This is a genomic window from Pelagerythrobacter marinus (genome assembly GCF_034375205.1).
Classification (GTDB): domain Bacteria; phylum Pseudomonadota; class Alphaproteobacteria; order Sphingomonadales; family Sphingomonadaceae; genus Pelagerythrobacter; species Pelagerythrobacter marinus.
In genome coordinates this window covers 57,672-113,075 of sequence record NZ_CP139719.1, presented here as the reverse complement: position 1 = coordinate 113,075, position 55,404 = coordinate 57,672, and the positions used below count along the sequence as shown (strand labels likewise).

Below are 55,404 nucleotides of genomic sequence, written 5' to 3'. Positions count from 1 at the left end.
ATCCATCGGTGTGGAAGGCGTTCCCACTGGCCGAGATGTATAAGCGTGGGTGGTTTGAGGACTTTTCCGGCACGCTTCCCCAAGCGCGCAAGGCTGCCGGCGACCTGATCCCGACGTTCTTGCAGGGAGCTCATTCGCAGTTCGTGCCGATGGCCTTGCACCGCAAGTCGGTGCGTTCCAGCGGGCAAGTGCATGAGGCCGCCATCGCCGCGTGGGAAGCGCGCGTCCGGACGCTTGCGGTTCGCAATCCTCCAGAACAGGCATTCGACCGAGATCGTCTCACCGCCGATTGGGTGCGAGGCCTCGTTGCCCTCAGTCTCGACGACAACGGGCCACGCCTCGCAGTCGATTACCTGCGCGAAGCTGGCATATCGCTGGTAATTGAACGCCACCTGCCCGGTACGCTGCTCGACGGTGCCGCGCTGGCGTCGGCTGATCATCATGCGATCGTTGCGATGACGCTACGTCACGACCGGCTCGACAACTTCTGGTTCACGCTCCTCCACGAGATCGGGCATCTCAAGCTGCATATCCGATTGGGCAAATATGCTGCGATCTTTGACGACAATGATGCACCGGCCGTCGACAAGGTCGAACAGGATGCCGACTATTTTGCCCAGGAAGCCTTGATACCGGAGGCAAACTGGAACCTTGCGGTGTCGCGCTTCACCCGGAACGAAAAGGCAGTCCTTACCGATGCCAAGCGCTTTGGTGTGGCGCCGGCGGTGATCGCTGGTCGCGTGCGGAGAGATGCAGGCGACTACACCTTGCTTGGCACGATGGTCGGGTCAGGCGAAGTGCGGCGGCAGTTTGGGCTGTAAAGGAGGCGCAGAATGGCCATCCCGAATTATTACATTCCGCTTCTCCGCTGGCGCGCCGGTGAATACCGGGCGCTCAAGCGGCTGAGTGATGCGTGTCGGCAACGGACCGTGCCCCTGATCGAGGTGCTTCCGCCGGACTATGATTTCGATCTGCGTCAGCCCAAGAAGCACATCGACGAGCAGCTGAAGCCGTTTGCGAAGCAAGTCGAAGATCATTGGCCCAACCGCCCTGCGCTGATCGATGCAGTGCAGATCGATGCATCGATCCGAATGAGCGACGGCCGCCATCCGCTCACCTTCCTATTCGATGATGCCCGCGCAAGGGGCCTCGACCTGGTGCCAGTTACAGCCTTGGATCGCGACGCCGGATATCAGCAGAGCGTGCGGTCGATCGTGGCAGCGAATGCCCGCGGCGTCTGCTTGCGATGCAGACTTGAAGAAGCACTCGATCCGGATTTCGAAGCCAACGTCCACGCTCTCCTGGCCCTGTTGGGCAGCGCGGCAAACACCGTTGACATCTTGCTCGATCTTGGGAACCCCACTTTCGATCCGCAGGATCCCTTGATCGCGATCATCTCATCTGTCCTGGCTGGCGGCGGCATCTTTGCTTCGGCACATTCGATTACGATTCTGGCGTCGTCGTTTCCGGATAGCCTGATGAGCCTGCAATTCGGCCTGGATGTCCTGCCGCGACGCGAGTGGCTGCTGTACAAGGCCCTGTTGGCGGCACTGCCCGTTCAGCTCCGTCGTCCGGGGTTCGGTGACTACGCTGTGGCCGCGGTCGAATTTCCAAAGGGCGACATGCGGTTCATGCGAGGCTCGCCCAACGTTCGATACGCGATCGACGATGCCTGGTTGGTCGCGAAAGCAAAGCGCCAGAAATCGAACAACAACCACGCCTATCCAGGCTTATGCGGCGCAATTGTCGCCTCGGGCGACTTTGCCGGCATCAGCTTCTCCGAAGGTTCAGCATATATCGACGGTTGTCGACTTGGGACCGAGAAGATGGGGAATCCCACCACGTGGAAATGGGTGGCGACCAACCACCACATCACGAAAGTGGTTGCTGACCTCGCCAGGTTGTCCGGGACTTGAGGGCAGTGCGGACGGCGTTCGCCAGTTTTCTCAGCGGCAGCAGCGATACGATCCGCTGGTAGAGTTCTTCGCGGGGCGCGCGTAGTTCACGTTCCGGAACGCCAAGCACCCTGAGCAGATCCTGTGCCTCTGGACGCCAAAGCAGGCGCGCCAGCACAAGAGCATCGATGCCCTTGTTGGCCCGCTCAGATCGGACTCGGCGGAACCGCACTCCTTGAGTTGCGCCACGCTCGGCGACCATAACGCCCCACCAGTCGGGCACCATCTCGATGGCTGACTCGAGATGCTTGGGAGCAACGATCAACAGCGCCTTGTCGACCACCTGGCCGTAAGCTGCGACCTGCCGGGGCAGGCGCACCAGGGTATCGGCCTCGGCCTTGATTTCGACGCCACGAATGTGTCCGTTGATGACTGCGATATCTATGCGGCAACTGCCGTGATCGAGTCCAAGTTCGTCGATGACCAGGGTGTCCGGACAGGCTTGGGCGTGCGTAAGCAACCGCCGATAGGCGGCTTGCCTTACATCACTGTCCCGAAGCGGTCGCGAAGCCATGCCGGATCGATAGCCGTGGGAACACCCTCGGTGCAACGACCAAACTTACGCCACACTTTCCATCGGCTACCCCCGAGCGGGCATGTGGCTTGCATCGAGACGACGATGAATCAGCGAAACCAGCGTCAAAAGATCCTGCGCGTCCCCTTTGGACATTGGCCAGTGAATGCGAGGTTCATGAGCCGTCGGATTGCGGAACATTCCGAATGTTCCGCGCACGAGATTGGCAAAGCCTCTCTGCTCGCTTAGCTCGCTTTCGCTCGAAAGTGGATTGATTGCGATCATGGGCGGGGTTCCGCCCAAGGCCCGATCCACCAGAATCGAACCATCATCTTTTAGTCCTGTCTTAGCCCGCATTTTTGCCGCGACGCTTTTCACCGCCTCCTGGACGGCATGGAAATAGTCGTCCGCCACGAGCTCAGCCCGGCAGAAGACAAGGACGTCTGCGTGGACGCCCCGTGTTTCCAGATCACAGCGTAGCTCGTTCGCCCGTTGCTGCGCCTCCGACAGCGTAGTGGCAACGGCAACGGGCTGTAATTCTCCGGCTTCTGTGACCGTGAGTCCGGCGAAGGCCAACGCGAAATTCAGATTCGTGCGCATCGGCTCGTATCGCCCCGGTTCTCGAACGTACCGCGCAGGCTTCATCGCATGCCGAATGAAACCCAGCACACGGGTCCGATCGCGTCTCCGGTTCTGGCTTTCTGCGAACGCGTTGTAGATCCGGTTACGTTTCGTGATGGGACCAGGATCGGTCATGCCGCATGTCGCAATCAGCATTTCGATCTCGGTGCCCTTCAAGCCAGCGTCGGTATTGCCGAGCGCATCGGCGATCGCCTCGAGTTCGGCTTGCGAGAAGAGCTGTTTCATTCCGCCGCCGTCCGCCCGCCCAACCGTGGAGACGCCCAATCGGGCAATTGTCCGAGGTCTGCCAGCTCCGCTCTCACGAGCCCGTCCAACACCTCGGGGAAAAGGCGCGCCATGACACGCCACAGCGGGTGATCCTGGTCTATCTGAACTTCCGTTTGCTTGGCTTGGGCGATGAACCGGTGGAGTGATGCCTTCTCAAGCAACCCTGACAGAGAAGTGGCTCCCACGAAGGCTTCGATCAGGCTGGCGCAATGCTTGAATTCGAACCCGCTCAGTTTGCTGTTGAGCATCGACAATATCGCGCTTTCGCCGCAAAACTTGGTGATGTGGAGTATGGGACGGTCGGCGGCGGCGCTGTGCGCCACCGAACATAAGATCGCGTAGAGGACGACCGCGTGCGCACGGGCACGGTGGGACCGCTCTATCCAGAAATCCCGCTCCCACTCTCCCAAACCGGGAATGCCCGCTTTCATATCATACCAAACGTCTTCGAAGTGATGGCTATACTCAGGTGAGTTGGGCCGGTCTTTCCGGGCCAACTTCGTGGCATCCCACCAGCGTGACCGCTTCTCTTTGCAGCGCTGCCTCAGAGCCTTCGACCGGCAATCTTCCACAAATACCGATCGACCAGACCCGGTGTGGAGATCGTCGAGCATGACAAGTCTAGGCTCGCGCCAACCGCCTTGGCCGTTTTCCATGAAGCACTTCAAGACAAGTGTTTCCCGCTCGATCGAGACGGTCTCGGCCTCGTCATCGAATACGAACGCATTGCCACGCTGCATCGCCACGACATCATGGAACCCCTGCGGCATGGGATGTTCAAGCGCGTTGAAGATCCATACCAAGGCGATGCCCTCAGCATCGTAATGTAAGTGTCGAGCCGCGATTTCCGGGGCAAACGGCTTCGACAACTGCACTTCAAACGCGAAGCGACCTGACTCCCCAAGGTCGGCAAAGATGTCCGGCCAGCGGCCGCGCTTGTGAATTTCCGAGCGCAAATAGGTGTTCACCGACGTGTGCGTGCAACGGGGATCGGCTTGGACCAACTGCTCAATCGTCGAGCAGAGTCTGCGATGCAGCGCCGATTCCTGATGCCCCTGATATTGCGCCGCGCGGGCATCGTCCGGTCGCAGATTGTTGCCTTCGTACCAGGGGCAGGTTCTGCTGACTTCCGGGTAGTGCGCGTACATCGGGATATGGCTCTCCCGGTCAGCTTGTGCCCTGATGAAGATGCCACCTTCGCAGATCCTGCATCTTGCGAGCGGCCTCGAACGATCTTCGCGCCGTCGCAGGTTTATCTGACTGCGCAGATGCTCCCATCCGGCGCGGGGCATGGCCATCAATTGTTCGATCGTAACCGCGCCGCGCGGCAACTCAAAATCTGCGATCAGGATCGTGCGCTGACGACGGCTCATGGTCAGCTCACTCGGGGAGCTCGGGTTTGGCGATCCAGTCGCGAGACTCGTATCCTGATGCCACTTCTCCTCCGGGGCGACGAAGATGCACCACTCGGAAATCGTCGACCTGCTCCAGCCGAACGAGGTCGTCCCTTTCCAGCCGGTCGAGCAAATCCGCCAATGACCGGCTGGACGCGCCTAGCCCGATCGCAGCGAGCCAACCCGACAGAACATGACTGTTGGAGCTACGCTCCTTCGCAAGAACGTCAAGTACTGCCCTAGCCTGCAGACTGGTGCGTATAGCCTCGTGGGATGAAGGAACATTGCGAAAAGCTGTCATAGCGCAAGCATAGATCATCGACAGCAGGTGGCAAACATAACGGGAACGAAATGCACTGAATCTTCATTTTCCAGAGAGCGCAGCCAAATGCTCCGAAACAGCGTCGAATCCGCCAGCTGTTCTCCCGCGACGGAGTGTCGATTCTTGCAGTGGTCCAGCACTCATACCGTAGTGGGGTCTGTCCGCTTCAGCCGGTCGTGCGCACTGCGGACGGTCTCAAATGGGCCGCTACCGGACAGTCTCTTTCCGGCGGCCGGACTCAACGAAGCGAATGCTAGTTTACGCTCCGATTACCGACAATCGCTAGGTCGGTTGCAATTAGGTGTTGTTTGGTGAAGCTAAGGCTGGCGTCCCGAAGCCAGCATCTTGGCGGCGATCGGCGAGGTCATCATCTGGATCACAGCGAAGAAGGCCGCCGGGACCGCGATTTCAGTCGGCAGTCCGGACGCTGCCACGAACGCCGCAGCGATGCTGAATTCCTTTTTGCTTACGGTGAAGAGGTAGGCGATGACCTCTTCACGGCCCGCGGCGAAGACCTTTGAGACCGAGCCCACCGCATACCCAATAAGATTCAGCAGCAGGGCGGCAAAAGCGATGACCACCGCGAACCAGCCGTAGCCGAGAATCACATCTGCGTTGGGCCCCACTACAGCAAGCAACAGCAGCAGATAGAATATCGAACCGATGGCGGGATAGGCACTGTCATGGCGGCTGATTGCGGACGGGAACCGCGTGCGCAGGAATACCCCGGCTACGGTCGGAACCAGCACGACGAGAATCAGCTCGAGCACGACCGCCCCCACCGGAACCTGGAGCTCGATGCCGGTGAGAACTAGAAAGAGAAATGGAACGATGAACGGCGAAAGGGCTGTGTTCACCGCGTTCAGCACGGCCGCGAGCGCGACGTTACCTTTCGCCAACAGGACCAGCAGCGGTGCCGAGACATCCGTCGGCAGCGTGCCGACCAGCGTCTGACCCGCCGCGAGATGACCCGAGCCGAAGAACACGCGGCCGATGAGCCATCCCGCGAGCGACATCGGACCATAGACCAGCCCGAGTGCCCAGAGCTGCCGGTCCGGCTTGCGAAGAACCAGCTTCACCGCATGGGCATCGAAGGTGAGGCTGATGACCAGCATGAGCGCGGCCAGAAGCGGCCCAATGCTGCCTGAGAGGACAATGCCGACCGACGGAACCAACAGACCGAAAGCGGCTGCCAGAACCGCAAGCAGCAGGAGATTGTTCTCAACAAAGGCGAGCAGCTTCTGCATTCGGTGGTCCTGGATTATGCGCGAGCGGTGTACCGTCAGACGGTGCGCTGCTGGCCGAACTTGCGCTGGTTCCAGACAAAGCCGAGCGCGAGCAACACGACCATGAGCACCTGGGCCAGGATTGTCTCACGCGTCGGATAGAGCCCGAGCAGTTCGCTGCGCGGGAACCCTGGCCAGGGGGTAATGGGCAGATAACCTGCCTCCTGCAGCGCCGCGCTCCCCTTGCCGATCAGCACTACCGCCAGGGCGGCGATCAATGCCGAGCTGTAGGCGAAGAACTTTCCGATCGGCAGGATCCGACTGTAGCGCATCATCGCAAAGGCAATCACTGCCAGCACCGCAGATGCCGCCAGCGCGCCGGCAAGAACCGCGCCGCCATTCCCCTGACTCCAGATCGCGGCATAGAACAGGATCGTCTCGAACACCTCTCGATAGACCACGAGGAAGACGAGGCCGAAAAGGAACCATGCCGAGCGGCGATTGAGCGCTGCGCCCAGCTTCTCACGGATATAGCGCTGCCACGCATCGGCATTGCTCTTGCCGTGCATCCAGATACCGACCCACAGCAGAACCAGAGCCGCGAATACGCCGCCGAATCCTTCGGCCAGTTCGCGACTGGCCCCGCTGATCGTAACCAACCAGGTCGCTGCCCCCCAGGTCGCAGCGCCGGCGACAAGTGCCGCCACCCAGCCGCCATGCACATAGGCTAGCACATCGCGCCGATCCGCCTTGGCCAGGAAAGTGATCATGGCGACGACAATCAGGATCGCTTCCAGGCCTTCGCGCAACAGGATCGTGAAGGCGGCGACGAAGCTGGAAGTTGCTGAAGCCTCGCTGGGCGCCAGCGCGCTCTCCGCCTGTTCGAACAAACCGTCGAGCGTCGCGATACGCTCGCGGATTGCTTCGGCCGGCTCGTCCCTTGCGATGCCGGAGCGTAATTCGGCCATCGCCTGTTCAATGCGGATCATCAGCGCATGATCGCGCGCCGACAGCACGGCTTCGACCGGCTCGAACCCGTCGAGGTAGGCCGACAGCGCGAGATCGGTCGCGGCCTTGCGGTCACCCTGCTCATATGCCGCCAGTGCTTCACCAAGCTTCGTGCGGGCGAGCGTCAGCGTCCCTGCCGTTTCCGCTCCGGCGGCGGCCTCTGGATTGCGTCGCAGATAGGCCATAAGTTGACGCGATTCGTCTTCGCCCAACTCGGCTGCGAGCGCCGCCGGCGTAGTGCCGACGAGCTTCTCGAGATCCAGTCGACTGCGCAACTCGGCATCGCTCTCCCACAGGGCCTGGCCGCGGCGTGCCGCATCTTCCGAATAGGCAAGCGATCCGGCGTAGAACGCCAGAGCCCAGCGGTCCTGCGGGGGCAGATCCGCGAAACTCATCATGCTGGTGCCTTCTAGCCCCTGTTCGATCACCTGATAGAGAGCGAAGATGCTACGCTCGCGCGCCCGCGACTCGTCGGTGAAAGCGATGGCGGGCGGATCGAGGCCGATAGCTTGCGGGCCATCCCCGTCTCCCGACACACCGTGGCAGCTTGCGCATTGCTGTGCATAGAGCGCCTTTCCGCGCGCGAAGTCCGGTGCGACGGTTGGGGCCAACGGAACCGGGTAGGCGGCGATAAGATCGGCCGCGAGGCCTCGCGATGCCGAGGAGATTGTCGGTGCGGGAGACTTCGCAGCGATAATCCGCTCGAGACTTGCCGCCTGCCGAGAAAGATCAGCCTTTGCCGACGATGTCGGCAGTTCGCCGATCAGCCGATTGGCCGTCGCGGAGAACTCGACCATCTCATCGAACTCGGTCTGGTTGACCACGTTTCCGTTCTCGACCGCTTCGGGGTAATCGACTGCAATGTAGTCAAGCAGCCTCCAGATCGTTTGCGCGGGGGCCGTTTGCGCGGAGGCTGGAGTCGCCAGCCCCGTGAGGGCCAAGACCACTAGCGTGATCGCCAACAGAGCAATCTGTCGCGCTCCATTGTAACAACGAAACAGAGGGCTTGGGAAAGACCACAGCGCTTGCCAGAATGAAACGATGGTCATCGCTGGCCCGCGCGTGGCGATCCGGTTAAGGTTCATCTCACTACCCATTGTGCACCGTCCAGATGGACGATTATATTTCAAGTAGATTTGAACTATCGGTCATATGAATGAAGATCAAGCCCTCGGTGCCTTTGCCGCCATTTCAAATGCGACGCGTCTGCGCATTGTCCGCATGCTGGTCGTGGCCGGGTCTGACGGTCGATCGGCCGGATTGATCGCTGAAGCGCTTGACGCACAGCCCTCGCGCATTTCCTTCCACCTTAATCAACTGGAACAGGCCGGGCTCGTCGAGAGCCGCCGGGAGGGCCGGTCGATCATTTACAGCGCCATCTTCCCAGCACTGTCGGATCTCGTCGCATTTCTTATGCGCGATTGCTGCGAAGGCCATTGCGCAGTCTGCGACAAGGCGATCGCATTGTTCGCAAAATGCACCGGACGGCCAACTGGCGAGGTCTGACCGAACGCCATCTTAGGGGCATCCGAATTCGGGACCGAATGCCCCGGATGTTTACGACTGGTCGTAAGGCGTGGCGCTGCCGCTGCCTCACACCCTAACGAGTGGCAGGTTTCGGGGTTTCGCTGCGACCGGCCGAATGACCGGTGTTGGCGCAAAGCGGACGAAATGAGCCCTCTGTGGACGGATGATTAGAGCGCCTCGCAGCGAAGCGCTTCGAGGCGCTCCGAGCACACCTCATGTACGACACGGCCGAGTTCCTCGACCTGCGCCCCCAGCCATTCGAGTTCTTCCTTCGCGATCCGGTAGTGTTTTGAGTAGCGCGCCTTTACGTAGGCTTCCTTGAGCTTCTCGAAGCGTGCGCGGTCGCGTTTCGTCTCGCGTGGCCAGATATAGGTCAGACGGGGATCGATGCGCTCGGCCTGGGTCCGTAGAAAACCGAGATTGTGCACGTGAGGCGTGTAAAACGTGCAGACCAGCAGGATGCAGTGATAGAGGCGCTCGGTCGCCTGATGCATGTCAAATGCAGCGTCCTTCAAGAATCCGCGCGAGATATCGAATTTCGCTATTTCGTACCGCTTTAGCGCTGATGGGTACCACTCATCGAAATATTCCTGCGCCATCTCGAGCGCCTGCGCTGGCGTCTTGGGCTTCGGCTGATGCAGTTCGCTGTCGTCGCACTGGTACAGCGCGATACCGTCTTGCGCGATATCCATGAAGAAATAGCGCCCGTGCGCCAGCCCGTCGTTCACCTCCTGCAACGTGTGGACGATGAAGTTGACCGGCGTGCGCAGCGCACCGGTGATCGCCAGCTCGCGGTCGAGCCGCTCTTCCAATTTGAGCCAGTACTTGACGCGATCGGCGATCCGTTTGTCGTTGACGATGATGAGCAGGTCGTAGTCGGATCGGTAGCCCTTGGCGGTGTGGGGCTCATCGACCCATCCTCCACGCGCATAGCTGCCATAGAGGATGATCTTGAGGATTCGGGCCTTCTTCTTCCAGTCGTGGTTCGCCAGCGCCAGCGCATCGCCGAACTCGTCGAATACGATCTCGACAACGCGTTCCAGTTCACGCTGTTTGTTCGGAGGAAGATGATCGAGATCGGTGCGCATTGATTTAACCCTAGCAAGCAGCTGGAATGGTTGCACCCTTACATTGCTGCGCGGTGCAATAACCGGCCACACCAAGCTCCCTCTGCTCTTCGAAGCCCGCCGAGCGAGAACTTCAAACCGCCCGGCCCAGGGCATTTTCGCGATGTCGCCTTCGTTTTTCCGGGCTCGAGATCGTCTTCAGCCGGGCTCTTGACCAGGCTCGCTCGCCCGCATCAGATCGTCCGCCAAATGCGTCTCGCGTTCGATGCGCCGGGCCAGCGCCTCGACGAAGTTCTCGAACCGCTTCTCGACACCGGCCCGTGCCGCCGCCGACGCCTCGCTTGCAGGCGGCGGCGTCGCGGCGAGCCATGACCGAAGATACAGCGCAAAGGCTTCGTTGCCGACCTCGATGTGGTAATCGAGCTTCTGCAACTGCCGCGTGATCCGGTCGAGGCGCCGACTGAAAGCAGCCTCCATCCGCTCCGACCCGTCGGGCGAAAGAAACGAGGCGATCGCCGCTTCGACCACCGATGCCTGCGATACCCGCTTGCGACCCGCATAGTCGGCCAGTTGCCGCGATAGATCGGGCGGGAGCCGGAAGGTGTGCTTGATCCTGTTGCCCTTGCTCACAGATCGATCCCGTCGCCGGGATCGAGCGCGGCCCGCCGCGCATTGGCGCGCATCCGGTCCGCGATCGCCCTGTTTCTGGCAGCCTCGTCGTCATCCCGTCGCTCGGTGAAATCGAACTCGTTCGGAGGCGGTGACCGGACGGGCAGTACGTCCTCGTGTTCCGGCAAATCGGGTTCACGGCGAATGCCGCGCTCGCCCGCGGCGTCCAGTACTTCCTCGTCGTCCGGCGCTGCCACAAGATCCGGCCGGACATTCGGCAGGGCGATCACATCATCCCAGTCATCGGTCCGGGTGCTGTCGGCCGATTGCTCCGGAACGGGCGGCCGCTCGACCCGTTTCTTCAGTCTCGGGTCGGCATAATAGCGCGCCTTCTTCGCGCGGATCGGATGGGCGCCGGCAAGCATGACGATCTCCTCGGTATCGGGGAGTTGCATGATCTCGCCCTGAGTAAGCAGTGCCCGGGCGGTCTCGGTGCGCGAAACCATCAGGTGCCCAAGCCAGGGGGACAGGCGGTGCCCGGCATAGTTCTTCATCGCGCGCAGCTCGGTCGCCGTGCCGAGCGATTCCGAGATGCGCTTGGCGGTGCGTTCGTCGTTGGTGGCGAAGCAGACGCGGACATGGCAGTTGTCGAGGATCGCATTGTTCTGGCCGTAAGCCTTCTCGATCTGATTGAGCGATTGCGCGATCAGGAACGCCTTGATGCCGTAGCCCGCCATGAAGGCGAGCGCGCTTTCGAAGAAATCGAGCCGGCCCAGAGCCGGAAACTCGTCGAGCATCAGGAGCAGCCGCCGACGATCCGATCCTTCGTCGAGGTCTTCGGTGAGGCGGCGCCCCAGCTGGTTGAGGATCAGGCGAACGAGCGGTTTGGTCCGGCTGATGTCGGAGGGCGGAACGACGAGGTAGAGCGTCGCGGGTCGCTCAGGGTCGACAAGGTCGGCAATGCGCCAGTCGCATTGCCGCGTTACCCTTGCGATCACGGGGTCGCGATACAGGCCAAGGAACGACATGGCGGTCGAGAGCACGCCCGAACGCTCGTTTTCCGATTTGTTGAGCAGTTCGCGCGCGGCGCTTGCCACGACCGGATGAACGCCCTCCTCGCCGAGATGCGGCGTGTGCATCATCGCGGCGAGTGTCGCCTCGATCGACCTCTTGGGGTCGGACAGAAAGGCCGCGACACCAGCCAGCGTCTTGTCCTCTTCGGCATAAAGAACATGGAGAATCGCGCCGACCAGCAGCGCATGACTGGTCTTTTCCCAGTGGTTGCGCCGCTCGAGCGAGCCTTCCGGATCGACCAATACGTCCGCAATGTTCTGCACGTCGCGGACTTCGCCGACGCCGCGCCGCACTTCCATCAACGGGTTGAACGCGGCCGAGGCCTCGTTGGTCGGATCGAACAGGAGGACGCGGCTGAACCGGCCGCGAAAGCCGGCGGTCAGATCCCAGTTCTCGCCCTTGATGTCGTGCACGACCGCCGAATGCGGCCAGGTCAGCAGTGTCGGAACGACGAGGCCGACGCCCTTGCCGCTGCGGGTCGGCGCGAAGCACAGCACATGTTCGGGCCCGTCGTGGCGCAGATAGAGATTGGCGCGCTGGCCGATCACCACGCCCTTGCCATCGAGGAGACCGGCATCGGCGATTTCGGAGCGCGTCGCCCAGCGCGCCGAGCCGTAGGTCGCGCTGTTGCGCAGCTCGCGGGCGCGCCACACCGACATGCCGATCGCGACCGCCACCGAAGCCAGCCCGCCCGAGGCCGCGATCATACCGCCGGTTTCGAATATGCGCGGGGCATAGGCCTCGTAGCTGAACCACCACCAGAAGATCGCATAGGGCGGGTAGACCGGCGTACCGAAAGCCGAAAACCAGGCAGCGCCCAGCTGTGGCTGAAAGCCCAGCGCTGCCGCGGTCCATTGCGTACCGGCCCAGATGCCGGCCAGCGTCAGGATGAAAACGGCGAGGATCTGGCCCCACAATATTCTGGTTGCCGACATGGTGCCTCCTTTTCGGAAGGCAGCAGGCCGAACGGGAACTGCGTTTCAAGCGCGGCACCGGCCAAATCGCAGTCTGGCGCAGGCAAAGAAACCGGCGGCTAGATCGCCTCGCAGGTGAACTCCGGTTCGCCTGACCATGTGAGGCGGTACATGGCGCCTTGCGCGACCGACTGCACGACATTGGGCCACAGAGCGGCGAGGCAAGTTCCGCCCGCATGGCGGACCGAGGGATAGATGATCCCGTTATGCCCTTCGCCGCGCGTCTGAGCCGCAAGAGCATTGCCCGCCGGATAGCCCTTCGCCACATCGGGATCGAGGCCGGGATGATCGGGAAGCCCGCGCAGATCGACGAATACGCCCGACATGCTGGCGATCATCTCGCCATATTCGACAATGGCGTTGAAATCGCCCGCATCGGCCAAGGCTCTCGTCAGGTGATGACCGACTTCGGCAATGCAGGTCTCCACCGCCAGGGCGGCGTACCACGCGCCGCGATTGGCCGGATTGAACCGGCCCGGCTCACGCGGTTTGGCATAGGCGAAACTCGCATTGATGAATCTGGCATGGGGGACGCCGTGAACGAGCTCATCGGCGGTCAGGGCGCCAAGCCCGCGTTCTTCGGCGATCAGCCGCCCACTGGTCGCGCCTTCGATCTCGGCCAGAAGGGCCAGATCGGCATCATCGTCGACAAGCGGCGCCATGACCGCTGCGCGCAACCGCGCGCTCGGCACGAGCCTGATAGTCCGCTCGAAGGCCTCGCGTATCGTCGGAAGGTCGGCCGACCGCAGGTCGGCTGGCCCCTCAGAGCCCGCCACGAAGCGCGTCGATATACTGCCGGGTTTCGAGCATGCGCGGGATGCCGCCGGCGATCATCGCCTGCACCGGCGAGCGCCGGTCGAACACCGGCGCCTTGTTCGCCAGCTTCGGCCAGCGATCGGCCATGTCGTCGGCGAACAGCAGGTGCAGCCCCTTGAACAGGCCGATCAGCGCCGAAGCGCGGGTCAACTGGTCCTGGCTGAGCGTGCCTTCCCAGGTTCCCGCCTTCATCCGGTCCCAGGTGCTTTCGGAGACACCGAGCAGCGCGGCGCCTTCGGCATTGCTGCCGTCCCAGGCATCGACGAGCCGCAGCACGGCTTTCACCGCAGCGCCCGTCAGGCGGCGGCGATCATCATCGGCTGCAAAGGTCTGAAGTCCGCGCCGGTCTTCGACGTGCTTGAACGCTGCACTGGCCATATCGCATCTCCTGATGCGCTTATATGCGTCACATGATGCGATTGTCAAGATTTTCGTCATCGGTACATATCCTCAGACGGCCGGGCCGCGCGAGCGGGCAATACTCCAGTCGACACCGCCGCGCTGGTTGATCCTGCCGCTCACGGCCTGCCCCAGATGGCGTTCGAGATCCTGCCGCCAGGGGACGAGCTGGAATCCCATGCCATTGTCGATCATGGCGAAGCGGCCCGACGCGAGCATTACCCGCTCGCGATAGATCCCAGCTATATGGTCCCCAGCGGTGAATGGCTGGGCGATACCGCCATGACGTGCGGCCAGGGTGTCCCCTGCTTCGGCCAGTTCGTGGTCACGCAGCGTATCGAGGAGATCTCGCGCAAAGATGATGCGCTGCCCCTGCCGCCTGGCGAGCCCTTCTTCGATCAAGACCTCCGCCCGCCTGGCCAGTGCATCGCGAACCTCCGAGCCGAACCCGCCTGCCACTGGTCGAGGCCGCGGCGACACGAGCTGGCGGTCCAGCCATGTCGCGCCGCGCGCCTCGATCTGGCTCGCAATCGAGAGGTCCGACCGCGTCAGCAGGCTGGTCTGCTGTCCTCCCTTGCGATCGGTCCATGCGCCGGTCTCGACGATTGCGCCGGGAGCGGCATCGCCGGTCCGCTCGATGTCGGGAAAGCGCAGATGATGCGCGCGGCCGTCGATCCCGTCTACGATGACATAAGCCTCGCCGGTGAGCTCGTCGTGCAGTCCGCGTTCGACCAGCCTTCCTGTCAAGCGCTCGCCGCCGGATCGCGCATGCACAGAGAAGCGTCCAGTATCGCCGCCATGCTCCTGTGTAGCCATCGCCCGGTGCATGGTCCTGATGATGTCTCCGCGATCGCCGAGCTCCCGAAGCGTCGGCTCCAGCTCTTGCGCCAGCGTCCAGCTGGCGGGTCCGACTTGTTCGGCCAGCCCCATGCGTTCGAGCATCTGCGCACGGCCCAACAGGAATGTGCGATCCTTGCGCCTGCCCGATGCGCCCTCGGGCCGGAGATCGACGACACCATGCGCGTCCCGCTCTTTGTGGAGGCGGCGGTCGAGACCGGTCCAGCGCTCGGCGTCGACCTCGCGGCGAAGCGCTTGTCTAATATCCCGCTCGCTGCGCGGACCCAGCTCGATGGTCGCGCGCTCCTCGGCGCGAGCGCGCAGCCCTTCGCTGATGTAGCCTCGATCGATGACGAGATCCCTCCCATCGTCGGCTATCCCGCGGACGAGGACATGGATATGCGGGTTGTCGGTGTTCCAGTGATCGACCGCTACCCAGTCGAGGCGCGTGTCGAGATCGCTGGCCATGTCCTCCATCAACTCGCGGGTGAAGGTGCGCAGATCGGCCAGGTCGCTCGCATCCTCGGGCGAGACGATGAAGCGGAAGTGATGCCGGTCGTCCTCGCAGCGCTGTGCGAAGACATCTCCATCGGCGCGGTCGGACCGCGCATCGAACATCTGCCCCGACGATCCATCGCGGGTGACTCCGTCGCGTTCGAGATAGGCGATATGACGGGCGAGCGGCGCCGAGCGAAACCGGGCACCCCGGTGCCGCACCACGCGCGCCTTGATGACGACGCGCCTGCGAAACGCGTTGCGGCGGGACCGGAGCGCGGCGCGCCCGCCGCGACCGCGATGCCCGGTGCCGCGGCCACCTTTGCCGCGCCCAAGCGGTGTGAAGCCTGCCCGGCGCGAGACCTGGAGCACGCGTCCGACAAGCGAGCTGGCCTTGCGCCACGACCGCGCTCCGCTGTCCTGCGAACGGCCCGGCCTGATATCGAACTCATCACCGGGCACGGTCGGCGGAACCAGGCGACGGCGCATTTGCCGTTGAATTCGCGAGGAAATTGCGCTGGAGCGACGGCAGGGCCGAAGGACCGACGGCGGTGAATGTCGAAGAAAACCAACCACCTGCAGCCCGCCCGACGGCGCTGCTTTTATCTCGCCATCCCCCCTTTCCCTTTCCGATGGTCCTGCCTGTCCTTCGCCAGACTTCGCCAATCGATGAGGCCTCGCGCTGCGCTGCGCAAGCCGGCCTCATCGGTCGCTGACCGTCGAGACAGGTGCGAACAGGTCGTGTGCCGGCTCGGCCGGGCGGGCGAAGGGGTTTGCGGGCAAGTCGGTTTCGCCGTGCGCGAGCGATAAAGGCTCCGCGGGCGCAGGCGACTTCGCCTCTGCCAGGAACATGCGATCGGCCTGCAGCAGCGACGTTACTCTCGCGACATAATCGCGCGTTTCGAGCGGGAGCGGACGCCGTGCGGAGAGCCACTGCTCGTAGCGGCCAGGACCCGCATTATAGGCCGCGAGGAAGCCTTCGGTGCCGTAGCGATCGAACATCTCGCGCAGGTAGGATGTACCCGCCAGGATGTTGTCGCGCGGATCGAACGGGTCGCTGCCGAGCGCGAACCGGTCGCGCTGGCGCGCCCAGGTTCCGGGCATCAGCTGCATCAGGCCCATCGCTCCGGCGGGCGAGACCGCGCGCGTACGCCCGGCACTTTCGATCCGGATGACCGCATAGATCCAGTGCTCGGGAAGGCTGAAGCGCTGCGCGGCCTCGCGCACGTGCATGGCGATGTCGATGCGCTGCGCGCCCCGGTCGCTGGTATCCGTCTGAGCGGATGCCGGCGCCGGGCACGTTAATGCGAGCACGGCGAACGCGGCGAGCATGCCTCGTGAACCGCGCACGGGTTCAGTCCTTCGCCTTGCGGCGCGCGGGACGCGACCACATCAGGACATGTGAACTGGAATCGGACCGGAAGAGATTGGCGCGCAGCGGCTGGGCCAGCGCCGGGTCGTCGATCAGGACCGCGACAAAGGGGCCGGCCTTGTCGCCCACGTGTTTCCAGCCTGCCCCTACCTCGTAAGCGGCGTCGCCGTCGCCGGCCATGATCCGGTAGTCCGGCGCGTTGTCGGTATCGCCGGGCTCTGCCGCGACAATGGTCAGCGCGCTGTCGATCGTGAGCGTCCGCAAGCGCCCCTCGAAGCCATCCGGGGTCGCGATAAAGGTGCCGATGCAGTTCATGGAATATCTCCTTCATTGACGGTGGGGTTGGGAATTTCGCGGGAACCTGGCGAACCAGACGTGATCGCCGTCACCCGCCTCGTCGGTCCAGACAGGGCGCGCCCGCCCGATGACGCGATGACGCGCGAGCGGCCCGAAATAGCGTCCGTCGAAGCTGCCCGGCGCGCGCGGATTCATCACGAAGATCTCGTGCGCGGCAATGGTCCGGCACCCGTCCCAGACAGGCAGGGCGCGCCCCGTCCGGTCGCGTGCGCGCGCCGATGCGGCCGGACTTGCATTGATCGTGATCGCGAGGCCGTTGCGGCAGACCGTGTCGCCGGGCAGCGCCGCGACCTCCTTCATGAGCGGCACACCTGCGGGAAGGTAACCGCGCCGTGCGAGGTAATCCCGCAATCTGTGTGGAGGATCGAGTGCGACGCGCTCGCCGACATGCAGTCCGGCTGCATCGCCGATGTGATAGAGCCCGGTCGGCACGCTGGCCGTCACATTCCACACGAATGCGCGCGAGAGCGGCACGACGACGCTCAGCAGAGCTGCCGCGGCAGCCGTGCCGGCAACAAGGACCGTGCCGCGTTTCATGGCCAAAGCTTTCGGCGCCGGAGCCAGACGCGATGCCGTGCTGGCGCATAGGCGCGCGGCGGCTGGCCCGCGACCAGGCGATTGTGAACATGCCGCCAGTGATCGGGCGCGGCTTCGCACGGGTCGGTGCCCGCTGCCTCGACCGCATCGATCAGAGCAAGGACGCGCCGCACGCGTGGCCAGCCGTGCACCGAGAGCAGCAGCTCTCCGCCCGGATCGACCTGCGGCACCGTCGTATAGACCTCGGTTCGACCGACTGCGCGCATGATGTCGAGTGTCGAGCGCACGGTCCCGTAGTCGTTCGAAGCCCACCGAACCAAGGCAAAGACCTGTCCCGGAGCATAGCTTTCGATACGCGTCCGGCGATTGAGGATGCGCTCTGCAACGGGCTTGCCGAACCGAAGCCAGTCTTCCTGCACGCCGCCGCGCCACACCAGCGTGACATGCGTAAGTGGCGGATCACCGGAACCTGCCTCGACCGGTTCCGGAGGCGGAAGCGAAGCGCGCGCTGCGCTTTTGCACAGGCGTGGCTGTGTTAGCAGGAATCTGAAAGATTCCTTGTTAGCATTGTTAAGGGCTTCGCAGGCGCCGCGTTTTCGGCGAGTCGCGCAGGCTCCCGGTTCCCGATAGTCCGGGAATAGGGTTCCCGATCGTCCGAACGTCATGGTTCCCGATAGTCCGAACATCACGCACCCTTTTCCACAGGGGGCAGCCCGATACGGCGCCGCGCGGACGCGAAGGGATCGACAGGCGCTGCAACGAACAGGAGCCGCTCGCGGCCGAACTGGTGCTCAAGAGCGAGATTGTAGCCGGGGAGCGACTGGCGGCGAACGATGGCCCGCACTTCGAAAGCGAAACGCTTCAATGGCGAGAGCGCGCCGGACTTCAAATGCAGGTGCGAAATGTCGAAACTCCACCCGCCCTTCTGCTTCCCGCCATGCTTGCGTACGATGCGATAGAGCCAGCGCTCAAGACCGCCGGTAAGCGCGAAATAGGCCGGGTCGATGGTCAGGACGAGCGCACGATCGAGCACGCCCTCGTAGAGCCAGTCCGGCACGATCATTTCGATGCCGAGCGCGCGCCCGTTGTCGTCGAGCCGTTCGCGCCATTCGTTGATCCAGGAAAATCGTCGGCGGCGTCGCGCCCCGGCCTGCCGGATGGAGGTGGCAATGCTGGTCGACTGCAAGCGGTCGAGCGCCGCCTTCAGGCGCTCGTAGCCAGCCTTTCCGGTTCCGCGCCGGGTGAAGGTAAGGATTTCATGGGGCGTCGCCGCGATAAGGCGCGAGGTGGCTTTGCCGGCATCGCGCGCCTCGACGATCTGGCTCGCTACCCAGATCAGTACATCGGCGTCCCAGATGGTGGCCATGCCATGTTCGGCGGTCGCTTCGACCAGAATGGCGACCTCGCCCATGCGAAAGTCGATCGGCTTCACGCGTTTTGTCTTGGCGAGGCTGAAGAAAGGCCAGGCCATCAGATCCTGCGCATCGCGCGCGGCGATGTCGCTGCCCGCGCCGACGAACAGGTCGAGCTGTCCGGCCCCGCCGTCCGATGTCTTCAAGGAGCGCATGGTATCGCCTCAGCGCCGGACCGGACCGGTGTAGCCGTCGATCCGCTTGGCAGGATGAACGACGCCCTTGCCCGGATCGCTGGTCGAATGGCGCAAGCCCTGCTCGGCCCAGGCGTCGAGATCTTCGGGCCGATAAACGATGCGACCGCCGAGCTTGTGGTAGACCGGCCCTGTTCCATAGCATCGGTGCTTTTCGAGCGTGCGCGGCGAAAGCCCCAGATGCACCGCGGCATCTGGGGTGCGCAGGTAGCGGGGACGGACCGGATCGGGAACGGCGGGCATGGGGTTAGCTCCAAGAGGCTCGGGTGGCTGCGGCTAACTGCCGCTGATTGCGGAGGGTGATGGCGCATGCCTTGGCGATGGGGGGAGCGACACGATGCTGCGTTCGGATTTGTCGCCCCTACCGATCATGAGCTCGGCAGCATCGAGGAAGGGCGGCATCCGTGCAGGGCCCGACGCTATTGCGCCGCTCGGCAGACTTTCGGCTGCAATGCCGAAAGGTCCGAAAAAGATGCCGCACCTGCGATAGAGGCAGCGGCCAAGGGCCTGTGGGAAGCAAGGCAAGCGGGGCCTGTCGCGGCCGTAGCTTCCCGCTCGCCCGACCCGCTGCCGGTTCGCAAGTGCGTGCGGGGCCCCGGAACGCATAATGCCGCACCCTCAGGAGCGCATCGCCAGATGCGCGGGACAGAGTGCGTCCCCAGCCCCGCTCGACATATCCCGAAGGCCCGTGGGCCAGGCTGATATTCGGAGAAACGCCGGTTTCTTCTGGATCGACATCTTGACCCTAGCGCTCAGCTACGGAAACACGAGAAAAGGGCAGGAACCGCTGCTGGCCCCTGCCCTGCCGAATGTCTCAGAATTCGTCGAGCATTCCGCCATGGACGGTATGAACGACCCGGATCGCAAGATGCGGGGGCAGCGCGTTGTAATCGCCTTCGTCGACCGCGCGATATCCGAGTTCGTCATCCTCGATAACATGCTGGTCGAAGAAGCTGTGCAAGGCCCGTTGCTCAGCTGTTTCCAGAGCCTCGAAATAATTGCGCGAAGGCAGTGTGCATTTCGTGAAATAGGTCATGATAATCCTCCTGAAATCTGTCGCGAGACGACAGGAGGTTGGCCGATGGGCCCGGGCAGACCGGGTCACAGGATCGCCTGACAGGGCGACCGCGAAGCGGCGCAGGGGGAAACGGTTTTGTCCGGTGCCGGATGCAATCCGGCGGCGGACAAAATGGTGGGGCCCCTGCCGTCCTTGATGCGGGCGGCGCGGGACCATCATGCTGGAAATGCGGTAAGCCAGGCCAATCCAGTCCACCTCAAACGACCGTTTCAGATGATCGCTGCCATAATGGGTCGGGCCCTCCGGGCAGCGCCTGGCTATTCCCCGGAGAGAAGAACGAGCGGAAGGACGTGTGAACAGCGAAAGAGGCCCTGCCGTTTCCGGCAGAGCCTCCTTTGGCTGGTTCGATGGCGCCGGATCAGTCGATCGGAGGAGCGTCCTGGTTGTCGCCGCCATTGGCCCGCGAGAGGAAATCGACCTTGTCGGCAAGGATCTCCGAGCCATACCGCGTCACACCGTCCTGGTCTTCCCACTGCGTGTAGTGGATACGGCCCTGGACCGAGACCAGCTGGCCTTTCGAGCAATACTGACCGACGGTCTTAGCAAGGCCGTTGAAGCAGGTCACACGGTGGAATTCGCTGTCCTTGGCGGTGTAGCCGTTCTCGTCCTTGTAGGTCTTGCCGTCCTTGTCCCGCGCGGGACGATCGGTGACGACAGTGATCCCGGTAACGCTGGTTCCGCCCTTGGTTTCGCGGGTGTCCGGATCGCGGGCGATACGGCCGGTGAGGATTGCGATATTGGTCATGAGATAAGTTCCTTCAGTTCCTCAAACCGGAGACCATCTCCGGCTTGCGAACATTCAGAAGAAGCAGGGCATGGGAGGACTGCACCGCAGGCCTGAAGGGCCGAAGGGAAACCCGTTCATGACGGGTGGTGCGGGCAGGCGGCGAAGCCGCCAACACGGCCGGAAAGGAACGGGTTGCGGCTCCTCAGCTGACCTGGTTCAGGACTGTTCGCGAAGAAAGCCGGATGGGTATCGGGTGCGGGTCTGAAGGTGCCAAGACCCTGCTGCAATCAGCTTACCTCATTGACTTCCGATGCCGCCAGGAAATCCATGAAGTTGCGGGCTGCTTCCCGGTCTTCCTCGTTCTCGAAGGCCACGTCGAGGTCGGGGGCAGACCCGAGCAGGTAGAGCATGGCGCACAGGGCAAAGCGTTTTCCCCGGTCCTGCTCCAGACCGAGATCGACCTGGCATCGCTCGATCCCCGAGGCCAAGGTTTCTGCGCCGACCGCTCCAGGATCGGCAGTGCCAAAATAGCGCATGAGAAGCGTATCGAGGTCCATCGCACTCTTTTCGGATCATCGGTCGGGCCGCGGCGAGGAAGGCCAGCATTCGTGGCCCGGTCAAGCGTCGCTCAATCAGCGGTGGGTTGCTCGCGAAGCCGCCGGGCGCGCTCGACGAAGTGCTCCATCTGGGTGGCGGCATGCAGGGTAAGCGGATGCGGCTTTGCATCGGCACGCGGGGATATGAATTCCGCGATTTCTTCGATTGCTGCAAGCTGATCGGCGCTGGCCTTCGACAGAAGGCCGAGCACCATGTTCTCAAGGGCGATCACCCTGATGCGCAATTGGATGATCTCGGCATCGGAAAGTGGCGGAATATCCCATTTCTCGCAATCGGCAGCGAGCGCTTCCTGCGGCCCGCAGGGCAATGCCCCGCCTTCGTCTTCCCAGCGCGACAGCGCCCCGGCTTTTCCCGTTTCCGACATATGCGGTTCCTTTCATAACCAACGAGGCGATCGTCTGCACGCTGCTCACATAACACAAAGCCCTACCGGGATGCGCCTGGCACGGCGACAGCGAAGCCGGGCAAACGGAACCCCGCGCGCCGGGTTGGCCTTCACGCGGGGTTCCTGAACGACCCCTTGGGGGCACCTGCGACCCGCAGGGCTTCGGGGGTAGGCGGGGCCGTCCTTTCCTGATCTTGCGATGTTCGTTGCGATTTCCTGCCGAGGATATCTCCTGAATAGCCGTGTCACCGGGAAACGCGTCCGATCACATACCTTCCATGTCGTGATCGGCCATCGAGGACATGTCATGGGCCGCCTAGCCAGTCAGGGACGAAGACCACATCAGCGAGACGATGGGGAAACTATTTCCGCGGCTCGAGCGTTGTAGGATTCAGCGCAAGTCACTTTAACGGTTACAGAAAGAGGAGCTCTCACTATGCCGAATGAAAATGTTCGAAGCAGCGCTCTGATCGGCAGCGATCGTGTCGAAGGAACGGCGGTCTACGGGGCGAATGGCGATAAAATTGGCACTGTCGAACGTGTGCTTATCGAAAAGCGTAGCGGTCAGGCGCGCGATGTTGAAATTTCGGTCGGCAGCTTTCTCGGCATGGGCGGTGAACTGCATAGCTTGCCTTGGGAAAAGTTTGAATACGATTCCGAACTAGGTGGCTATCATCTCGACGTTACTGAAGATCGATTGAAGGAAGCGCCGAGCTACAAGGACAGCGAACGCGACACCGTCTACGACCGCGATTACCAAACCCGCGCTTACGAATATTGGGCCGTCACCCCTTACTGGTGATAAAATTACATGCCCTGAATCTCGAAGTATATGACCCAGTTGCAAAATCATGAGTACATGCCGGGTAAATTGAAGGCTAAACAAAAGCCTCGACGTGCCTTTTATCGGCCGGGCGCACTTGAGCCATCAAGGAGTTCGTCCTAGGCAAGCGAAAGATGCAATCCCTGCCTGCTTATAAGGTTGGTTGACGCCGACTTCCAAGGCCAAAGGAGTTCACTGGTCGAGTGATCGGCGCGCCTACCTGTCCGGCACGAAAAACCGGCGTCGGTCGTATGCTCCTTTTTATTGGCAAGCCAGAACCTGAAAGGTCTCGCGTATGTCTCGCGCAGGTTCCGATGGAACGTTCGAGATTTCACAACGCATGATCGTGGAGGCGATCCGGTGCTGGGAAGCTGCTAAGAAGAGTGGCTTGGCGCGCCAGCCTCGTCTATACCAAACTCTAGCCGACTACCGTCTTGAGATTCTTGCCCCGGCTTTCGATAGCCTCATGACCATCTTCGAGGCGGCCATGAAGCGGCCCCTCATTGTCGGCGCAGACTGCTATCCAAGCGCTGATGAGTCTGTCCTGATCGGCATGCTCGTCGAACCCGGGAACGCGGAGAATCATTTTTGCCGCTCCGAGGAGGAACTCGCTTTGCTGGTATGTGCCTTGCGCTCGATACGGCTGATGATAGACTGCACCGTCACTGTGGCACCGGATGACCACCGATACGAAAATTAGAGGCCGGCTGTCTCCGCCAGGCCTGCATCATTTCGAATTCAAGTCCATAAGCCTCACTTACGCGCGCACCGAATGCTTACCTCGCGCGCACCGCAATTCTTCTTCGGCTTGGCCGATGTATCCGCGCGTCCATGGTAGAGTTCTCCGGTCGCGACAATATTGAATTTGAAAATTGCACATGCCGCCATGTTCGAAGGCCGCCGTGGCTCCTGCGAGATAGAAGGTCCACATGCGGTAGAATCGTGCGTCGAACATCGCCTCGATGTGATCGCGATTGGCTTCACAATTGGCATACCAGGCCCGCAGGGTCCTGGCATAATGTAACCGCAACATCTCGACGTCACTGGCGATAAGGCGGTATTTTTCGCTCGCCGCGACCGTTTCGGATAGTGCGGGGATGTATCCGCCGGGAAAAATGTATTTGCGGGTGAAGGCATCGGTTGTACCCGGCGTCCCGATCCGACCTATCGTGTGCAGCAGCATTACCCCGTCGTCCGCGAGCATATTGGCGCAGCAGCGGAAGAACGTTTCGAATTGCGGACGTCCGACATGCTCGAACATACCAACCGAGACAATCCGATCGTAGCGCTCGCCCCGGGCGGCGAGGTCGCGGTAATCGACCAGTTCGAACTTCACCCGGCCGGAGACGCCCGCGCTCTCGGCGCGGGTTCGAGCGAGATCGAGTTGCTCCTCGCTGAGCGTGATGCCCGTGACGCGCAAATCCATTCTTTGCGCCAGATAGATCGCCATCCCGCCCCAGCCGCAGCCAATGTCGAGAACCTCTTGCCCCGGCGCCAACACAAGCTTCGCCGCGATATGAGCAAGTTTGGCCTCCTGCGCGCCGGTCAATGTTTCGACGCCATCGTCCCAATAGGCGCAGCTATACTGCATGTGCTCGGCATCGAGCATCAATTGATAGAACCTGTTCCCGATATCGTAATGATGCGCCACGTTGCGCCGCGACCCGATCCGCGAATTCACCGACTCGAGCGCGAAGGCAGCTCGGTTGCGCCAACGCCGCAGGAGGCTTGGCGTACCGATCGATCCTCCGCGATCCCAGGGAGTATTGGCCCGCAACAGTTCTACTAGTTCCATGATCCCGCTGCGCTCGACAACCAGACGCCCCTCCATGAACGCCTCCGCTGCACCCAACCGCGGATCGAGCAGTATGTCCCGCGAAACCTTGCGGTCGAGAAAGCGGATGGTCACATCGGGGTAGGCTTCGCAAGGCGTACCGAATTCTTCGCTCGAACCGTCGGCGAAACGCACAGTGAGCGTGCCTCGTTTGACGATGCCGGCGAGGTAACGGGTGATCAGTCGCTTGCTCATTCAGCCATTCCACTCCGCGCCGCGTCCGCTGCCCTACAGGCACCATTTTATCCCGTTTCGATAGTTCAAGAACGAGTACCCTTATCAAGGGATTGGAACAGGTGATGATAGTTCCCCGTTCCCGACCACAGTTGAGCGATGTCTCTGGTCACTACGACGAACTCGATCGCGTCTATCGCGAAATCTGGGGCGAACACGTGCATCACGGCTATTGGCGCTCTGGCGATGAAGCGACGCGCGAAGCATCGAACGCCCTGGTCGACCTGGTCGCAGAGCGATTGGCTCCGGAAGCCGGGCACCGTTTGTGCGACATCGGATGCGGCTACGGCGCGACAGCCCAGCGTCTCGCCTCGTCTTTTGGCGTGGACGTAACGGGCCTGACAATCTCGCGCCGACAATATGCCCGCGCGGCGCAGCGGACAGGAAGTGTCCGGTTCATCCTACGCGACTGGCTACGGAACAATCTCACCGAACGCTCTTTCGATGGCGCCTATGCTATCGAGAGCACAGAGCATATGCCGGACAAGCAGCGATGCTTCGACGAAGCCTTCCGCGTGATCAGACCCGGCGGCAGGCTGGTGGTCTGCGCCTGGTTGGCATCGGGCAGCGCCCACAAATGGGAAGTCCGGCACTTGCTCGAACCGATCTGTCGCGAAGGACACCTTCCCGGGATGGGGACGCAAGAGGAGTATGAACAATTCGGCCGGCGCGCCGGTTTCGGCTTAATTTCCTTTGAGGACCTAAGCGATCAGGTCCGCCGAACCTGGGACATCTGCCTGATGAGGCTCCTGAAGCGGCTCGCAACCGATCGTTCCTACCGGCACCTGGTCGCCAGTAGCGAGACCCGCAACAGAAGCTTCGCGCTCAGTCTACCCAGGTTGATGCTTGCCTATCGAACCGGTGCCATGCGCTACGGATTGTTCACTTTTGCGCGTCCGGGTTACGAACACGCCGTGCGCGGCCCATCCGAAGCCGTTGCCCATAAGGAACTTCCATGCGACTGACTGCTCTTGCAACTTTCCTCGGATCGATTGCTCTTGCGGGCTGCGGTCACGTGGCCGACTTACCAGTTGAGGCAGCAAGCGGTTCCACCCCGCAGATCGCCGAACCTGCGGAGAACCTCCTGCCGACTTTCGATGTCGCGCCTGCGACCGGTTGGCCACGCGGCCTTGCACCCGTTCCGGCGCAGGGGCTTTCGGTCACTGCGTTTGCCCGCGGTCTGGAGCACCCCCGCTGGCTCCACGTCCTGCCCAATGGCGATGTGCTCGTGGCGGAATCCGCCGCCCCGCCGCAACCGGAACTGGGACAGGGGATCAAAGGCTTCTTCATGAAACTGTTCATGAAAAAAGCGGGCTCGGCCGTACCAAGCGCAAACCGCATCACATTGCTGCGCGACACGGACGCTGACGGAGTGGCCGACATGCAGGTGCCTTTCATCACCGGTCTCAACTCGCCATTCGGGATGGCGCTCGTCGGGTCCAATCTCTATGTCGCAAATACCGATGCAGTTTTGCGTTTCGACTATGAGACGGGGGCCGAAAGCATCAGCAAGCAGGGCGAACAAATCGCGGCGCTTCCCGCCGGGCGATACAACCAGCATTGGACACGCAGCCTCGCCGTGAGTCCCGACGACACGAAACTGTATGTCGCCATTGGTTCGGCGAGCAACATCGCTGAATACGGGCAAGAACACGAGATGGGGCGCGCCGAAATACGCGAGATCGATCTGCGGACCAAGGCCGAGCGGCTTTTCGCCAGTGGATTGCGCAATCCTGTCGGTATGGCGTTCGAACCAGTCGGCGGAAGGCTATGGGTTACCGTCAACGAGCGCGACGAGCTTGGTTCCGACGTCCCTCCCGACTACATGACTGCGGTCCAAGATGGCGGCTTTTATGGCTGGCCCTATTCCTATTGGGGCGATCATGTCGATGAACGGGTCGAACCACAGCGTCCCGATCTTGTCGCTCGGGCCTTGATTCCCGATTACGCGCTCGGCCTCCACACCGCTTCGTTGGGTCTGGCTTTCACAGAACCCTCCAGCGCGGCACCGCTCGACCTTAAAGGCGCTTTCGTTGGTCAGCACGGATCGTGGAACCGCAAGCCGCCGAGCGGTTACAAAGTCGTGTTCGTCCCCTTTGCCGAAGGACGTCCCAGCGGGCCAGTCTACGATATCCTTACCGGGTTTCTCAGTGCCGATGGCGAGGCTTACGGTCGACCTGTCGGGGTTGCGCTCGATGGACGCGGCGGGCTGCTGGTTGCAGACGATGTCGGCAATACCGTCTGGCGCGTTTCCGACAACGAGACGCAAAGTTCCGGGGTTCAATAGGACAGGTACTTGGGAGATCGACCTGAACGATCGGAAGAAAGCAGAGGGGTCCTTTGCCCAAGTCGGGTCGTCTCCCCGGCGGACCCATTATACCGGCAGGAAATTGGCGCGGGTCCGGTCGGTCGCGGATCTTCGCGCACGAACGCACAAACTCATGCCCCGGTTCGTCCTTGAATATCTCGAAGGCGGTGCGGGACAAGAAGCCACGCTGGCAAGGGAGCGCCAAGCTTTTGCCCAATGGCGGGCCATGCCATTCACGCTTGCCGACGAGACGTGCCGCGACGTCTCCGCGAACATTCTGGGCCGTACCGCACCGCTTCCTCTCGCAATTGCGCCAACCGGCCTGAACGGAATTTTCAAGCGCAATGCTGACATCGCGCTCGCACAAGCGACTGCCGATGCCGGCATTCCTTTCATCCAGAGCACCATGTCGAACAGCAGGATGGAAAATGTCGCGGCAGTGCCGGGGCTGAGACACTGGTGGCAGCTCTATGTCTTCGGCGGCGACGAGATCTGGCAGGAACTGGTGGATCGCGCGGAACGGGCGGGTTGCGAAGCTCTGGTGCTCACCAGCAACGCGCAAATCTTCGGGCAGCGAGAATGGGACGAGCGAAACCGCACAGCCGGCGGGTTTCCCAATCTTTCGGCACTTGTCGACGCTGCATGCCATCCGCGCTGGCTGGCGACGACATTCTCCCGCGGGTTCCCGGTGTTCCAAAATGTGATCGACTTCGTGCCGAAGGACCAGCGCTCCTTCTTCGATAGCGCGAACTGGATACGCGATCGGATGCGGAAATCACTCAGCTGGGAGGATTTTGCCAAGATCCGCGAGCGCTGGCGAAAGCCTCTTTTTCTGAAAGGGGTGCTCAACCTTGAAGATGTAACGCGCGCGATCGATCATGGCGTGGACGGGGTGATCCTTGGCGGGCATGGCGGCAGGCAGGCCGATTGGGCCATTTCGCCGCTCGATCTCTTGCCGCGCGCGAAAGAGATCGCCAAAGATCGGATCGCGCTCTATATCTCCGGCGGCGTTCGCCGGGGAAGCGACATCCTCAAGGCGCGGGCGCTCGGAGCGGACGCGGTGCTGTCCGGACGCGCCATGCTTTACGGTCTTTGCGCCCACGGAGCAGCGGGCGTCAGCCGGGCAATCGAGCTGCTCCGCTCCGAGATGGTGAACGAACTCGGCCAGTACGGTGTGCCGAACCTCGAAGCGCTTTCACCCGACCTGTTCGTGCATGAAGATCGTCTCCCGATCGGGACCAGCGTCTAATCGACGGGGAAGGCCATTGTCGATAGAAGCGCGATTTCGGCCGCTCGACTGTCAAGTCGGGTATGCTGGACCACGATCGGCACGTCGCTTTCGATGACGCTGGCATAGCTCGTATCGCGCGGCACCGGTTCCGGGTCGGTCAGGTCATTGAAGCGCATGTGCCGTGTCCGGCGGGCGCCGACCTCGATCGGATATGGCCCTGCCGGATCGCGATCGGTGAAGAACAGGGTGACTTGTATCTTAGCGGCGGTGCCGCCCGTATTGAGAATGCAGGCGGTCTCGTGGCTGACAAGCGCCTGATCGGCACCCACCATGCTGGTTCCAGGAATATAACCCTCGGCGATGACCCAGCGTCTCCGACCGATCGCGTTCATAATGCTGCTCCCGTGTTATTGAAAACATTCGGTATCTCGGAACTCTAATTGGACACGTTTCGTTTCCGAAAGGCGGCGGATGGCACTTGGCTCAGGAGAAACTATGGCACAGTCGGTATCGCATTTTGTCTGGGAACGCCTTCACGAGTGGGGCGTCCGCCGCATCTTCGGCTACCCGGGGGACGGCATCAATGGCCTCGTAGGCGCACTCGACGCGATGAAGGACAAATTCGAGTTCGTTCAGGCAAGACATGAGGAAATGGCTGCGTTCATGGCCTCGGCTCATGCGAAATTCACCGGCGAACTCGGGGTGTGTCTGGCGACTTCCGGACCGGGCGCCTCGCACCTTCTGACCGGTCTCTACGATGCGCGGCTCGACCATATGCCGGTGCTGGCTATCGTCGGACAGCAGGCGCGCACGGCGGTGGGCGCGCACTATCAGCAGGAACTCGACATGACATCGATGTTCAAGGACGTGGCGGGCGCGTTCACCGGCTATGCCATGGTTCCGGCGCAGGTGCGCCACCTGGTCGATCGCGCGGTTCGGATTGCCAAGGGAAACAACCGTGTGACCGCGCTCGTGCTTCCCAACGATCTGCAGGAAGAAGAAATGGTAGATCCACCTCGCAAGCACGGGGCGGTCTTCTCAGGTGTGGGGTACTCCAGGCCGAAGATCGTGCCCGCGCGGGAAGATCTGCAACGTGCAGCCGAAGTTCTCAATTCGGGCAAGAAAGTTGCCATGCTCGTGGGTGCCGGCTGCAAGGGCGCGACCGACGAGGTCATTTCCATCGCGGATCGTCTTGGCGCCGGCGCGGCGAAGGCGCTGCTCGGCAAGGATGTGTTGCCCGACGACCTGCCATGGGTGACCGGATCGATCGGATTGCTCGGCACGAAGCCGAGCTACGACCTGATGATGGGATGCGATACCCTGCTGACACTGGGTTCGGGCTTTCCCTACTCGGAGTTCCTGCCGAAAGAGGGGCAGGCGCGAGGCGTTCAGGTGGATATCGAGCCCGAGATGCTCTCGATTCGCTTTCCGCACGACGTTAACTTGCAGGGGGATGTCGCTCAGACGATCGAAGTACTGCTTCCGCTGCTCGAGCAGAAAACCGACACCGACTGGCGCGACGATATCGCCAGTTGGAAAAAGGACTGGGAAGAAACCCTGCACGATCGTGCGATGGTTGATGCCAACCCGGTCAACCCGCAACGCGTCTTCACCGAGTTGTCGCCGCGGCTTCCCGATCGCGCCATACTTACAAGCGATTCCGGCTCCTGCGCGAATTGGTATGCGCGCGATCTCTATATGCGTCGCGGCATGATGGGCTCGCTCTCGGGCGGTCTTGCCTCCATGGGCGCGGGCGTACCGTACGCGATCGCTGCCAAATTCGCCCATCCCGACCGGCCGGTGGTCGCCATGGTGGGCGACGGCGCGATGCAGATGAACAACATGGCCGAACTGATCACCGTCGCCAAATACCACCAGAGATGGGCCAACCAGACCTTCGTTGTCTGCGTGCTCAACAACGAGGATCTCAATCAGGTCACCTGGGAGCAGCGGGTGATGGAAGGCAATCCCAAGGCCGAGATGACGCAGCGCGTTCCGGACGTTCCCTATCACAAGTTTGCCGAACTGATCGGACTGAAGGGGATTTTCGTCGATGATCCCGAGAGGCTGAGCCCTGCTTGGGAAGAGGCATTGTCGGCCGGACGTCCATGTGTGCTCGAGGTGAAAACCGACCCTGAGGTTCCGCCGCTTCCTCCGCATATCAAGTTCGAGCAGGCGAAGGCTTTCATGACCAGCGCGATGAAAGGCGATCCGAACGAGACCGGCATGCTCGCAGGCGCGGCCAAACAGGTGATGAGCAAGGTCTTCGCGGACGATTGATGTCCGGCGATGTCACCCATCGCGCCGCGCAATGGATCGCCGGAGGCGCGACCCTGGTCGCAGGCTCGGTGTTGTCCGATTCCGCGATCGAACATTATCGTGGTTCCTTCGCCAACAAAGCGATGTTCTTGCCGCTCGGGGCTTCGGCGCTCTCCATCGTTCACGATGGCACTCTAGCAGCGCGCGGTGCCAGAACTGGCGCAGTCGGCTCATGGACGAGCGGCGCTCACGCCGCCAGCGTGGGTGTCGGAGCCGCCGGCCTGGGCTTTCACGTGTACAATATCGCCAAACAACCGGGCGGCTTCAGCCTCGGCAATTTCTTCTACCAGGCACCAATCGGAGCGCCTGCAGCTTTGGTTTTTGTAGGCGCACTGGGTGCGGCCGCGCGCGCGCTGAGTTCCGGAGCGTCGGCCCTCGGCCCCGTGCCCTTGCAGTCAGGGCGTGCGCTCGCCGGTTTCACGGCTCTGGGCCTTGCCGGAACCGCCGGAGAGGCCGCGCTGCTGCACTTTCGCGGTGCCTACCACAATCCCGCGATGTGGCTGCCGGTTGCAATCCCTCCAATCGCCGCACTCGCTCTGGCCCGAACTGCACTTACCGGACGCGTGCACTGGGTAACCACCGCTTCGCTCGCAGCGACGGCGGCGCTAGGTCTGCTGGGCACGGCTTTTCACGCCTATGGCGTGTCCAGAAATATGGGCGGCTGGAAGAACTGGAGGCAGAATCTCCTGGCCGGCCCCCCGGTTGCCGTGCCACCCGCCTTCACCGGCCTCGCGATCGCCGGGTTGGGAGCCCTGTTGCTGATCCACAGGTTCTCCCGTGGCTGATGCATTTTCTGCCTACGACGTGCTTGCCAAGCGCGATACGCCGAGCTGGAACGAGCGCACCCGAGACGTCATCAACAAGCGGCTCGCGCTTGCAATTGCCGAGAATGTCCTCGGCGATACCCAGTTGGCAACGCTTCGCGTGATCGTGGCGCGCGTTTGTCCGGATCCTCCAGATCGACCTGCGACAAACACTTTGGCGATGATCGTGCGCAAGATCGCCGAAGACGAAGGCGATGGCTACCGCCCGAATACATCGCCTCGCACGGCGGAATGCTGGCGTCGCGGTCTCGACGCGATCGAGGACGAAGCAAGGCTGCGATTCAATTGCGGGTTTGCGAGGATCGAGCCCGACCAGGCGGACGAGATTCTGTACGCCGTTGAAAGCGGCAAGGTGCGTTCTGTGCTCTGGGGAAACCTTTCACCCGAGCTGTTCTGGAAGTGGCGTCTGCTCCCTGATCTGGTCTCCTCCCACTGGGCCCAGCCTTCGCTGTGGAGCGCGATGGGATTTGGCGGACCGGCATCGCCGCGCGGGTACGTCCGGCTCACCGAAAACAGACACGATCCGTGGGAAGCCACCGAGCATGCTCCCACAGGTCCGTCTCACGCTCTTTCCCAAGACCATGAGCGATAATCCGCAAGAGCAGCCCCGCGCGTTAAACGGTAGAGCACCCGACGTGTTCACGCATGACGGCTGGGTGCCCATGCGCGACTATGGCGAGGACGCAGTCGATTTCGTCATTGTTGGTACCGGCGCGGGCGGCGGGACGCTCGCTTGCAAGCTGGCGGAAGCAGGGTTCTCGGTCATAGCAATGGATGCCGGAGCCTATTGGCGACCGCTGGAGGATTTTGCCTCTGACGAACAGGAGCAGACCAAGCTCTACTGGACCGACGATCGGATCGTCGACGGTGACAATCCCATCCACCTTGGCGCGAACAATTCGGGGAAGGCCGTTGGCGGATCGACCGTTCATTACATGATGGTATCGCTGCGCTTTCGTCCCGAATGGTTCAAGAGCCGAACGAAGCTGGGCTACGGTGCCGACTGGCCGCTCGAGTGGCGCGAGATGTGGCGCTACTATCGCGAGGCGGAAGAGGCGCTGTGCATCTCAGGTCCGGTTCGTTACCCATGGGGGCCGCACCGGCCCCGCTATCCGTATCGCGCGCATCCGCTCAACGCGCCAGCCAGATACCTTGCCCGCGGGGCGGAGAAACTGGGTATCGCGTGGTCGGAGACGCCCATTGCGACTTTGTCGGCGCCGCGGGGAAAAGCACATCCGTGTGTCTATCGCGGCTTCTGCGCTTCGGGCTGCACGACGAATGCCAAGCAATCGGTGCTCAATACCTGGCTTCCAAGGGCGCTCGCTGCAGGCGCTGAAATCCGCGATCTGGCAATGGCCGGACGGGTAGAAACCAAGAACGGTCGCGCGACCGGTGTCCATTACTTCCGCAACGGCCAGTGGCGTTTCCAGTGTGCCCGGAACGTGGTGGTTGCCGGTTATACGATCGAGACGCCCCGTCTGCTGCTTAATTCCTCCAGTTCGGAATTTCCCGACGGCCTCGCCAACTCTTCCGGCATGGTCGGCAAGAACCTGATGGTGCACCTCAATCAATCCGTTTTCGGATACTCTGGGGATGAAATCCGCTCCTACAAGGCGCCCCCGAGCCTGGCCCTTACCGAGCACTGGAACTATGAGGATCGCGGGAAGGACTATCACGGCGGCTGGTGTTACATGGCGCCCGGACCCTTGCCTGCCGACTGGGCCCGAACCGTCTCGGCGAAAGGCAAGTGGGGGGCCGGCCTCCTTGAGGAAATGTCCCGATACAATCACGCGGTCGGTCTCAAGATGGTGGGCGAAGTGTTGCCCTATGAGCGGAACCGCGTGTCCCTGTCCGAGCAGACCGATCGCTATGGCCTGCCGATCGCGCGCGTCACCTTCGGCTTCGGGGACAACGAACGGGCGATGCGTACTCACGCCCTAGATTTCATGGACCGGGCGCTCGAGGCCGTAGGCGTGACCGAGCGCTGGCGAAACGAAGAGGAGACGGCGCACCTCATGGGCACGGCGAGAATGGGTGAGGATCCCGCCACAAGCGTGGTCAACGCGGACTGTCGCAGTTGGGATATTCCCAACCTTTGGGTGTGCGACGGATCGGTTTTTCCCACTTCCGGCGGAGTAAACCCGTCCCTGACAATTCAGGCCCTTGCCTGCCGCACGGGTGACCGGATCGCGGAACTTGCCGCAAGGGGAGAGCTTTAGTCGAACATGAAGAAAATACCGAACGAACGAAAAGTTGTTGTCGTAACGGGCGCCTCGGCAGGCGTGGGGCGGGCCACCGTCCGACGGTTCGCGCAGGAAGGGACGAGCGTCGGCCTCATCGCACGAGGCATAGATGGACTTGAGGGTGCCCGGAAGGATGTCGAAGCCGCTGGCGGGCACGCGCTGGTATGCCCATGCGATGTTGCCGATGCACAGGCCGTGGAGCAAGCGGCGGAAAGGATCGAGCAAAGCCTGGGTCCGATCGACATCTGGATCAACGCCGCGTTCGCCGGCGTCTTGTCGCCTTTTGCCGAAATGTCCCTCGAAGACTTCGAGAGGGTTACACGGGTCACCTATCTCGGCCAAGTCCATGGAACCTTCGCCGCCCTTCGCCGCATGATGCCGCGCAACCGCGGTTCGATCGTACTGGTCGGAAGCGCGCTCGCCTATCGCGGGATTCCTCTCCAATCAGCCTATTGCGGCGCAAAGCACGCGATCCAGGGTTTTCACGACTCGGTCCGGGCCGAGCTTTTTCATGCCGGGTCGAAGGTCCGGATGAGCATGGTACAGTTGCCGGGAGTTAATACGCCGCAATTCGACTGGATCAGGACAAGCATGCCCATGCGGCCGAAACCGGCGAGCCCTCCTTACCAACCCGAGATAGCCGCAGAGGCGATACATTTCGCTTCGACGTCGGGTCGAAAGGAAGTCAGGCTGGGATGGCCGACACTTCAGGCAATCTGGGGCGACCGGCTAGCGTCGCCACTGATGGACCGGTATCTCGCCAGAACTGCAATCGACGGACAGCAAACCGATCAACCCGTCTCACCGGATCGCAAGGACAATCTTTACGAGCCCGTGAAGGGAGATCACGGTGCGCACGGGTCTTTCGGCGCGAAGGCTAGGAAGAGCAGCAGCCAGCTTTGGATCACCAAGAACCGCCTTCCTCTTGCCATCGGCGGTGGTATCATGGCGCTGGTGGCAGCCGTCGGGGGCTTATGGCGACCCAGATGAAGGGTTCGGACGAACCTTCATTTTTCCCGCCCATAGGTGAGTATGCCCTCATCGGAGACATGCAGGCATGCGCTCTGGTTTCCAGATCGGGAAGCGTTGACTGGCTTTGTCTGCCCAATATCGCCGACCCTCCCTTGTTTTCGGGCGTTCTCGGTCGCTGGGGCGGGCGGTTCCGGATTGGGGCAGAAGGAGATTGGACCGTCGAGCAAGAATACCTCGACGATACCCCCATTCTTCGGACTCGCTTTATTCAGGAAGCCGCCTCCTTTTCCGTGACAGACTTCCTGGCCCTGCGCACGGAAGGCTTAGGAGGTCCGATCGAACCCGAGCGCGAATTGCTGCGCATAGTGGAAGTGGAATCGGGTTGCCCCAAGGTTGCCTTCAGTTTCGAGCCCAGACCGGGCTTTGGACGTGACCCCCAGCTCCAACGGCGGGGCAGAAACGCCTGGGCATGCCAGCACAGGGCCGATCTGATTCTCTTCCGTAACGACTTTTCCGTCTCTGAGGCCGACGATCGTCAGGTATGCGGAAGCGAACAACTCAATGCTGGTGAAAAGCGTTATTTCTCGCTCTCTTTTTGCCGACGCGATGTCGGCGCAATTCCGGGTCTCGGCCCAGAATGCGAAACCAAGAAGAACGCCGCGCACGATTGGTGGAGCGCCTGGCTTTCGCAAGCCGAGTTGCGCGGCCGGTTCAACGAGGACGTCAAGCGTAGTCTCGTGGCGCTACGATTGCTGACGAGCCGCGAGACCGGGGCGGTCGCGGCCGCGCCGACGACGTCGCTGCCCGAATGGATAGGCGCAAAGCGAAATTGGGATTACCGCTATTGCTGGATGCGCGATGCCTATTTCGTGCTGTCGGCGTTCATTCAATATGGCTTCAAGAACGAAGCATCGGGCTATTTCAACTGGCTCATGCACGCGACCGAGCAAGACAAGCCCGATTTGCGCCCCGTCTACGATATTTTTGGTCGCAGCGACCTCAAAGAGCAGGAAGTATCCCAATTGGAAGGGTACCGGAACTCGGGCCCGGTGCGGATCGGAAATGGGGCCAGTGGGCAGGTTCAGCTCGATAGCTATGGCTCGGTAATTCTGGCCGCGCGCTCGCTTGTCGAACACGGTGGTACGTTCGGGGTCTCGGAAGCGCGACGGTTGCGTGGCTTCGTGGAAACAGTCTGTCGTCGTTGGAGAGAGCCTGACAACGGCATCTGGGAAATGCGGCAGGGTCGCTTACATCACCTGTATTCGAAAGCGATGTGCTGGGTGGCCTTGGACAGTGCCCTGTGGCTTTCGGACCGTAGCCCCCTGGAGATCAATCGGAACGCGGTGCATGCGGAACGCGCCGCCCTCGAGAAAGTGGTTTGTGTCTCCGGTTGGAATGAGAAGCGGCAGGCTTTTACAGGTGCCTTGGGACGCGAGCATCTCGATGCCAGCGTCTTGCTCCTTCCCAAGATCGGAATAATTAAAGCGGATCATCCTCACATGGTGGCTACATTCGAGAGGATCGATGCCGAACTGGCAAAGGGTCCCTTCGTCTGGCGTTACGATCCGGCGATCGACGGTCACGGATCTTTAGAAGGTGCCTTCGTGGCGTGTTGCTTCTGGGCCGTCGAATATCTTGCCATGGCCGGCAGGATGGAAGAGGCAGTAACAAGGTTGCAAACGCTCATCGGTGCCGCCGGGGATTTGGGCTTATGGTCCGAGGAATACGATCCGGAAACCGGACACATGCTGGGCAATATGCCGCAGGGCTTGTCCCACGCAGCTCTTCTCCATGCTGTTAGGGCAATCCATGGTGCAGGGATGAGCAACAGTTGAATGAAATTCTTCAAGAGGTAGCCGCCAATTGGGTGGTAGTAGCCGCGTGGGGCCTCGTCGCCACCGCAGTCATGACCAGTGTGCTCGAAGGGGCCCAGCTTTTCGGCTTTTCCCGGCTAAGCCTCCCTTTCCTGTTCGGAACGTTTGTCGTGAGCGATCGGCGGCGCGCCATGATCTTCGGATATCTCCTTTATCTTGTCGGCGGATGGCTGTTCGCCTTCTTCTATGCGCTGCTTTTTTCCGCCCTCGCAACATCCGAATGGTGGGTTGGCGCGTTGCTCGGCATAGCCCACGGACTGTTTCTGGTCGCCGTGTTTTTACCGACATTGCCGATAATTCATCCGCGAATGGTAACGGAATACGATGCTCCGGGACCCGGACAGCGGCTCGAGCCCCCCGGAGCTTTCGGTTTGCACTACGGGAAGCTGACCCCGATCGCGACCGTCGCTTCTCAGACGCTCTATGGCTGCATCATGGCTCTGGCCTACCCTGCCTAGGCAATAGGCGCTCGCGGAACCATGGGACCATATCGGAGCATCGCACATCGCTCGCGGTTCTTCTACTAGCTCCTATACAGACTTTCGAAGTGAAGGATTGCGCTACGCCGCGTGGTCGTCTCCGTTGCTCTTCAAATCGCGGCCTTTTATCCATCGATAGAACCGACGCGATGGCCGCTTGGCCTCTTCGGGCGATGCAGTTCCCTGGTTCGCGGCAGCAACCCCTCCCCCGTGCGAGTAGACGATCTCGCCGCCAAGCCAGGCCTGAACAGCTAAGCCAGCCACAATCGCCCAAGCAAAGAGGAGATAGAAAAACGATGGTGAGCTTAGCGACCAGCGCCACGCGGCGGCAATGATGAGGGCTATCATCAGAATCAGGCCGGATTTGAGGTGGAGATGGACAAGTTCATGTGTCTCGCGCGCAAGTTCGTCGCGGTTCATGTCCCAATAGCCGGCCCCCGCCGCCAGGATCGCGCCCAAGGCGGCAATTGCTATCGTCCAGTAGGCTAAGGGGGCGAGGGAAGGTACGCCAAACACCAGTGCAGCCGTTTCGGCAAGCACCGAAACCACTCCTAGCGCGATGGGATAGTGAACGATCGCGGGATGAATGGGTGGCATCGAGATAGCCCTAGTTTGAACAAGGAAGGGAGGGGTCGCATGCGCAGTCCATACCGGCACGCCCCCCAAAACTCGCTAATGACCGCCGGCCGATCCGAGGGTGGCGTATCGTTCTTCGCTCATTTGCGGCATGTTCTTGACGAAAGCTGTGATATTCCAGAGAGCGCGATCCTCGTGCGTGCCTCCAAAGGCAGGCATGCCCGACGCCTTCACGCCGTGTTTTACCAGCCAGAATACTTCTTCGTCCGACCAACTCTTCGCGGCGTTTGCCAGCGCGGGAGGATGGGGAAGCATACCGGAACTCCATTGCGCTCGTCCTTCGCCGACACCCCCGTGACAGTGCGCGCACATGGCTTTGTAATCGCCCGCGCCGGCCTCGACCATCGCTTGCGTAAATTCTGGAGCGTTCAGGTTGCTCGCCCGGGTTTCGACAGAATTCGTCATCGAGGTGTCAAGCGCCCACTCCGTAATCGGGTAATGCCGATCATCGGCAGCGATATTATACGCGCCCGTAAGCACGACGATTAGCGCGACCGCGCCGATGAGCAGCAAAGTGCCTAGGGTTCCGAGCCCAAGACCTTTTTGGAAGCTGTTCATCATCAATCTCCATCCTCTTGCTATCGGCGGCTGACCGGCGCGGCTCCCCGGGAACGGGATCATTCGCCCGAGGGAATGCCGCGACCTATCCGTTGATGTCATTCTTCCCCTAGGGGCGAAAACAGTCTACCGGAGCACTCTGTGCCACTCAGCGCCTCCGAGACGGTCGGGCAAATGCCAAACGCTCGCGATGCGGTCAGCACGAAAATCAACCCATCAATAACGGTCGAATTATTCAACACAGCTTGACGATGAGGGTTCCGAAAGTTGCCTGCCGGACCGGGTACGGGTGCCCGAAAGCGAATGCGGAGCGGCTTCGTTCTCCCGACGCATTAGAAGGCCAGGACGAGACTTGACTATTACTCCTCGCGAAACCGGCGGGCGCGCTCCACAAAATGCTCCATTTGCGTGGCAGCGTGCAAGGTAAGCGGATGCGGCTTTGCATCGGCACGCGGGGATATGAAGTCCGCGATTTCTTCGATTGCTGCAAGCTGATCGGCGCTGGCCTTCGACAGAAGGCCGAGCACCATGTTCTCGAGCGCGATCACCCTGATGCGCAATTGGATGATCTCGGCATCGGAAAGCGGCGGAATATCCCATTTTTCGCAATCGGCAGCGAGCGCTTCCTGCGGCCCGCAGGGTAGTGCCCCGCCTTCGTCTTCCCAGCGCGACAGCGCAACGGCTTTTCCCGTTTCCGACATATGCGGTTCCTTTCATAACCATCGAGGCGATCGTCTGCACGCTGCTCACATAGCACAAAGCCCTGCCGGGATGCGCCTGGCACGGCGACAGCGAAGCCGGGCAAACGGAACCCCGCGCGGGTTGGTCTTCACGCGGGGTTCCTGAACGACCCCTTGGGGGCACCTGCGACCCGCAGGGCTTCGGGGGGAGGCGGGGCCGTCCTTTCCTGATCTTGCGATGTTCGTTGCGATTTCCTGCCGAGGGTATCTCCTGAATAGCCGTGTCACCGGGAAACGCGTCCGATCACATACCTTCCATGTCGTGATCGGCCATCGAGGACATGTCATGGCCCGCATGGGGATCGGCGGGCGGGGTCGCTTCGCTCGCGGGTTGCGTGCGCGCTGCTGGCGCTGCGGGTGTGGCAGTTGCGCGTGATGCGGGCGGGACAGCGCGCCGTGACGCAGGCGTGGCGGCGCCAATTGTCGAAAGAGCGTCCTGACGTGCGGCCGCTGCCTCATTTTCGGAGGGAGAGGTTGCCGGGTCTGCAAGACCCGCCTCGGGTGCCGTGCCAGGCATCACCGCAGTTCCGCCCATAGGCGAAACCTCAGCAGCCGGTGTGCTCTCCTGCGCTTGGTCACAAGCGGCGAGAGCGAACGTCAATGGCGCGGTCGCGAGAAATGCTATCGCGGTGTTCGATTTCAGAATTCGCATGTTATTCAACTCCTTCAGAGCCACGAAACGCCAAGATGGTCCGGTCCATGCGCGAGCTCGCCGCCAAGGAAGCCCTGTACGAGAACGAGTGCCGCCATGGAGAAGATAGATGCGCGCAACCACGTACGGCTTTGGCTTGGCCTGCTTGCGAGATAGGCCATCGCAATACCGAGGACCGCGATCAGCATCCCGTTCCATCGATGGACCTGCATGACGGTATCGCCGCCGAACCAAAGGCCGGTGTGGATCCATCCGAACAGAACTGCGACGACCGCGCCGATCGCTCCGCCGTAGATGAGCACGCGCACCGCACTTTCCAGGCCCGCTCCTTTCCGGCGCATCACGAACAATTCGGTGGCCGCAGCCATGAGAAACAAGGCGATCGGGAAATGGATCGTTGCCGGATGCAGCTTCTTCAGTACGGCCATGACGCCGGCTTCGCCCTCATTCGCATGGCCACCGGCATCGTCATGACCTCCGCCCGCTTGATCGTGCGCGCCGGAGGATTCGCCAGCATCCGCAGTCTCGCCCATCTGCGCCATGGCCGCCTGGTCGGGCGCATCGCCATTGGTGACAGCAGGTGCGGCGCTCGCCTCTTCGCCGTGCTTTTCGTCGCCATGAGCCTGAACGGGTCCGACGAAGAGCAGGCTTGCGGCGAGCAGCGCCAGAAATGAGGGGGCTTTCATGTCTCGTATGTCTCCCGACCCTGCAGTTAAAGTGCGACCTATGTGCCTGATACGCACCGCAGTCGCCTGCCCCTCACATTAATTTGATGGTATTGGCGCGACAGATGTGCGTCCGCCGTATCACGTCTGATGGCGGCACCATCGCGATCGTCGAACGCAGTCGGCTCCTGGCCCCGTTCGGCCTGGCGAACGGGGGTAAGGCGTTCGCCCACGCACATTAGCCCCATGGGCTCAGGCGAGCTTGCTCTTCTTTGCGCGGCGGCGCAGCCTCGGCATCCGGTTCGCCAGCAGGACGAAACCCGACAGGGCTATGATCGTGCCGCCAATACCGAACAGGAGCAGCCACCAACTGTTGATGCGATCGCGCTCGGTCCAATCCATGATGTGGAGGCCCCAGATGAAATCGAACAGGCGCCATGTATCGCTGCGCGCCGCCCCGAGCGTGCCGCTGGCGGCATCGATGTAGATGCGCGTCGAAGCCTCGTCAGCATAGGTGACCTGCCAGGCCGGAAAAGGGCCGCGAAACTCGGTTCCGATGGGGTCATCGACGATCCGTGCGGCCTCGATGGTCGTGCGCGGCCCGGTCCATGCGCGCAAGGCGATGGATTTTGCCGTTGCCGCCGAGATGGGGGAGAGTTTACGCCCAGTCACCGGATCGTGGAGGCTCACGCTACCGTCAACCTTGCGGACCTCGGTCACGGCATCGCCGTCGAGCGAACGTGTCGTTACCGCTGCAAGAGTACCGTCGTTTGCGACCCAGGCCGGGAGCGGGGCATCGGCGGGCAGCGCCTCTTGTTCACGCGAAACGACATGTTCGGAGCGAACTTCTTCCAGGTCGAGAAACGACATGAGGGCGCCGGTTCCCATCCACAAGAGAACCTGGACACCGACGAAAATCGCCAGCCATTTGTGGATCTTGCTGCCGAGCACATGCAGGCGCAGCTTCAGCGACGGCGTTGCCAACCGGTGCTACCTCTTCGAAAGCCGTAATCAGTTGCGCGGCGCGCGCGACGAGGAATGGTACTGGACGATTCTCCACCCGTCCGCATCGTGAGCAAGCACCGATGTCGCCACGCCGTCGCGCTCGATCACCCGGCCATCGCTAAGTTCGATGCGATAGCCATACGTCTCATAGGCATGGGCCATGTGCCCCATCCGGGTGACGGTCAGCGTGGGGTCGGTAAAGGTGAAGCTCACAATCGCGTCGAGCTCGGGGCCCAAATGGTGCTCCATGTAATTGGCAAAGCTTCCTTCGGCCTTGCCATTCTCGAAGATCGCCGAGTCCTCGGCGAAGAGCGCGCGCATTGCCTGCGCGTCGCGCGCTTCAAGAGCGGTGCGATAGGCCTTGAGGGTTTCTTCAGCGCCCGCGACATCGTCCGCCGAAGCGTCCATCGCGTGCATCTGATGGTTCGCATGGGAAGAGTGGTCCATCTGCTGCGCGAAGGCTGGCAGCGGTATCAGCGTGGCAACAAGCGCAGTCGCCGCGATGCGTGTCAAAGTCTTGGTCATGGAAGTTCTATCCTTTTTGAGATTTCAGAACCAGAATCGCACACCGACGACATAATTGGTGACGCTCGGATCCTCTCCGGCGGCCCGCGCAAAATCCGCGCTGTCGCCGATGCGCCATTCCTGGGAAACGCCGACATAGGGCGCGAATTCGCGTGCGAACTCGTAGCGAAGACGCAGACCTGCCTCGATCCGGTCGAGGCCAGCGCCAATGCCGAGTTCGGGAATATCCTGAGCGGAAAGTGCGATTTCGGCACGCGGTTGAAGGATCAGCCGCTGCGTGATGCGCTGATCAAGTTCACCCTCAAAACGCGCCGTCACATCGCCCTTGGTGGAGACGAAGGCCGCGGCATCGACCTCGAACTGGTAAGGCGCGATCCCTTGGATACCGATAACCGCGTGCGTGCGTTCCGGACCGGTCAGGTCCTGGCGAACACCCGCCTGGAAATCGAAGAAGGGCGCAATGGCGCGGCTCCAGAGCGCCTGGACCTCGGCGCCTTCTATGGGTTCGCCGAAGCTGCCCTCACCCTCGGACTTGAACCAGAATTTGTCGATGTCGCCGCCATAATATCCCTGGATGTCCCACAGATATCCATCCTTCCCCTCGCGGGCGCGGTACTCGAGCCGGTCGCCCTGAAACCAGAAGCGCATTCCTCCGTCGGTCTCGCGGACAAGCTCGCGGCGCGCTTCGTTCATGGCTTCCTCGCCCCAGATGGCGACCGCCGCGCGCGCTGGGCCGCTCCCTGCTTCTGGAGGAGGCGGCAGCAGCGGGATATCATCGTCCGAGCCCATCTGCATCGCCGAATGGTCCATGCCCTGCCTGTCCTGCGAAGGCGTCTCCCCATGGTTCATCTGGCTGTGATCCATCTGCCCATGGTCCATCGACGAACTGGCCTCCGCCTGACCCATCTCGCCGTGATTCATCTGCGAATGATCCATCGCGCCTTCGGCGGGCTTGCCCTGCTGCATCGAGCCGTGATCCATTCCTTCATGACTTTCGGGCGATGCCTGTGGACGGGCAGCGTCCACAGGCATTGTCATGCCAGAATGGCCATCCTGAGCGGTCATCGCACCATGATCCATGGTTGAGTGATCCATCTGCGAGCGGTCCATGGCGGCTTCAGGTTGAGCAGCCGGTTCGCATGCTCCATCTGCAACCGGATGCCCCATCGCGCGATGGCGCTCGGCTTCTTCCTCGCACTTCGTCTTCGCGTCAGCCTGCGCCTCGGCGCTTTGCTGCGGCTCCGCCGGCGAATGACCGGCATGCTGCGCCGCCGCGGGGAAGGCGAGAACTGAGCCGGCTGCGACCGATGCGAGCAGGCTGACAATACGAATTTTCATGCTTCGCTCCCGTCGGGATTGGCGACCGTGACGATCTGAAACATCCCGGCATGCATGTGGTAGAGAAGGTGACAGTGGAAGGCCCAGTCGCCCGGCTCGTCCGCCGTCAGGTCGAACTGCGCGCTGCCACCCGGCTGCAGGATTACCGTGTGCTTGAGCGGTTGACGATCGGCCGGCGCGCCATTGACCAGCTCGAAGAAATGACCGTGCAAGTGAATGGGGTGCGCCATCATCGTGTCGTTGACGAGCTTCACGCGCACGCGCTCGTTATAGGCGAAACGGATCGGCTCGTCTGAGACGGCGGAGAACTTCTTGCCGTCGAACGACCACATGTAGCGCTCCATATTGCCGGTCAGATGAATTTCCATTCGCCGGGACGGCGTGCGGCCCTCGCGGTGTGGAGTCAGAGCGCGCAGCTTGCGATAGTCGAGCGTACGATGCGGCACATCGGCGAGACCGATGCCGGGATCGCCCATGCGGTCGACCGGGTTCATCGAGACCATGTCGAGACCGGGCCCGACCTTCACATCGGGCGGCAGAAGCGACGTGTCGCGCATCTGCATCCCCGACATGCCGGCCATGCCTGCCATCTCGGATTGGCCGGACGAACCATGATCCATCCCCGCCATGTCGCCGCCACTTCCGTGGTCCATGCCCGACATGCCGGCATCGCCAGACGAGCCGTGGTCCATGCCGCTCATGCCCATGTCGGCCATGGTCAGAAGCGGCGGATCGCGCAGCGGCGGAATGGCGGCGCGAGCGCCGGGTGCGCTCGCGAGTGTGGCAATACCCATGCCCGAGCGGTCCATCGACTCCGCGACCAGCGTGTAGGCTTGTTGCGCGCCCGGCGTCACGACGACGTCGTATGTCTCGGCCACACCGATCTGGAACTCGTCGACCTCCACCGGCTCGACGTTCTGCCCGTCCGCCTGAACGATGGTCATCGGCAGGCCGGGAATGCGAATATTGAAGAAGGTCATGGCGCCGGCATTGATGAAGCGCAGCCGCACGCGTTCGCCCGGGCGGAAGAGGTATTCCAGATTGTCGAGCGGGCCATGGCCGTTCAGAAGATAGGTATAAGCCGCGCTCGACACGTCGAGGATGTCCGTCGGCATCATGCGCATTTTCGCCCACATCCGGCGATCCTCGCCCGAAAGCGGGTAATCGTCGGTCCAGGTGTTCTGGTTGTAGTTGAAGTAGCCTTCGCCCTTCTTGAGCTTGTCGAAAATCGTGTGGGGCGACATTTCGCTGAATTCGCTCAGCACCACGATATATTCGCGGTCGGCCTGAACCGGATCGGGTCCGGCGGGATCGACCACGATCGCGCCGTAATGCCCGGCCTGTTCCTGCAGGCCGCTATGCGAGTGCCACCAGTAAGTGCCCGATTGGCGAACCGGAAACTCGGCGGTGAAGGTCTCTCCCGGTTTGACACCGGGGAAGCTCACGCCGGGCACTCCATCGAGCTGAAACGGCACGAGCAGACCGTGCCAGTGGATCGAGGTATCTTCCTCGAGCTGGTTATGGACATTGAGCCGGACGGTCGTGCCTTCCTGCAAACGCAACAGCGGACCGGGGATAGTGCCGTTGACGGCGATCGCTCCCCCGCGCCTGTTACCGGTCGCGAAGGCCGATCGGGCAACGGTGAGGTCGATATTGGGGCCGGATACCTCGTCCAGCCCCTTGCGGGCGTTACCTGCGAGGATGTCCGCGCCGCGTGCCCAGGCAGGCATCGCCCCGGCAAGGCCGAGCAGACCCATTCCTCCTGCTCCGGCTCCGAGAAACTTGCGTCGATTGACGGCGATCATAAAGGGCTCCTGACGTGGCGTTTACCGTTACTTACGCGCGCGCCCACCCAACCCCTCAAAGTTTTTCGAAGCGCTCCTTCAGCCTGTTGCGCGCGCGGTATACGCGGGTTTCGATCGCCTTTTCGGTCGTTCCGAGAAGATCGGCCGCCTCGGCCTGGCTACGCCCCTCGATGGTCACGAGCACGATGGCTTCGCGCAGCCTTACAGGCATTCGCGCGATCTCGGCCTGAACGAGATTGAGCTCTTCCCTGGAAACGGCCGACGTTTCAGGACCCGGCAAATCGTCGGCGATGGAATGGAGTTCGGCATCGCCTGACAGTCCGAAAAAGCCTGCGACCTTGCGCCTGCGCAAACGGTCCCGGCAGCGGTTGAGGACGACGGTTGTCAGATAGGGTCCGATCGGCTTGTCCGGATCGAGCCGATGGCGCGTCAGCCACACCGAGGCCAGGCTGTCCTGAACAACGTCCTCGGCCTGAGAAGGAGAGGAAAGCATGCGTGTCGCGAGCGCGAGAAGCCGACCGGTTTCATGCTCGACGAGTTTGCTGAAAGCCCGCTTGCTTCCGGCCCTCGCCTGCGAGACAAGGGCCTCATCCGGATTGTCGCCCGCCCCCGACATGGCGCTTCAGTCGCGTGGGTCGCGGGTCAGGGCGTCGGAGACCTTGCGATCGAACTGGCGTTGCTGCTCGGGTTCGAGAATTTCACGCATGTCGAAGACATGCCGTACCGTTGCTTTCTGCAGATCGCCCATACGCGCATGCACCTCGTCGATCGCGGCCGAGACCTCGGGACCGTACTCGTGCTCATTTTCCATCGCCTGGGCGAGCCGGGCATTGGCTGCGCGCGCCGATCCTTCGAGCCGTGCCCTTTCGACAGCGAAACGGGCCTCGAGCGCATCGAGACGCTGCTCCTGGTCGGCCGTCAGGGTGAGCTCGTCGTGCACGAAATCGTGGAGGCCGGAGCCGGCCTCGTGATTGGCCCAGCGGTCCGCGGCAATCGCGCCGAGGCATCCTGCGAGCGCTGCGAGAAGCACCGCGAGAACGATATGCGTCGTCTTCAAACCCTATTGCTCCACATGGAGGAGCGCCGATGGGGACAGCTGTTCGCCGAGGATAAGACTCTCGCCAAATGACGCGGAAGACGTGCCATAGCCGCCGGGCCAACCGCTCGTTCCGGCGCCAGCTCCAAGCCCGACGACGAACAGACCGACGAAAAGGGCCGTCCGGCGGCGTCGGTCGGCGATTTCGCCAAGCTGTCCGGCGCGCTGCCAAACGCCATCCATGAAGTCCGCGGGGACCTCGTTGGTGGCGGTGGCGGAAAGGGTTCCGAGCACCGCATCAAGAGAGTGATTGTCACGCATCCGAAAAACTCCTGTGGGTTGCACGTGTCCTATACGCGCTCGCCTGCACAATCCCTTAAACTTCTTTTTTTGAGGGAATGTCCACCACCATACGTAATCGAGACGGGTCTGTCAGAATCGGGTCGAACCCGGGATGAATGGGAGCCAACTCGTGAGCAATATCACCGCACCTGAAGATCAGGGCGAATTTACGCCTCTTCTTGGCAAGAGCTTTCTGACGCCGCTTTACGACCGGGCGATCGGTCTGTTCACCCGCGAACATCTCTGGCGCCAAAAGATTGTCGAAGAGCTGCACCTTGTCCCCGGCGACCGGGTGATCGATGTTGGCAGCGGAACCGGCACTCTTCTCAAGGCCTTGATGACGGATTGCCCGGAAGCGGGTCTGATCGGTGTCGAACCCGACCCGGAGGCGCTCGCGCTTGCGCGGCACAAGTTTGGAGCGGGAGCCGATCTCGTGAAATGGCACAATGGCTTTCTCGAAAGCCTCGAGCTGCCCGCGGGGTGGCGGCCGAACAAGATCGTCAGCAGCCTCGTCCTTCACCAGGTTCCCTTGCGCAAGAAGCAGGCAATCCTGGAAACCATCGAAAGCTTGCTCGTGCCAGGCGGAACCGTGTTGATCTCCGATTATATGAAGCAGGAGAGCCCACTCATGCGGAGCCTCTTCCGGGCGACCGTCCAGTCTCTTGACGGCATAAGCGACACGCAGCCCAGCGCCGACGGCGAAGTCGAAAAACTGTTCGCCGAAATCTTCACCGAGCCATGCCTGCTCCACCGGTTCCCGACGGCAACCGGGACGATCTCGCTATGGCGCGGATACAAGAAAGGAATTGCACAATGATCTGGAAAAAGCCTGCCCTGTTCCGGCGATCGGTTAGCGGCGCGGCCTTGCTCGTGCTGGCAGCCTGTTCGAACGTGGCTCAGGCAGCGACCTATACGATGTTCAGGGACCCCGGATGTGGATGCTGTCTCAACTGGGCAGGCCATCTTGAAGATGGGATGAACGCGAAGGTGGCATCGGTCGATAGCAACGACATGGCGGCGATCAAGACCGCGCGGGGCGTACCCCAAGAGTTATGGTCATGCCATACGATGGAGGTCGATGGATACATCATCGAAGGTCACGTGCCTGCAGAAGCCGTCGCCAAGCTTTTGCGCGAGCGGCCCGACGGCGTTGCCGGTCTAGCGGTTCCGGGAATGCCTCTGGGATCGCCCGGCATGGAGGCCGGAAACCGGATCCAGCCCTATGAGGTCATCGCCTTTGGTTCAGCCGGACGGAGCGTCTTCGCGTCCTTTCCGTGAATGTGTGGAGCCACACCATGCGTCACCGTGAAAGGGATGAAGGTGATGAAGATTATTTGCGGGAAGCGACACAGAACCCGGTAAAACCGGGACAGGCGGTAAGAAGCCTATCGAATTCTCGCAGGGTCCGGGGCTGGCTGCCCCCACCGCCCCGGACCCGTCCAATTGTATGATTTAAGCACGCACGAAGTGGGAGAAATGCGATGGTAAAAGGATCAATCAAGAGCTCGATATTCGCGTGGGGCTGGACGCTCAGCGTGTTCCTGCTTGTCAGCTATCTCCTCTGCATTGCCTTCGGAGTCCTCGCACCAGAGCGCTTTCACATGCACGAAGCCTGGGCTCCCTTACTGCCATGGTTCGAATGGCTAACGCCGCGCGGGTTCCTCGCCGGAGCGGTGGGGAGCTTTCTCTATGGCTGGTACATCGCACTCATCGCGGTTCCGCTCTATCGGTATTTCCGGAGACGAACTGGTAATTCGGTCTGATTTCCCGATGCCCTTCGCGGGACAAGACGTTTTGCACGCGAAGCCATTAGCCCGGTAGCCTGAAAAAACGAAAAAAGGGAATGCGCGATCTACAGGACAAAGCCTTCACAGAGCGGTCGAACGCTGACCGCCCATGCGGTCGTTGGTGCTGTCCTCGGCATCACGATCCTCCATCCGGTAACCACGCTCGTCTTCTGGTACGAGTTCGGTCCGTCGCATGACACCGGCAGCAATACTGCCATTGAGTTCATGATCGGCCGGCTGGTCAGTGCTTTCGCGTTCGAAATGCTTCCCATGAGCGCCATCTACGCGGTGATCGGCGGCGCCCTTGGTCTGGGATTTGGCATGTATCACATGCGGTTGGCGCGAGCTCAGTCCAAGGTACTTTTTCTCGAACGCGAACTCGACGAGGAATTGCCGCTTCTTATCGCACGCGGCGAGGGCGAGCGATTGGAATTCAAATCGTCCTTGCGGTGGGACAGGCGTGAGAACCGGGTCAACCGGTCACTCCAGCAGGTCGTACTCAAAACGGTTGCCGGCTTTCTCAACCATGAGGGCGGAACACTGCTTATCGGGGTTGGAGACGATGGGAACATCACTGGCATTGAAGCCGATATGCAGACACTCAAACATGCCAATCGGGATGGGTTCGAGCGCCTTGTGATGGACCTCGTGAAGGATGGTTTCGGCGGTCACGCATGCGCTTTGGTCCATTGCCGTTTTCACGAAATGACAGAGAAGACGGTATGCCGGGTCATTGCTGAAAGGAGCGCTGATCCTGTCTACCTCGTGGAGGGAGGTACCGCGCGCCTGATGTTACGTATCGGAAACAGCACGCGTGAGCTCGACGTGCGCGAAGCGCAGGCACATTTGCGCAATCGATCCCCCGGTCGAGCTTAATCCGGCTGCTGGGCACGTCAGATTGATCGAACAGGGCCAGTTACCTCTCGCGAGACCTGCTAGAGAAAATTCACAGTGGGCCACCCTGGCGATACGCGTCGCCTCCTATCGACGCACCTTGTGCTGAGAGAAGCCTCGCGAAAAGCGGACTCCCTATCTTGCCAAACCGCCCCCTGGGGCAGGCGCGCACCATGTCGAAACTTTTTGAGGGGTGAGGCGCTACGCAACGTACTGTCTGGCGTGATGTTTCTCGGACGGGAGGACATCGACAGGGGAAAGACTTGCAGACAGATGGCGACGATCAACATAACGAGAGTGCGGCCTCGATAACATTGCTGGGCGGCGTCGCGATGGGAACCGGCGTCATGATCGGCGCCGGTATCTTCGCACTGACTGGCCAGATTGCCGAACCCGCTGGACCGCTATTTCCGCTTTTCCTTACAGTCGGCGCACTGGTTACTTCGCTCGCCGCTTACAGCTACATCAAGATACCGACCCACGAGCCGTTCTCCGGTGGCGTCGCAATGGTCCTGCACGGGGTCTACGGCTCGCTGGAGAGCAATGGTAAATCGCGGAAGGGAAAACCCGGTTGGGACAAGGTTCACGGAACTCTCCCCGCCGCGAATATTTATACCCCCGGAACGTATAGGTAGGGCGTGCAACCGATTGCCGCAAAGAGGCGAATTTAATGCAGCATAACGTTGGGAAAATCGTGAACCGGTTGCGCCGCGTCGAAGGGCAGGTGCGCGGTGTTGCCCAGATGGTCGAGAATGATCGTTACTGCGTGGACATCCTGACCCAGATTCAGGCGGTCAAAGCCGCGCTGGGGCGAGCCGAAAGTGAGATTTTGAAGCGTCATGCGAACCTTTGCGTAGCCGAGGCGATCGCCAGCGGGGACGAGAACGAGCAACAGCAGAAGTTCAGCGAACTAGTCGACCTGTTCGAGAAAGCGAAAAGATGAAGAGGCGAACACCAAAACCGAAGATCGCAACCGTCTATCGCATGGTCATGCCCGACCATGTCTGTCCCTACGGGCTCAAGACCGTGGATCTGTTGAAGCGCGAAGGCTTCGAAATCGACGACCACCATCTCGAGACACGCGAACAAACCGACGCTTTCAAGGAAGAGCATGGCGTCGAGACCACGCCGCAGACCTTCATCGGCGGCGAGCGGATCGGCGGTTACGACGATCTGCGCGAGCAGCTCGGCAAGTCGGTGCAGAAGGAGGGCGAGACCAGCTACCAGCCGGTGATCGCGATCTTCGGCGTTGCATTCCTGCTCGGTCTGGCGATCAGCTGGTATGTGTTCGAGAGCATCTTCACCATCCAGGCGATCGAATGGTTCGTCAGCCTGTCGATGGCGCTGCTCGCCATCCAGAAGCTGCAGGATGTGCGTAGCTTCTCGACCATGTTCTTGAATTATGATCTGCTTGCCAGGCGTTGGGTTCGCTACGGATTTGTCTATCCATTCGGGGAGGCCTTGGCTGGCATCCTGATGGTCGCACATGCGTTGCCCATCATCTCCGTCCCGGTCTCGCTCTTCATCGGCACGGTCGGTGCGGTGAGCGTGTTCAAGGCGGTCTATGTCGACAAGCGTGAGCTTAAATGCGCCTGCGTCGGTGGAAACAGCAACGTGCCGCTCGGCTTCGTCTCGCTGACCGAGAACCTGTTCATGATCGGCATGGGCCTGTGGATGGGCGCGAAAGCTCTGGGCTGGATAGCCCTGTGATCGCGGCGCTCCTCCTCGGTTTCGCGCTGTTCGCGATCTCGCTCTACCTTCACATGTGGATGCTCCGAGGCGCGAAGGCGGTGTCTCCGCCGGGGCGGGATCCGCGGCACTTGCGCCTCCTTGCGGGCTCCAGCCTTGTTCTTCTTAGCCATTTGGTGATCGCCGGGATTTTCGCGGGCGGCATGTATCTCGCATCCGTTTGGGGCTTCGGCGGTCTGGAGAAGGACGTCATCGATAGCTGGATGGATTATTACTATTTCGCGCTGATCACGATCTCAACCGTGGGGCTCGGAGACATCCTTCCCGCCGGCCACATGCGGGCCATCTCTGGGATTGCCGCCCTCACCGGATTCCTCATGATCAGCTGTACCGCCCAATATGTATATCAAACCATGAGCAAGCAGGAGGATTGAAGATGCAACAAGACAAACATTCCGATCATGCGAAAGGAGGGGGCGGCAACTACTGGCGGTTTATGGCCATGGTCTCGACCTCCACCGTTCTCATGTTCTTTCTCATGTATGCGAACGCATACGATGCCGATCATTTCTTCTGGAGCGAGACGCGCTTCTGGATGATGTTCGTCATGGGCGCGATGATGATGGTGGTCATGCTGCTCTTCATGTGGGGCATGTACAAGGACCGCATGAAAAACTTCATAATTTTAGGCGTGGCCGCGGTAGTATTTGCGCTCGCCCTGTGGCTGGTACGCAGTCAGACGACGATCGATGACGAAGAATATATGGCCGCGATGATCCCGCACCACTCGATCGCGATCATGACCAGCGAACGGGCGCATATTCGTGATCCACGCGTTCGCAAGCTCGCGCATGACATCATCCTCGCCCAGCGCCGCGAGATCGCGCAGATGAAATATCTGATCGAGGACATCGAGGAAAACGGCGTAAGAACGACTGAACGGCTTCCCAATGGTCTGACGGCGCCAACTGCCGCAGCACCTCAGTCGGATGTGACGGAACCGCAAGCAAGCGAAGGAGAAGCGCAATGAAGAATTGGTCCGTCTTCGCGGTCGGAGTGGCTATCGCGCTTTCCGGCTGCAATCAGAACACTGCAATCGGAAATGACCGTGAAGCGCAGCTCGATCCCGCTCCGACGCCGGTCCCAATCGAACCGGCATCGCAGGCCTTACAAAATGTGGCGACGGCTATTGTGAAACCGGAAACTATGTCCGACGCTGACATCCAGGCCATAGGAGGAACCGCCGGTCGTTGCGTGTATCGGCTTACCGAAGTGGGGTTTCCAACGTTCGTTTATCAGCCTGACAGTGAAGCTTTCATCAAATTGAATGGCAAAATAATTCCTCTAAGCGCTGATGGACCCGACCGCTTTACGAGCGGGGAACTTCTGGTCACGACGAGGCTGATCGATGAAGAGGGTAATGCCGGCCTTCAAGCACAGGAAATCATCGTGGTGCCGCCCGGAGCCAAGGATGAACTTGGCTATCGCGGTTATGTCCGCTGCGACGATGCTTGAAAACCTTAAGGGGACGGCGGCTTCGATCGCCGTCCCCCGATGACAGCGGACATCCCCGATTCAACAGAGAGTGAAGAGAGTTCCGGCAGCACAGTTTGCTGTTGGAGGTGAAAGACTTCAGAATGAACGATACAGCACCCATTGCGGTCTTCGGTGCCGGAGGAAAGACCGGCACTGAAATACTGCGACATGCGGTCCGCGAGGGCATCGCGGTGCGAGCGTTCGAAAATTCCTTGCCCGAACCATCAGACCGGGTCGACAATGTCGAGTACTTCCAGTGCGACGTACTCAATGACGACTTCAGCAGCGAGCTCGAAGATTGTCGTGCGGTCATTTCCGCACTCGGTATAGGGTTTGGTCCATCGACGGCGATCGATCCGCCTCCGCTTTATACGGAGGGAACCCGCAAGCTGGTGGAAGCGATGTCGGCAACCGGCATTTCCCGGATCGTCGTGATATCGGCGGCGTTTGTAGAGCCGCAGCCCAGCGTTCCTGCATGGTTCGAGCTCACAGCAAGACCAGCCTTGCACAATATTCTCGAACAGATGCGCGCCATGGAAGACCTTCTGGAGCGCGCGGAAGGCCTGGAATGGACGGCAGCGCGACCGGGCTGGCTCCTCGACGAACCCTATACGGGTGAGGCCGTGATTACCGACGAGCGCCTTGCTGAGGGTTGCTTTCGCTGCAGGCACGCCGACCTCGCGGCAGCCATGCTCGAATTCGTCTGCGAGAACACCTGGATCAACGCCAAGCCCGCTATCGCCCGGCCAGAAGAAGACCGCTTCGAGAACGTCTCGGCGCTCAAGGCCGAACTCGGGATCGACTAGATCGATGCGGACTTGCGGAAACATTCCAACAACGAGGTAAGATATGCTGCTCGAGAAGATAAAGACCCCCGGCCTTTCGCACCTTTCCTATCTGATCGGTTCGCAGGGCAAAGCAGCGGTCATCGATCCGCGCCGCGACTGCGAGATATATGTCGAGCGAGCCCGCGCCGAAGGGCTGGAGATCACGCATATCTTCGAAACGCACAGGAATGAGGATCTCATCACGGGATCGCCGGTACTAGCCAAAATGACCGGTGCCCGGGTTCTGCACGGTCCAAACCCTGCGGATGAGGTTGTGTTCGCCGACACCGCGCGAGAGGGCGATGTTTTCGAGATCGGTAAGATCAGGGTCGAAGTGCTCGAAACCCCCGGTCACACCGACGATCATCTCGCCTTCGTCCTTCACGACGACGATTATCCCGAAGGACCGGTCGGCGTGTTCACCGGCGATGCGCTCTTCGTGGGCGACGTCGGACGCACCGATTTCTATCCCGAGCGCGCGCGGGAGGTCGCGGGCCTCCTGTACGATTCATTGCAAAAGATTTGCGCTCTGGGTGACCAGACGATCATCTACCCGGCGCACGGTGCCGGATCGGTTTGCGGGTCCGGAATGGCAGACCGGGAATTCTCCACAATCGGCCATGAGCGGCGCAACAACCCGCGGCTGCGCATTGCTGACCGCGACGAGTTCATCAAGGCGAAAGTAGCAGAGCATCATTACCAGCCACCCTATTTTCGGCTAATGGAGCGGCTCAATCTCGAAGGCGCCAATGCCGCGCCGCGAGTCATGCTGCCAAAGCATCTGGGGCTGGAAGACCTTGGCGAGAGCGGCGCCGATCACCTGGTCGATGTACGCGAGCCGCTCGCCTATGCCGCCGGTCATATGCAGGGTGCCGTGTGCCTTCCAGTGGGAATGATACCCGCCTTTGCCGGTTGGTTCATCAGCGAAGGCGACACGATAGCCCTAATCGCTTCCGAACAAGACGAGCTCGCTCAAGCTATGGCGCATTTGGTGCGCATTGGTCTCGATAATATTGTCGGCGGCTATGTCGGCGTGATCCCAGCCGCCGCACAGGGCAAAGCGATGCAAAGTATTGCCATGATCGACACCGAAGAAATCGCACGCAGGCTCGCTAAGGACAGCGAAGATTGGACCTTGCTCGACGTGCGCGCCCTTGACGAACGGCAGCAAGGCAGCATCGATGGATCCGAACATGTCTATGTCGGCGAGCTCAACACCCGCTGGAAAGAGCTCGATCGCGACCGTCATTACACCTTGATGTGCGCCAGCGGCATGAGGGCGAGCGTAGCAGCGGGCTGAACCGCCCCGGGATTGCCGGAGGCCGTTTGGTTTGAGTTATGCTGCCATGGGCCTGTCGTCCAGCATGGCGTAATATCGTTGTTCGGCTTCGGCGGGCGGGATGTTGCCGATCGGCTCGAGCAACCGCCTATTGTTGAACCAGTCGACCCATTCGAGGGTGGCGTATTCGACGGCTTCGAACGAGCGCCACGGCCCGCGCCGGTGGATCACCTCGGCCTTGTAGAGGCCGTTGATCGTCTCGGCCAAGGCGTTGTCGTAGCTGTCGCCAACGCTGCCGACCGAAGGTTCGATCCCTGCTTCGGCGAGCCGCTCGGTATACCTGATCGAGACATACTGGCTGCCGCGGTCGGAGTGGTGGACGAGACCACCCCGGTAGGCCGGTCTCCGCTCGTGGATCGCTTGTTCGAGAGCATCGAGCACGAAGCCGGCATGGGCCGTGCGGCTGACCCGCCAGCCAACGATGTAGCGGGCGTAGACGTCGATCACGAAGGCGACGTAGACGAACCCCGCCCAGGTCGCGACGTAGGTGAAGTCCGAGACCCACAGCATGTTCGGCGCCGGGGCATGGAACTGCCGGTCGACCAGATCGAGCGGACACGGCGCCGCCTTGTCGCTCTTCGTGGTCTTCACCGGCTTGCCCCGGATCACGCCCTGTAAGCCCATCTCCCGCATCAGCCGCTCCACCGTGCAGCGGGCAATGCCGAACCCTTCCCGCTGCATCTGCCGCCACACCTTGCGCGCGCCGTAGACGCCGAAGTTCTCGGCGAACACGCGCCGGACCTCGCCCTTCAATGCATCGTCGCGCCGGGCACGGGGCGACCGCCGCGAAGGATCGCGCCGCTGCGCTGCCCGCTCGCGGTAGGTGGATGGGGCGATCGGCAGAACCCGGCAGATCGGCTCGACCCCATACTCCTCGCGATGCTCATCAATGAAGCTGGTCATCGCCTGAACGGGCGGTCGAGCTCCGCCTGGGCAAAATATGCCGACGCCTTGCGCAGGATCTCGTTGGCCTGCCGCAGTTCGCGGTTCTCGCGTTCCAGCGCCTTCAGCCGGTCGGCCAGCTCGGTCGGAACCCCGGCGCGCTTGCCGCTGTCCACCTCGGCCTTCTTCACCCACTCCAGC

At 61.5% G+C, this 55,404-nt stretch carries 61 protein-coding genes, 1 pseudogene and 1 other annotated feature (2 of these 63 running past the window's edge); of the genes and pseudogenes, 27 read left to right on the top strand and 35 right to left on the bottom strand.

Features of this window, described 5'->3' with window-relative positions:
• On the top strand, window positions 1–821 hold the 3' portion of the coding sequence (locus T8T98_RS00555; protein ID WP_251104367.1) for an XRE family transcriptional regulator. 445 nt of this gene lie to the left of the window's left edge; only the last 821 of its 1,266 coding nucleotides appear in the window; the start codon falls outside the window, past its left edge; the stop codon is at window positions 819–821.
• Between the two features lie 12 nt (window positions 822–833).
• Window positions 834–1,916, top strand: a complete 1,083-nt coding sequence (locus T8T98_RS00550; protein WP_251104368.1) for a beta family protein — start codon at window positions 834–836, stop codon at window positions 1,914–1,916.
• On the opposite strand, the gene T8T98_RS00545 is transcribed toward T8T98_RS00550, so the two are convergent.
• The 5 genes from T8T98_RS00545 to T8T98_RS00525 all read right to left on the bottom strand — a co-directional run bounded on the left by T8T98_RS00545 (window position 1,873) and on the right by T8T98_RS00525 (window position 8,377).
• The gene (locus T8T98_RS00545; RefSeq protein ID WP_251104369.1) at window positions 1,873–2,469 is read right to left on the bottom strand and encodes a sce7726 family protein; all 597 of its coding nucleotides are present in this window, start codon (window positions 2,467–2,469) and stop codon (window positions 1,873–1,875) included. The two genes, T8T98_RS00550 and T8T98_RS00545, sit on opposite strands and share 44 nt — an antisense overlap.
• Window positions 2,470–2,535: 66 nt before the next feature.
• A complete protein-coding gene (locus T8T98_RS00540) occupies window positions 2,536–3,336 on the bottom strand; it encodes a TIGR02391 family protein (RefSeq protein ID WP_251104370.1) in 801 nt (266 codons plus the stop codon).
• A complete protein-coding gene (locus T8T98_RS00535; protein WP_251104371.1) occupies window positions 3,333–4,751 on the bottom strand; it encodes a competence protein CoiA family protein in 1,419 nt (472 codons plus the stop codon). Before T8T98_RS00535 ends, T8T98_RS00540 begins: the two co-directional genes overlap by 4 nt.
• Before the next feature lie 660 nt (window positions 4,752–5,411).
• Window positions 5,412–6,341, bottom strand: coding sequence for a bile acid:sodium symporter family protein (locus T8T98_RS00530; RefSeq protein WP_251104372.1), 930 nt, complete (start codon window positions 6,339–6,341; stop codon window positions 5,412–5,414).
• 35 nt (window positions 6,342–6,376) lie between these two features.
• Window positions 6,377–8,377, bottom strand: a complete 2,001-nt coding sequence (locus T8T98_RS00525) for an FTR1 family protein (RefSeq protein WP_407675057.1) — start codon at window positions 8,375–8,377, stop codon at window positions 6,377–6,379.
• Window positions 8,378–8,480: 103 nt separating this feature from the next.
• Here T8T98_RS00525 and T8T98_RS00520 point away from each other — a divergent pair, with 103 nt between their 5' ends.
• The gene (locus tag T8T98_RS00520; RefSeq protein WP_251104374.1) at window positions 8,481–8,834 is read left to right on the top strand and encodes an ArsR/SmtB family transcription factor; all 354 of its coding nucleotides are present in this window, start codon (window positions 8,481–8,483) and stop codon (window positions 8,832–8,834) included.
• A gap of 188 nt (window positions 8,835–9,022) precedes the next feature.
• On the opposite strand, the gene T8T98_RS00515 is transcribed toward T8T98_RS00520, so the two are convergent.
• The 16 genes from T8T98_RS00515 to T8T98_RS00440 form a co-directional block, all read right to left on the bottom strand.
• Entirely contained in the window at window positions 9,023–9,943 is a 921-nt protein-coding gene (locus T8T98_RS00515) for a HEPN domain-containing protein (protein WP_251104375.1), read from the bottom strand.
• Between the two features lie 177 nt (window positions 9,944–10,120).
• Entirely contained in the window at window positions 10,121–10,552 is a 432-nt protein-coding gene (locus T8T98_RS00510) for a CopG family transcriptional regulator (protein ID WP_251104376.1), read from the bottom strand.
• Window positions 10,549–12,540, bottom strand: coding sequence for a conjugal transfer protein TraG (locus tag T8T98_RS00505; RefSeq protein ID WP_251104377.1), 1,992 nt, complete (start codon window positions 12,538–12,540; stop codon window positions 10,549–10,551). Before T8T98_RS00505 ends, T8T98_RS00510 begins: the two co-directional genes overlap by 4 nt.
• Window positions 12,541–12,638: 98 nt before the next feature.
• Complete coding sequence (locus T8T98_RS00500; protein ID WP_251104378.1) at window positions 12,639–13,241, bottom strand: RES family NAD+ phosphorylase; 603 nt, start codon at window positions 13,239–13,241, stop codon at window positions 12,639–12,641.
• Window positions 13,242–13,341: 100 nt separating this feature from the next.
• Entirely contained in the window at window positions 13,342–13,773 is a 432-nt protein-coding gene (locus T8T98_RS00495) for an antitoxin Xre-like helix-turn-helix domain-containing protein (protein WP_251104379.1), read from the bottom strand.
• Window positions 13,774–13,845: 72 nt separating this feature from the next.
• A complete protein-coding gene (locus T8T98_RS00490) occupies window positions 13,846–15,615 on the bottom strand; it encodes a relaxase/mobilization nuclease domain-containing protein (RefSeq protein WP_251104380.1) in 1,770 nt (589 codons plus the stop codon).
• Between the two features lie 213 nt (window positions 15,616–15,828).
• On the bottom strand, window positions 15,829–16,458 hold the full coding sequence (locus T8T98_RS00485; protein ID WP_251104381.1) for a lytic transglycosylase domain-containing protein: 630 nt from the start codon (window positions 16,456–16,458) through the stop codon (window positions 15,829–15,831).
• Window positions 16,459–16,480: 22 nt separating this feature from the next.
• Window positions 16,481–16,813, bottom strand: a complete 333-nt coding sequence (locus T8T98_RS00480) for a DUF736 domain-containing protein (RefSeq protein ID WP_251104382.1) — start codon at window positions 16,811–16,813, stop codon at window positions 16,481–16,483.
• Between the two features lie 12 nt (window positions 16,814–16,825).
• Entirely contained in the window at window positions 16,826–17,392 is a 567-nt protein-coding gene (locus T8T98_RS00475) for a S26 family signal peptidase (RefSeq protein ID WP_251104383.1), read from the bottom strand.
• Complete coding sequence (locus tag T8T98_RS00470) at window positions 17,389–17,811, bottom strand: DUF2840 domain-containing protein (RefSeq protein ID WP_322295770.1); 423 nt, start codon at window positions 17,809–17,811, stop codon at window positions 17,389–17,391. Before T8T98_RS00470 ends, T8T98_RS00475 begins: the two co-directional genes overlap by 4 nt.
• A gap of 266 nt (window positions 17,812–18,077) precedes the next feature.
• Complete coding sequence (locus T8T98_RS00465; RefSeq protein WP_054527881.1) at window positions 18,078–18,959, bottom strand: replication initiator protein A; 882 nt, start codon at window positions 18,957–18,959, stop codon at window positions 18,078–18,080.
• Between the two features lie 9 nt (window positions 18,960–18,968).
• The gene (locus tag T8T98_RS00460; protein WP_251104384.1) at window positions 18,969–19,241 is read right to left on the bottom strand and encodes a helix-turn-helix transcriptional regulator; all 273 of its coding nucleotides are present in this window, start codon (window positions 19,239–19,241) and stop codon (window positions 18,969–18,971) included.
• Between the two features lie 571 nt (window positions 19,242–19,812).
• Complete coding sequence (locus T8T98_RS00455; RefSeq protein WP_010240235.1) at window positions 19,813–20,034, bottom strand: hypothetical protein; 222 nt, start codon at window positions 20,032–20,034, stop codon at window positions 19,813–19,815.
• 400 nt (window positions 20,035–20,434) lie between these two features.
• Entirely contained in the window at window positions 20,435–20,821 is a 387-nt protein-coding gene (locus tag T8T98_RS00450) for a single-stranded DNA-binding protein (RefSeq protein ID WP_054522840.1), read from the bottom strand.
• Window positions 20,822–21,090: 269 nt separating this feature from the next.
• Window positions 21,091–21,360: a hypothetical protein gene (locus T8T98_RS00445; RefSeq protein WP_251104385.1), complete on the bottom strand. Its 270-nt coding sequence runs from the start codon at window positions 21,358–21,360 to the stop codon at window positions 21,091–21,093.
• 71 nt (window positions 21,361–21,431) lie between these two features.
• Window positions 21,432–21,785 carry a hypothetical protein gene (locus tag T8T98_RS00440; RefSeq protein WP_010240464.1) on the bottom strand — a complete coding sequence of 118 codons (354 nt, stop codon included), beginning with the start codon at window positions 21,783–21,785 and terminating at the stop codon, window positions 21,432–21,434.
• 457 nt (window positions 21,786–22,242) lie between these two features.
• On the opposite strand from T8T98_RS00440, the gene T8T98_RS00435 reads away from it, so the two are divergent.
• Both T8T98_RS00435 and T8T98_RS00430 read left to right on the top strand, forming a co-directional pair.
• Window positions 22,243–22,608, top strand: coding sequence for a PRC-barrel domain-containing protein (locus T8T98_RS00435; protein WP_119587676.1), 366 nt, complete (start codon window positions 22,243–22,245; stop codon window positions 22,606–22,608).
• 487 nt (window positions 22,609–23,095) lie between these two features.
• Window positions 23,096–23,329, top strand: coding sequence for a hypothetical protein (locus tag T8T98_RS00430; RefSeq protein ID WP_251104386.1), 234 nt, complete (start codon window positions 23,096–23,098; stop codon window positions 23,327–23,329).
• 57 nt (window positions 23,330–23,386) lie between these two features.
• On the opposite strand, the gene T8T98_RS00425 is transcribed toward T8T98_RS00430, so the two are convergent.
• Entirely contained in the window at window positions 23,387–24,658 is a 1,272-nt protein-coding gene (locus T8T98_RS00425; RefSeq protein WP_251104387.1) for an SAM-dependent methyltransferase, read from the bottom strand.
• A gap of 131 nt (window positions 24,659–24,789) precedes the next feature.
• Between T8T98_RS00425 and T8T98_RS00420 the strand changes: the two genes are divergently transcribed.
• The 3 genes from T8T98_RS00420 to T8T98_RS00410 all read left to right on the top strand — a co-directional run bounded on the left by T8T98_RS00420 (window position 24,790) and on the right by T8T98_RS00410 (window position 28,254).
• Entirely contained in the window at window positions 24,790–25,662 is an 873-nt protein-coding gene (locus tag T8T98_RS00420) for a class I SAM-dependent methyltransferase (RefSeq protein WP_251104388.1), read from the top strand.
• Complete coding sequence (locus tag T8T98_RS00415; protein ID WP_251104389.1) at window positions 25,653–26,984, top strand: PQQ-dependent sugar dehydrogenase; 1,332 nt, start codon at window positions 25,653–25,655, stop codon at window positions 26,982–26,984. Before T8T98_RS00420 ends, T8T98_RS00415 begins: the two co-directional genes overlap by 10 nt.
• A 154-nt stretch (window positions 26,985–27,138) precedes the next feature.
• Complete coding sequence (locus T8T98_RS00410; protein ID WP_251104390.1) at window positions 27,139–28,254, top strand: alpha-hydroxy acid oxidase; 1,116 nt, start codon at window positions 27,139–27,141, stop codon at window positions 28,252–28,254.
• Here T8T98_RS00410 and T8T98_RS00405 read toward each other — a convergent pair.
• Window positions 28,251–28,628, bottom strand: a complete 378-nt coding sequence (locus T8T98_RS00405) for a sensory rhodopsin transducer (RefSeq protein ID WP_251104391.1) — start codon at window positions 28,626–28,628, stop codon at window positions 28,251–28,253. The genes T8T98_RS00410 and T8T98_RS00405 overlap by 4 nt on opposite strands.
• A gap of 103 nt (window positions 28,629–28,731) precedes the next feature.
• Between T8T98_RS00405 and T8T98_RS00400 the strand changes: the two genes are divergently transcribed.
• The 7 genes from T8T98_RS00400 to T8T98_RS00370 are packed head-to-tail and all read left to right on the top strand — an operon-like array spanning window position 28,732 to window position 36,926.
• The gene (locus T8T98_RS00400; protein ID WP_251104392.1) at window positions 28,732–30,516 is read left to right on the top strand and encodes a thiamine pyrophosphate-requiring protein; all 1,785 of its coding nucleotides are present in this window, start codon (window positions 28,732–28,734) and stop codon (window positions 30,514–30,516) included.
• Window positions 30,516–31,340 (top strand): hypothetical protein, encoded by an 825-nt coding sequence (locus tag T8T98_RS00395; protein WP_251104393.1) that lies wholly within the window; start codon window positions 30,516–30,518, stop codon window positions 31,338–31,340. The genes T8T98_RS00400 and T8T98_RS00395 overlap by 1 nt, the downstream gene beginning before the upstream one ends.
• The gene (locus T8T98_RS00390; RefSeq protein WP_251104394.1) at window positions 31,333–31,971 is read left to right on the top strand and encodes a gluconate 2-dehydrogenase subunit 3 family protein; all 639 of its coding nucleotides are present in this window, start codon (window positions 31,333–31,335) and stop codon (window positions 31,969–31,971) included. Before T8T98_RS00395 ends, T8T98_RS00390 begins: the two co-directional genes overlap by 8 nt.
• Window positions 31,961–33,598: a GMC family oxidoreductase gene (locus T8T98_RS00385; protein ID WP_251104395.1), complete on the top strand. Its 1,638-nt coding sequence runs from the start codon at window positions 31,961–31,963 to the stop codon at window positions 33,596–33,598. Before T8T98_RS00390 ends, T8T98_RS00385 begins: the two co-directional genes overlap by 11 nt.
• Before the next feature lie 6 nt (window positions 33,599–33,604).
• Entirely contained in the window at window positions 33,605–34,612 is a 1,008-nt protein-coding gene (locus tag T8T98_RS00380; protein ID WP_251104396.1) for an SDR family oxidoreductase, read from the top strand.
• Window positions 34,609–36,429 carry a glycoside hydrolase family 15 protein gene (locus T8T98_RS00375; RefSeq protein WP_251104397.1) on the top strand — a complete coding sequence of 607 codons (1,821 nt, stop codon included), beginning with the start codon at window positions 34,609–34,611 and terminating at the stop codon, window positions 36,427–36,429. Before T8T98_RS00380 ends, T8T98_RS00375 begins: the two co-directional genes overlap by 4 nt.
• Entirely contained in the window at window positions 36,426–36,926 is a 501-nt protein-coding gene (locus T8T98_RS00370) for a hypothetical protein (RefSeq protein ID WP_251104398.1), read from the top strand. The genes T8T98_RS00375 and T8T98_RS00370 overlap by 4 nt, the downstream gene beginning before the upstream one ends.
• Before the next feature lie 102 nt (window positions 36,927–37,028).
• Here the strand turns inward: T8T98_RS00370 and T8T98_RS00365 are convergent, their stop codons facing one another.
• From T8T98_RS00365 to T8T98_RS00315, 11 genes are all read right to left on the bottom strand, one after another.
• Window positions 37,029–37,487, bottom strand: a complete 459-nt coding sequence (locus T8T98_RS00365) for a DUF2231 domain-containing protein (RefSeq protein ID WP_251104399.1) — start codon at window positions 37,485–37,487, stop codon at window positions 37,029–37,031.
• Window positions 37,488–37,619: 132 nt separating this feature from the next.
• Window positions 37,620–38,144 carry a c-type cytochrome gene (locus T8T98_RS00360; RefSeq protein WP_251104400.1) on the bottom strand — a complete coding sequence of 175 codons (525 nt, stop codon included), beginning with the start codon at window positions 38,142–38,144 and terminating at the stop codon, window positions 37,620–37,622.
• 356 nt (window positions 38,145–38,500) lie between these two features.
• A complete protein-coding gene (locus T8T98_RS00355) occupies window positions 38,501–38,842 on the bottom strand; it encodes a hypothetical protein (protein ID WP_251104401.1) in 342 nt (113 codons plus the stop codon).
• Between the two features lie 705 nt (window positions 38,843–39,547).
• Entirely contained in the window at window positions 39,548–40,219 is a 672-nt protein-coding gene (locus T8T98_RS00350) for a DUF2231 domain-containing protein (RefSeq protein WP_251104402.1), read from the bottom strand.
• A gap of 231 nt (window positions 40,220–40,450) precedes the next feature.
• Window positions 40,451–41,182, bottom strand: a complete 732-nt coding sequence (locus T8T98_RS00345; RefSeq protein ID WP_009823988.1) for a PepSY domain-containing protein — start codon at window positions 41,180–41,182, stop codon at window positions 40,451–40,453.
• 27 nt (window positions 41,183–41,209) lie between these two features.
• Window positions 41,210–41,728: a YybH family protein gene (locus T8T98_RS00340; protein ID WP_009823989.1), complete on the bottom strand. Its 519-nt coding sequence runs from the start codon at window positions 41,726–41,728 to the stop codon at window positions 41,210–41,212.
• Window positions 41,729–41,752: 24 nt separating this feature from the next.
• The gene (locus tag T8T98_RS00335) at window positions 41,753–43,066 is read right to left on the bottom strand and encodes a copper resistance protein B (protein WP_251104403.1); all 1,314 of its coding nucleotides are present in this window, start codon (window positions 43,064–43,066) and stop codon (window positions 41,753–41,755) included.
• A complete protein-coding gene (locus T8T98_RS00330; RefSeq protein ID WP_039388613.1) occupies window positions 43,063–44,871 on the bottom strand; it encodes a copper resistance system multicopper oxidase in 1,809 nt (602 codons plus the stop codon). Before T8T98_RS00330 ends, T8T98_RS00335 begins: the two co-directional genes overlap by 4 nt.
• Window positions 44,872–44,926: 55 nt before the next feature.
• On the bottom strand, window positions 44,927–45,487 hold the full coding sequence (locus T8T98_RS00325) for an RNA polymerase sigma factor (protein ID WP_251104404.1): 561 nt from the start codon (window positions 45,485–45,487) through the stop codon (window positions 44,927–44,929).
• A gap of 6 nt (window positions 45,488–45,493) precedes the next feature.
• Window positions 45,494–45,928, bottom strand: a complete 435-nt coding sequence (locus tag T8T98_RS00320) for a Spy/CpxP family protein refolding chaperone (protein ID WP_008603940.1) — start codon at window positions 45,926–45,928, stop codon at window positions 45,494–45,496.
• Window positions 45,929–45,931: 3 nt separating this feature from the next.
• Window positions 45,932–46,228 carry a hypothetical protein gene (locus T8T98_RS00315; RefSeq protein WP_251104405.1) on the bottom strand — a complete coding sequence of 99 codons (297 nt, stop codon included), beginning with the start codon at window positions 46,226–46,228 and terminating at the stop codon, window positions 45,932–45,934.
• A 133-nt stretch (window positions 46,229–46,361) separates the two neighbouring features.
• Here T8T98_RS00315 and T8T98_RS00310 point away from each other — a divergent pair, with 133 nt between their 5' ends.
• The 12 genes and pseudogenes from T8T98_RS00310 (at window position 46,362) to T8T98_RS00255 (ending at window position 54,282) form a co-directional block, all read left to right on the top strand.
• Window positions 46,362–47,066, top strand: a complete 705-nt coding sequence (locus T8T98_RS00310; RefSeq protein ID WP_322295769.1) for a class I SAM-dependent methyltransferase — start codon at window positions 46,362–46,364, stop codon at window positions 47,064–47,066.
• Window positions 47,063–47,527: a DUF411 domain-containing protein gene (locus T8T98_RS00305; protein WP_251104407.1), complete on the top strand. Its 465-nt coding sequence runs from the start codon at window positions 47,063–47,065 to the stop codon at window positions 47,525–47,527. The genes T8T98_RS00310 and T8T98_RS00305 overlap by 4 nt, the downstream gene beginning before the upstream one ends.
• 203 nt (window positions 47,528–47,730) lie before the next feature.
• A complete protein-coding gene (locus T8T98_RS00300; protein ID WP_054527892.1) occupies window positions 47,731–48,012 on the top strand; it encodes a DUF5676 family membrane protein in 282 nt (93 codons plus the stop codon).
• Between the two features lie 249 nt (window positions 48,013–48,261).
• Window positions 48,262–48,912: an AlbA family DNA-binding domain-containing protein gene (locus tag T8T98_RS00295; RefSeq protein ID WP_251104408.1), complete on the top strand. Its 651-nt coding sequence runs from the start codon at window positions 48,262–48,264 to the stop codon at window positions 48,910–48,912.
• A gap of 350 nt (window positions 48,913–49,262) precedes the next feature.
• Window positions 49,263–49,460: pseudogene (locus tag T8T98_RS00290) on the top strand (amino acid permease); the annotation flags it as partial.
• Between the two features lie 140 nt (window positions 49,461–49,600).
• On the top strand, window positions 49,601–49,873 hold the full coding sequence (locus T8T98_RS00285) for a metal-sensitive transcriptional regulator (RefSeq protein WP_251104409.1): 273 nt from the start codon (window positions 49,601–49,603) through the stop codon (window positions 49,871–49,873).
• Entirely contained in the window at window positions 49,870–50,640 is a 771-nt protein-coding gene (locus tag T8T98_RS00280) for a glutaredoxin family protein (protein ID WP_322295768.1), read from the top strand. The genes T8T98_RS00285 and T8T98_RS00280 overlap by 4 nt, the downstream gene beginning before the upstream one ends.
• Complete coding sequence (locus T8T98_RS00275) at window positions 50,637–51,053, top strand: potassium channel family protein (RefSeq protein ID WP_251104410.1); 417 nt, start codon at window positions 50,637–50,639, stop codon at window positions 51,051–51,053. The genes T8T98_RS00280 and T8T98_RS00275 overlap by 4 nt, the downstream gene beginning before the upstream one ends.
• A gap of 2 nt (window positions 51,054–51,055) precedes the next feature.
• Window positions 51,056–51,649: a DUF305 domain-containing protein gene (locus T8T98_RS00270; RefSeq protein WP_251104411.1), complete on the top strand. Its 594-nt coding sequence runs from the start codon at window positions 51,056–51,058 to the stop codon at window positions 51,647–51,649.
• Window positions 51,646–52,134: a DUF6692 family protein gene (locus tag T8T98_RS00265; protein ID WP_251104412.1), complete on the top strand. Its 489-nt coding sequence runs from the start codon at window positions 51,646–51,648 to the stop codon at window positions 52,132–52,134. The genes T8T98_RS00270 and T8T98_RS00265 overlap by 4 nt, the downstream gene beginning before the upstream one ends.
• Before the next feature lie 122 nt (window positions 52,135–52,256).
• The gene (locus tag T8T98_RS00260) at window positions 52,257–52,961 is read left to right on the top strand and encodes an NAD(P)-dependent oxidoreductase (protein ID WP_251104413.1); all 705 of its coding nucleotides are present in this window, start codon (window positions 52,257–52,259) and stop codon (window positions 52,959–52,961) included.
• Window positions 52,962–53,004: 43 nt separating this feature from the next.
• A complete protein-coding gene (locus T8T98_RS00255) occupies window positions 53,005–54,282 on the top strand; it encodes an MBL fold metallo-hydrolase (protein ID WP_251104414.1) in 1,278 nt (425 codons plus the stop codon).
• A gap of 36 nt (window positions 54,283–54,318) precedes the next feature.
• Here the strand turns inward: T8T98_RS00255 and T8T98_RS00250 are convergent.
• A protein-coding gene (locus T8T98_RS00250; RefSeq protein WP_251104415.1) for an IS3 family transposase occupies window positions 54,319–55,404 on the bottom strand; the annotation gives its coding sequence in 2 pieces (ribosomal slippage) (window positions 54,319–55,259 and window positions 55,259–55,404; 1,230 coding nt in all); it runs 143 nt beyond the window's last position.
• Window positions 55,150–55,266 (bottom strand) — a sequence feature (AL1L pseudoknot). Its footprint overlaps the gene before it by 117 nt.

Bases quoted from the DNA above. Each gene is read 5' to 3' on its own strand.
- T8T98_RS00550 (WP_251104368.1), top strand. From the start codon at position 834: ATGGCCATCCCGAATTATTACATTCCGCTTCTCCGCTGGCGCGCCGGT.
- T8T98_RS00545 (WP_251104369.1), bottom strand. From the start codon at position 2,469: ATGGCTTCGCGACCGCTTCGGGACAGTGATGTAAGGCAAGCCGCCTAT.
- T8T98_RS00540 (WP_251104370.1), bottom strand. From the start codon at position 3,336: ATGAAACAGCTCTTCTCGCAAGCCGAACTCGAGGCGATCGCCGATGCG.
- T8T98_RS00535 (WP_251104371.1), bottom strand. From the start codon at position 4,751: ATGAGCCGTCGTCAGCGCACGATCCTGATCGCAGATTTTGAGTTGCCG.
- T8T98_RS00530 (WP_251104372.1), bottom strand. From the start codon at position 6,341: ATGCAGAAGCTGCTCGCCTTTGTTGAGAACAATCTCCTGCTGCTTGCG.
- T8T98_RS00525 (WP_407675057.1), bottom strand. From the start codon at position 8,377: ATGACCATCGTTTCATTCTGGCAAGCGCTGTGGTCTTTCCCAAGCCCT.
- T8T98_RS00520 (WP_251104374.1), top strand. From the start codon at position 8,481: ATGAATGAAGATCAAGCCCTCGGTGCCTTTGCCGCCATTTCAAATGCG.
- T8T98_RS00515 (WP_251104375.1), bottom strand. From the start codon at position 9,943: ATGCGCACCGATCTCGATCATCTTCCTCCGAACAAACAGCGTGAACTG.
- T8T98_RS00505 (WP_251104377.1), bottom strand. From the start codon at position 12,540: ATGTCGGCAACCAGAATATTGTGGGGCCAGATCCTCGCCGTTTTCATC.
- T8T98_RS00500 (WP_251104378.1), bottom strand. From the start codon at position 13,241: ATGGCGCCGCTTGTCGACGATGATGCCGATCTGGCCCTTCTGGCCGAG.
- T8T98_RS00495 (WP_251104379.1), bottom strand. From the start codon at position 13,773: ATGGCCAGTGCAGCGTTCAAGCACGTCGAAGACCGGCGCGGACTTCAG.
- T8T98_RS00490 (WP_251104380.1), bottom strand. From the start codon at position 15,615: ATGCGCCGTCGCCTGGTTCCGCCGACCGTGCCCGGTGATGAGTTCGAT.
- T8T98_RS00485 (WP_251104381.1), bottom strand. From the start codon at position 16,458: ATGCTCGCCGCGTTCGCCGTGCTCGCATTAACGTGCCCGGCGCCGGCA.
- T8T98_RS00480 (WP_251104382.1), bottom strand. From the start codon at position 16,813: ATGAACTGCATCGGCACCTTTATCGCGACCCCGGATGGCTTCGAGGGG.
- T8T98_RS00475 (WP_251104383.1), bottom strand. From the start codon at position 17,392: ATGAAACGCGGCACGGTCCTTGTTGCCGGCACGGCTGCCGCGGCAGCT.
- T8T98_RS00465 (WP_054527881.1), bottom strand. From the start codon at position 18,959: ATGCGCTCCTTGAAGACATCGGACGGCGGGGCCGGACAGCTCGACCTG.
- T8T98_RS00460 (WP_251104384.1), bottom strand. From the start codon at position 19,241: ATGCCCGCCGTTCCCGATCCGGTCCGTCCCCGCTACCTGCGCACCCCA.
- T8T98_RS00455 (WP_010240235.1), bottom strand. From the start codon at position 20,034: ATGACCTATTTCACGAAATGCACACTGCCTTCGCGCAATTATTTCGAG.
- T8T98_RS00450 (WP_054522840.1), bottom strand. From the start codon at position 20,821: ATGACCAATATCGCAATCCTCACCGGCCGTATCGCCCGCGATCCGGAC.
- T8T98_RS00445 (WP_251104385.1), bottom strand. From the start codon at position 21,360: ATGGACCTCGATACGCTTCTCATGCGCTATTTTGGCACTGCCGATCCT.
- T8T98_RS00440 (WP_010240464.1), bottom strand. From the start codon at position 21,785: ATGTCGGAAACGGGAAAAGCCGGGGCGCTGTCGCGCTGGGAAGACGAA.
- T8T98_RS00435 (WP_119587676.1), top strand. From the start codon at position 22,243: ATGCCGAATGAAAATGTTCGAAGCAGCGCTCTGATCGGCAGCGATCGT.
- T8T98_RS00430 (WP_251104386.1), top strand. From the start codon at position 23,096: ATGACCATCTTCGAGGCGGCCATGAAGCGGCCCCTCATTGTCGGCGCA.
- T8T98_RS00425 (WP_251104387.1), bottom strand. From the start codon at position 24,658: ATGAGCAAGCGACTGATCACCCGTTACCTCGCCGGCATCGTCAAACGA.
- T8T98_RS00415 (WP_251104389.1), top strand. From the start codon at position 25,653: ATGCGACTGACTGCTCTTGCAACTTTCCTCGGATCGATTGCTCTTGCG.
- T8T98_RS00410 (WP_251104390.1), top strand. From the start codon at position 27,139: ATGCCCCGGTTCGTCCTTGAATATCTCGAAGGCGGTGCGGGACAAGAA.
- T8T98_RS00405 (WP_251104391.1), bottom strand. From the start codon at position 28,628: ATGAACGCGATCGGTCGGAGACGCTGGGTCATCGCCGAGGGTTATATT.
- T8T98_RS00400 (WP_251104392.1), top strand. From the start codon at position 28,732: ATGGCACAGTCGGTATCGCATTTTGTCTGGGAACGCCTTCACGAGTGG.
- T8T98_RS00395 (WP_251104393.1), top strand. From the start codon at position 30,516: ATGTCCGGCGATGTCACCCATCGCGCCGCGCAATGGATCGCCGGAGGC.
- T8T98_RS00385 (WP_251104395.1), top strand. From the start codon at position 31,961: ATGAGCGATAATCCGCAAGAGCAGCCCCGCGCGTTAAACGGTAGAGCA.
- T8T98_RS00380 (WP_251104396.1), top strand. From the start codon at position 33,605: ATGAAGAAAATACCGAACGAACGAAAAGTTGTTGTCGTAACGGGCGCC.
- T8T98_RS00375 (WP_251104397.1), top strand. From the start codon at position 34,609: ATGAAGGGTTCGGACGAACCTTCATTTTTCCCGCCCATAGGTGAGTAT.
- T8T98_RS00360 (WP_251104400.1), bottom strand. From the start codon at position 38,144: ATGATGAACAGCTTCCAAAAAGGTCTTGGGCTCGGAACCCTAGGCACT.
- T8T98_RS00355 (WP_251104401.1), bottom strand. From the start codon at position 38,842: ATGTCGGAAACGGGAAAAGCCGTTGCGCTGTCGCGCTGGGAAGACGAA.
- T8T98_RS00350 (WP_251104402.1), bottom strand. From the start codon at position 40,219: ATGAAAGCCCCCTCATTTCTGGCGCTGCTCGCCGCAAGCCTGCTCTTC.
- T8T98_RS00340 (WP_009823989.1), bottom strand. From the start codon at position 41,728: ATGACCAAGACTTTGACACGCATCGCGGCGACTGCGCTTGTTGCCACG.
- T8T98_RS00335 (WP_251104403.1), bottom strand. From the start codon at position 43,066: ATGAAAATTCGTATTGTCAGCCTGCTCGCATCGGTCGCAGCCGGCTCA.
- T8T98_RS00330 (WP_039388613.1), bottom strand. From the start codon at position 44,871: ATGATCGCCGTCAATCGACGCAAGTTTCTCGGAGCCGGAGCAGGAGGA.
- T8T98_RS00325 (WP_251104404.1), bottom strand. From the start codon at position 45,487: ATGTCGGGGGCGGGCGACAATCCGGATGAGGCCCTTGTCTCGCAGGCG.
- T8T98_RS00315 (WP_251104405.1), bottom strand. From the start codon at position 46,228: ATGCGTGACAATCACTCTCTTGATGCGGTGCTCGGAACCCTTTCCGCC.
- T8T98_RS00310 (WP_322295769.1), top strand. From the start codon at position 46,362: ATGAATGGGAGCCAACTCGTGAGCAATATCACCGCACCTGAAGATCAG.
- T8T98_RS00305 (WP_251104407.1), top strand. From the start codon at position 47,063: ATGATCTGGAAAAAGCCTGCCCTGTTCCGGCGATCGGTTAGCGGCGCG.
- T8T98_RS00300 (WP_054527892.1), top strand. From the start codon at position 47,731: ATGGTAAAAGGATCAATCAAGAGCTCGATATTCGCGTGGGGCTGGACG.
- T8T98_RS00295 (WP_251104408.1), top strand. From the start codon at position 48,262: ATGATCGGCCGGCTGGTCAGTGCTTTCGCGTTCGAAATGCTTCCCATG.
- T8T98_RS00285 (WP_251104409.1), top strand. From the start codon at position 49,601: ATGCAGCATAACGTTGGGAAAATCGTGAACCGGTTGCGCCGCGTCGAA.
- T8T98_RS00280 (WP_322295768.1), top strand. From the start codon at position 49,870: ATGAAGAGGCGAACACCAAAACCGAAGATCGCAACCGTCTATCGCATG.
- T8T98_RS00270 (WP_251104411.1), top strand. From the start codon at position 51,056: ATGCAACAAGACAAACATTCCGATCATGCGAAAGGAGGGGGCGGCAAC.
- T8T98_RS00265 (WP_251104412.1), top strand. From the start codon at position 51,646: ATGAAGAATTGGTCCGTCTTCGCGGTCGGAGTGGCTATCGCGCTTTCC.
- T8T98_RS00260 (WP_251104413.1), top strand. From the start codon at position 52,257: ATGAACGATACAGCACCCATTGCGGTCTTCGGTGCCGGAGGAAAGACC.
- T8T98_RS00255 (WP_251104414.1), top strand. From the start codon at position 53,005: ATGCTGCTCGAGAAGATAAAGACCCCCGGCCTTTCGCACCTTTCCTAT.